The sequence below is a fragment of the Lactococcus muris genome (assembly GCF_042849115.1).
Classification (GTDB): domain Bacteria; phylum Bacillota; class Bacilli; order Lactobacillales; family Streptococcaceae; genus Lactococcus; species Lactococcus muris.
Window position 1 is genome coordinate 56,308 of the sequence record NZ_BAAFQO010000003.1, and the last position, 57,671, is coordinate 113,978.

Annotated in this window: 57 protein-coding genes (2 of these 57 only partly in view); 49 read left to right on the top strand and 8 right to left on the bottom strand. The window is 39.3% G+C overall.

Features of this window, described 5'->3' with window-relative positions; genetic code table 11:
- Positions 1 to 429, bottom strand: the 5' end (the start) of a protein-coding gene (locus tag ACGHCK_RS02695) for an alpha/beta hydrolase (protein WP_251420390.1). It extends 510 nt beyond the left edge of the window; only the first 429 of its 939 coding nucleotides appear in the window; its start codon is at positions 427 to 429; its stop codon lies off the left edge, out of view.
- Positions 430 to 809: 380 nt separating this feature from the next.
- Between ACGHCK_RS02695 and rnpA the strand changes: the two genes are divergently transcribed.
- From rnpA to gatB, 13 genes are all read left to right on the top strand, one after another.
- On the top strand, positions 810 to 1,178 hold the full coding sequence (gene rnpA, locus ACGHCK_RS02700) for a ribonuclease P protein component (protein WP_202231263.1): 369 nt from the start codon (positions 810 to 812) through the stop codon (positions 1,176 to 1,178).
- Positions 1,175 to 1,990 carry a YidC/Oxa1 family membrane protein insertase gene (locus ACGHCK_RS02705; RefSeq protein WP_202231262.1) on the top strand — a complete coding sequence of 272 codons (816 nt, stop codon included), beginning with the start codon at positions 1,175 to 1,177 and terminating at the stop codon, positions 1,988 to 1,990. Before rnpA ends, ACGHCK_RS02705 begins: the two co-directional genes overlap by 4 nt.
- A 25-nt stretch (positions 1,991 to 2,015) precedes the next feature.
- On the top strand, positions 2,016 to 2,927 hold the full coding sequence (gene jag, locus ACGHCK_RS02710; protein ID WP_202231261.1) for an RNA-binding cell elongation regulator Jag/EloR: 912 nt from the start codon (positions 2,016 to 2,018) through the stop codon (positions 2,925 to 2,927).
- 120 nt (positions 2,928 to 3,047) lie between these two features.
- Complete coding sequence (gene rpmH / locus ACGHCK_RS02715) at positions 3,048 to 3,182, top strand: 50S ribosomal protein L34 (protein ID WP_003135255.1); 135 nt, start codon at positions 3,048 to 3,050, stop codon at positions 3,180 to 3,182.
- Between the two features lie 274 nt (positions 3,183 to 3,456).
- The gene (locus ACGHCK_RS02720) at positions 3,457 to 4,368 is read left to right on the top strand and encodes an aldo/keto reductase (protein WP_251420385.1); all 912 of its coding nucleotides are present in this window, start codon (positions 3,457 to 3,459) and stop codon (positions 4,366 to 4,368) included.
- A 200-nt stretch (positions 4,369 to 4,568) separates the two neighbouring features.
- Entirely contained in the window at positions 4,569 to 4,835 is a 267-nt protein-coding gene (locus ACGHCK_RS02725; RefSeq protein WP_003133629.1) for an IreB family regulatory phosphoprotein, read from the top strand.
- Entirely contained in the window at positions 4,835 to 5,263 is a 429-nt protein-coding gene (gene ruvX, locus ACGHCK_RS02730; protein ID WP_202229598.1) for a Holliday junction resolvase RuvX, read from the top strand. The genes ACGHCK_RS02725 and ruvX overlap by 1 nt, the downstream gene beginning before the upstream one ends.
- Before the next feature lie 15 nt (positions 5,264 to 5,278).
- Positions 5,279 to 5,602, top strand: a complete 324-nt coding sequence (locus ACGHCK_RS02735) for a DUF1292 domain-containing protein (RefSeq protein ID WP_202229600.1) — start codon at positions 5,279 to 5,281, stop codon at positions 5,600 to 5,602.
- Between the two features lie 137 nt (positions 5,603 to 5,739).
- A complete protein-coding gene (locus ACGHCK_RS02740; protein ID WP_251420382.1) occupies positions 5,740 to 7,338 on the top strand; it encodes a glycosyltransferase in 1,599 nt (532 codons plus the stop codon).
- A gap of 135 nt (positions 7,339 to 7,473) precedes the next feature.
- Complete coding sequence (gene codY, locus ACGHCK_RS02745; RefSeq protein WP_202229604.1) at positions 7,474 to 8,265, top strand: GTP-sensing pleiotropic transcriptional regulator CodY; 792 nt, start codon at positions 7,474 to 7,476, stop codon at positions 8,263 to 8,265.
- A gap of 220 nt (positions 8,266 to 8,485) precedes the next feature.
- Positions 8,486 to 8,791: an Asp-tRNA(Asn)/Glu-tRNA(Gln) amidotransferase subunit GatC gene (gene gatC / locus ACGHCK_RS02750; protein ID WP_202229606.1), complete on the top strand. Its 306-nt coding sequence runs from the start codon at positions 8,486 to 8,488 to the stop codon at positions 8,789 to 8,791.
- Complete coding sequence (gene gatA, locus ACGHCK_RS02755) at positions 8,791 to 10,263, top strand: Asp-tRNA(Asn)/Glu-tRNA(Gln) amidotransferase subunit GatA (RefSeq protein WP_251420380.1); 1,473 nt, start codon at positions 8,791 to 8,793, stop codon at positions 10,261 to 10,263. Before gatC ends, gatA begins: the two co-directional genes overlap by 1 nt.
- 1 nt (position 10,264) lies before the next feature.
- Positions 10,265 to 11,698, top strand: a complete 1,434-nt coding sequence (gatB, locus tag ACGHCK_RS02760; protein WP_251420377.1) for an Asp-tRNA(Asn)/Glu-tRNA(Gln) amidotransferase subunit GatB — start codon at positions 10,265 to 10,267, stop codon at positions 11,696 to 11,698.
- Positions 11,699 to 11,712: 14 nt separating this feature from the next.
- On the opposite strand, the gene ACGHCK_RS02765 is transcribed toward gatB, so the two are convergent.
- Together ACGHCK_RS02765 and ACGHCK_RS02770 are read right to left on the bottom strand one after the other, a co-directional pair.
- Positions 11,713 to 13,068: an MATE family efflux transporter gene (locus ACGHCK_RS02765; protein WP_251420375.1), complete on the bottom strand. Its 1,356-nt coding sequence runs from the start codon at positions 13,066 to 13,068 to the stop codon at positions 11,713 to 11,715.
- Between the two features lie 131 nt (positions 13,069 to 13,199).
- A complete protein-coding gene (locus ACGHCK_RS02770) occupies positions 13,200 to 13,397 on the bottom strand; it encodes a cold-shock protein (RefSeq protein WP_003135240.1) in 198 nt (65 codons plus the stop codon).
- Between the two features lie 112 nt (positions 13,398 to 13,509).
- Between ACGHCK_RS02770 and ACGHCK_RS02775 the strand changes: the two genes are divergently transcribed.
- From ACGHCK_RS02775 to ACGHCK_RS02840, 14 genes are all read left to right on the top strand, one after another.
- Positions 13,510 to 14,028 carry a 5-formyltetrahydrofolate cyclo-ligase gene (locus ACGHCK_RS02775; protein ID WP_251420373.1) on the top strand — a complete coding sequence of 173 codons (519 nt, stop codon included), beginning with the start codon at positions 13,510 to 13,512 and terminating at the stop codon, positions 14,026 to 14,028.
- On the top strand, positions 14,018 to 14,710 hold the full coding sequence (locus ACGHCK_RS02780) for a rhomboid family intramembrane serine protease (RefSeq protein WP_271327882.1): 693 nt from the start codon (positions 14,018 to 14,020) through the stop codon (positions 14,708 to 14,710). Before ACGHCK_RS02775 ends, ACGHCK_RS02780 begins: the two co-directional genes overlap by 11 nt.
- A gap of 36 nt (positions 14,711 to 14,746) precedes the next feature.
- Positions 14,747 to 15,199: a dUTP diphosphatase gene (locus ACGHCK_RS02785; RefSeq protein WP_202229618.1), complete on the top strand. Its 453-nt coding sequence runs from the start codon at positions 14,747 to 14,749 to the stop codon at positions 15,197 to 15,199.
- Positions 15,200 to 15,618: 419 nt separating this feature from the next.
- Positions 15,619 to 16,227, top strand: coding sequence for a YutD family protein (locus tag ACGHCK_RS02790; RefSeq protein WP_271327883.1), 609 nt, complete (start codon positions 15,619 to 15,621; stop codon positions 16,225 to 16,227).
- Between the two features lie 89 nt (positions 16,228 to 16,316).
- Positions 16,317 to 17,387 (top strand): dual-specificity RNA methyltransferase RlmN, encoded by a 1,071-nt coding sequence (gene rlmN, locus ACGHCK_RS02795; RefSeq protein WP_202229622.1) that lies wholly within the window; start codon positions 16,317 to 16,319, stop codon positions 17,385 to 17,387.
- A 210-nt stretch (positions 17,388 to 17,597) separates the two neighbouring features.
- Entirely contained in the window at positions 17,598 to 18,827 is a 1,230-nt protein-coding gene (arcA, locus tag ACGHCK_RS02800) for an arginine deiminase (protein WP_202229624.1), read from the top strand.
- A gap of 136 nt (positions 18,828 to 18,963) precedes the next feature.
- Positions 18,964 to 20,007 carry an ornithine carbamoyltransferase gene (gene argF / locus ACGHCK_RS02805; RefSeq protein WP_202229626.1) on the top strand — a complete coding sequence of 348 codons (1,044 nt, stop codon included), beginning with the start codon at positions 18,964 to 18,966 and terminating at the stop codon, positions 20,005 to 20,007.
- A gap of 201 nt (positions 20,008 to 20,208) precedes the next feature.
- Positions 20,209 to 21,672, top strand: a complete 1,464-nt coding sequence (locus ACGHCK_RS02810) for a basic amino acid/polyamine antiporter (RefSeq protein WP_202229628.1) — start codon at positions 20,209 to 20,211, stop codon at positions 21,670 to 21,672.
- Positions 21,673 to 21,767: 95 nt separating this feature from the next.
- Positions 21,768 to 22,718, top strand: a complete 951-nt coding sequence (gene arcC / locus ACGHCK_RS02815) for a carbamate kinase (RefSeq protein ID WP_202229630.1) — start codon at positions 21,768 to 21,770, stop codon at positions 22,716 to 22,718.
- Between the two features lie 52 nt (positions 22,719 to 22,770).
- Entirely contained in the window at positions 22,771 to 23,262 is a 492-nt protein-coding gene (locus ACGHCK_RS02820) for a prolyl-tRNA synthetase associated domain-containing protein (RefSeq protein ID WP_251420368.1), read from the top strand.
- 18 nt (positions 23,263 to 23,280) lie between these two features.
- Positions 23,281 to 24,411 carry an aminotransferase gene (locus ACGHCK_RS02825; RefSeq protein WP_202229632.1) on the top strand — a complete coding sequence of 377 codons (1,131 nt, stop codon included), beginning with the start codon at positions 23,281 to 23,283 and terminating at the stop codon, positions 24,409 to 24,411.
- 77 nt (positions 24,412 to 24,488) lie between these two features.
- Complete coding sequence (locus ACGHCK_RS02830) at positions 24,489 to 25,100, top strand: nitroreductase family protein (RefSeq protein WP_251420366.1); 612 nt, start codon at positions 24,489 to 24,491, stop codon at positions 25,098 to 25,100.
- A gap of 106 nt (positions 25,101 to 25,206) precedes the next feature.
- A complete protein-coding gene (locus ACGHCK_RS02835) occupies positions 25,207 to 26,187 on the top strand; it encodes a polyprenyl synthetase family protein (RefSeq protein WP_202229636.1) in 981 nt (326 codons plus the stop codon).
- A gap of 2 nt (positions 26,188 to 26,189) precedes the next feature.
- Positions 26,190 to 27,092 carry a prenyltransferase gene (locus ACGHCK_RS02840; protein ID WP_202229638.1) on the top strand — a complete coding sequence of 301 codons (903 nt, stop codon included), beginning with the start codon at positions 26,190 to 26,192 and terminating at the stop codon, positions 27,090 to 27,092.
- A 246-nt stretch (positions 27,093 to 27,338) separates the two neighbouring features.
- On the opposite strand, the gene feoB is transcribed toward ACGHCK_RS02840, so the two are convergent.
- The 4 genes from feoB to ACGHCK_RS02860 form a co-directional block, all read right to left on the bottom strand.
- Positions 27,339 to 29,444 (bottom strand): ferrous iron transport protein B, encoded by a 2,106-nt coding sequence (gene feoB, locus ACGHCK_RS02845; protein ID WP_271327884.1) that lies wholly within the window; start codon positions 29,442 to 29,444, stop codon positions 27,339 to 27,341.
- Positions 29,445 to 29,918, bottom strand: coding sequence for a FeoA family protein (locus ACGHCK_RS02850; protein WP_202229642.1), 474 nt, complete (start codon positions 29,916 to 29,918; stop codon positions 29,445 to 29,447).
- Positions 29,919 to 30,190: 272 nt separating this feature from the next.
- Positions 30,191 to 31,861 (bottom strand): DAK2 domain-containing protein, encoded by a 1,671-nt coding sequence (locus ACGHCK_RS02855; protein ID WP_251420360.1) that lies wholly within the window; start codon positions 31,859 to 31,861, stop codon positions 30,191 to 30,193.
- On the bottom strand, positions 31,861 to 32,223 hold the full coding sequence (locus ACGHCK_RS02860; RefSeq protein WP_202229754.1) for an Asp23/Gls24 family envelope stress response protein: 363 nt from the start codon (positions 32,221 to 32,223) through the stop codon (positions 31,861 to 31,863). Before ACGHCK_RS02860 ends, ACGHCK_RS02855 begins: the two co-directional genes overlap by 1 nt.
- Positions 32,224 to 32,543: 320 nt before the next feature.
- Between ACGHCK_RS02860 and ACGHCK_RS02865 the strand changes: the two genes are divergently transcribed.
- The 4 genes from ACGHCK_RS02865 to ACGHCK_RS02880 all read left to right on the top strand — a co-directional run bounded on the left by ACGHCK_RS02865 (position 32,544) and on the right by ACGHCK_RS02880 (position 36,883).
- Complete coding sequence (locus ACGHCK_RS02865; RefSeq protein WP_251420358.1) at positions 32,544 to 32,930, top strand: RidA family protein; 387 nt, start codon at positions 32,544 to 32,546, stop codon at positions 32,928 to 32,930.
- Positions 32,931 to 33,360: 430 nt separating this feature from the next.
- The gene (locus ACGHCK_RS02870) at positions 33,361 to 35,124 is read left to right on the top strand and encodes a hypothetical protein (protein ID WP_251420354.1); all 1,764 of its coding nucleotides are present in this window, start codon (positions 33,361 to 33,363) and stop codon (positions 35,122 to 35,124) included.
- 521 nt (positions 35,125 to 35,645) lie between these two features.
- Complete coding sequence (locus ACGHCK_RS02875; RefSeq protein WP_251420352.1) at positions 35,646 to 36,029, top strand: MerR family transcriptional regulator; 384 nt, start codon at positions 35,646 to 35,648, stop codon at positions 36,027 to 36,029.
- A gap of 101 nt (positions 36,030 to 36,130) precedes the next feature.
- Entirely contained in the window at positions 36,131 to 36,883 is a 753-nt protein-coding gene (locus ACGHCK_RS02880) for an SDR family oxidoreductase (RefSeq protein WP_271327885.1), read from the top strand.
- Positions 36,884 to 37,102: 219 nt separating this feature from the next.
- On the opposite strand, the gene rpmB is transcribed toward ACGHCK_RS02880, so the two are convergent.
- The gene (gene rpmB / locus ACGHCK_RS02885) at positions 37,103 to 37,297 is read right to left on the bottom strand and encodes a 50S ribosomal protein L28 (RefSeq protein ID WP_003133678.1); all 195 of its coding nucleotides are present in this window, start codon (positions 37,295 to 37,297) and stop codon (positions 37,103 to 37,105) included.
- A 181-nt stretch (positions 37,298 to 37,478) separates the two neighbouring features.
- On the opposite strand from rpmB, the gene ACGHCK_RS02890 reads away from it, so the two are divergent.
- The 18 genes from ACGHCK_RS02890 to ACGHCK_RS02975 all read left to right on the top strand — a co-directional run.
- A complete protein-coding gene (locus tag ACGHCK_RS02890; RefSeq protein WP_202229652.1) occupies positions 37,479 to 38,126 on the top strand; it encodes a DUF1129 domain-containing protein in 648 nt (215 codons plus the stop codon).
- A gap of 104 nt (positions 38,127 to 38,230) precedes the next feature.
- Entirely contained in the window at positions 38,231 to 40,549 is a 2,319-nt protein-coding gene (locus ACGHCK_RS02895; protein WP_251420350.1) for an HAD-IC family P-type ATPase, read from the top strand.
- A gap of 139 nt (positions 40,550 to 40,688) precedes the next feature.
- Positions 40,689 to 41,558 carry a glucose-1-phosphate thymidylyltransferase RfbA gene (gene rfbA, locus ACGHCK_RS02900; protein WP_251420349.1) on the top strand — a complete coding sequence of 290 codons (870 nt, stop codon included), beginning with the start codon at positions 40,689 to 40,691 and terminating at the stop codon, positions 41,556 to 41,558.
- A gap of 1 nt (position 41,559) precedes the next feature.
- Complete coding sequence (locus ACGHCK_RS02905) at positions 41,560 to 42,156, top strand: dTDP-4-dehydrorhamnose 3,5-epimerase family protein (RefSeq protein ID WP_251420346.1); 597 nt, start codon at positions 41,560 to 41,562, stop codon at positions 42,154 to 42,156.
- A 158-nt stretch (positions 42,157 to 42,314) separates the two neighbouring features.
- A complete protein-coding gene (gene rfbB / locus ACGHCK_RS02910; RefSeq protein ID WP_251420343.1) occupies positions 42,315 to 43,358 on the top strand; it encodes a dTDP-glucose 4,6-dehydratase in 1,044 nt (347 codons plus the stop codon).
- Between the two features lie 15 nt (positions 43,359 to 43,373).
- Positions 43,374 to 44,273 carry a dTDP-4-dehydrorhamnose reductase gene (rfbD, locus tag ACGHCK_RS02915; protein ID WP_251420340.1) on the top strand — a complete coding sequence of 300 codons (900 nt, stop codon included), beginning with the start codon at positions 43,374 to 43,376 and terminating at the stop codon, positions 44,271 to 44,273.
- A 54-nt stretch (positions 44,274 to 44,327) separates the two neighbouring features.
- Positions 44,328 to 45,473 (top strand): beta 1-4 rhamnosyltransferase Cps2T, encoded by a 1,146-nt coding sequence (gene cps2T, locus ACGHCK_RS02920; RefSeq protein ID WP_251420337.1) that lies wholly within the window; start codon positions 44,328 to 44,330, stop codon positions 45,471 to 45,473.
- Between the two features lie 23 nt (positions 45,474 to 45,496).
- Positions 45,497 to 46,438, top strand: coding sequence for a glycosyltransferase family 2 protein (locus ACGHCK_RS02925; RefSeq protein ID WP_271327886.1), 942 nt, complete (start codon positions 45,497 to 45,499; stop codon positions 46,436 to 46,438).
- Positions 46,435 to 47,244 carry an ABC transporter permease gene (locus ACGHCK_RS02930; protein ID WP_202229668.1) on the top strand — a complete coding sequence of 270 codons (810 nt, stop codon included), beginning with the start codon at positions 46,435 to 46,437 and terminating at the stop codon, positions 47,242 to 47,244. The genes ACGHCK_RS02925 and ACGHCK_RS02930 overlap by 4 nt, the downstream gene beginning before the upstream one ends.
- A gap of 10 nt (positions 47,245 to 47,254) precedes the next feature.
- A complete protein-coding gene (locus tag ACGHCK_RS02935; RefSeq protein WP_202229670.1) occupies positions 47,255 to 48,415 on the top strand; it encodes an ABC transporter ATP-binding protein in 1,161 nt (386 codons plus the stop codon).
- Complete coding sequence (locus ACGHCK_RS02940; RefSeq protein WP_251420332.1) at positions 48,412 to 49,302, top strand: polysaccharide pyruvyl transferase family protein; 891 nt, start codon at positions 48,412 to 48,414, stop codon at positions 49,300 to 49,302. Before ACGHCK_RS02935 ends, ACGHCK_RS02940 begins: the two co-directional genes overlap by 4 nt.
- 9 nt (positions 49,303 to 49,311) lie before the next feature.
- Positions 49,312 to 50,646, top strand: a complete 1,335-nt coding sequence (locus tag ACGHCK_RS02945; protein WP_271327887.1) for a DUF2142 domain-containing protein — start codon at positions 49,312 to 49,314, stop codon at positions 50,644 to 50,646.
- A gap of 15 nt (positions 50,647 to 50,661) precedes the next feature.
- A complete protein-coding gene (locus tag ACGHCK_RS02950) occupies positions 50,662 to 53,598 on the top strand; it encodes a rhamnan synthesis F family protein (RefSeq protein WP_271327888.1) in 2,937 nt (978 codons plus the stop codon).
- A 116-nt stretch (positions 53,599 to 53,714) separates the two neighbouring features.
- Positions 53,715 to 54,959, top strand: coding sequence for a glycosyltransferase family 4 protein (locus tag ACGHCK_RS02955; protein ID WP_251420324.1), 1,245 nt, complete (start codon positions 53,715 to 53,717; stop codon positions 54,957 to 54,959).
- A gap of 2 nt (positions 54,960 to 54,961) precedes the next feature.
- The gene (locus ACGHCK_RS02960) at positions 54,962 to 55,837 is read left to right on the top strand and encodes a glycosyltransferase (RefSeq protein WP_251420321.1); all 876 of its coding nucleotides are present in this window, start codon (positions 54,962 to 54,964) and stop codon (positions 55,835 to 55,837) included.
- Positions 55,830 to 56,561 carry a glycosyltransferase family 2 protein gene (locus ACGHCK_RS02965; RefSeq protein ID WP_202229682.1) on the top strand — a complete coding sequence of 244 codons (732 nt, stop codon included), beginning with the start codon at positions 55,830 to 55,832 and terminating at the stop codon, positions 56,559 to 56,561. Before ACGHCK_RS02960 ends, ACGHCK_RS02965 begins: the two co-directional genes overlap by 8 nt.
- On the top strand, positions 56,561 to 56,926 hold the full coding sequence (locus ACGHCK_RS02970) for a DUF2304 domain-containing protein (RefSeq protein WP_202229758.1): 366 nt from the start codon (positions 56,561 to 56,563) through the stop codon (positions 56,924 to 56,926). Before ACGHCK_RS02965 ends, ACGHCK_RS02970 begins: the two co-directional genes overlap by 1 nt.
- Positions 56,910 to 57,671: the 5' portion of an NAD-dependent epimerase/dehydratase family protein gene (locus ACGHCK_RS02975; RefSeq protein ID WP_251420319.1), read on the top strand. It continues 183 nt past the right edge of the window; 762 of the gene's 945 nt are visible here — the first part of the coding sequence; its start codon is at positions 56,910 to 56,912; its stop codon lies off the right edge, out of view. The genes ACGHCK_RS02970 and ACGHCK_RS02975 overlap by 17 nt, the downstream gene beginning before the upstream one ends.

Consider the following 57,671-nt stretch of genomic DNA (forward strand, 5'->3'; position numbering starts at 1 on the left):
ATCTTTTTTATCATGGAAACCGTAGGTAATGAGCTGCCCTTCTGAGTCTCCTGCAGCACGATTGTCCGGTAGGAGCACATTGTATCCTAGTTCGTGGAAAAGCTGTCCATATTGGCGCATGGTTTCTTTGCTTTGACGAAAGCCATGAACAACGATGACGGTTTTATTTGTTTTTTTCTCTGCAGGAACATACCAGGCTTTGAGTTTGAGTCCGTCATTTTTTATTGTAAGGTCTGTTTTTTCCAGTTGATCAAATTTTTTGACAAGAGGAAAATTTTTACTTGAAGATTCAACTTGACTGGTCGGGATATCGTTTCGAACATACGCAATGTTATAAAAATAAAAGGTAGCCCCCAAGTCAATAAGGAGTAATAGAGCTATAATACTGGAGCTCCAAATAGTTAGTTTTTTCTTTGTACTTTTTTTCATCTGCATTATTATACCAAATTTTGAGTAAAAAAATCACCGTATGATTTGATTTGTTACAGCTTGATTGGAAGAGATATGAATCACAGAGTGAGGCGTATATCAAAAAACTCCCTACAAGAACCAATAAGTGTGCAGGGAGGAAAGGCAGCAGTTAGGAATCAAAGGGGATTGATTCAGGGAACCGTTGTGTTTAGGGAAGCAAAATGAAGTACATTTTATCGGCTCTCTGGTTAAGGCTGTCTTTTATTTACTTCCATTCTAGCATGACTTGTTTTCTCTTAGTAGCGATATGCAAGAATACTCAACTTTGAAAAGCGCTTTCATGAAGAGGGGTGACTTTTCCTCTAGTTTGTGTTAAAATAGTGGAGATAATTTTTAGTATGGGAGAGAGTGGCTTGGCTATAAAAAAGACCTATCGTGTGAAACGCTCGAAAGATTTTGAACAAATATTTTTAGCGAAAAATAGCTTTGCCAACAAGAAATTTATTATATATAAACTTTATGCTGAGCAACAGCATTTTCGTATAGGAATCTCGGTAAGTAAAAAAATCGGAAATGCTGTTACAAGGAACCGTGTGAAACGCTTAATAAGGCATGCAGTTGCTGAATTTTCATCACATTTAGAAGGTGAAGATTTTGTTGTCATTGCACGCCCAGGCGTAGAAAAACTCAGTTTTAAAGAAGTAAAAAAGAATCTCAAACATGTATTGAAATTATCTAAAATTTATAAAGATGGAGAAAAGGATTGAAAAAGAAAATAACTTTGCTTTCAATAGCAAGTGCTTCTTTACTCTTATTGGCTGCCTGTGGGCGCTCTGAAGTCACACAACATTCAACAAGCTTTTGGGAACAGATAGTTTATGGATTCGCTCAGGTCATTCGTTTCTTGTCATTTGGTGGCATGACAGCCGTTGGCATTATTTTATTCACCTTGATTATTCGTGTGGCACTTCTGCCTTTAATGAATATTCAAATTAAGTCAAGCCAAAAAATGCAGGAAATTCAGCCTGAAATAAAAAAAATACAAGCGAAGTACCCAGGTAAAGATGTGGATTCTCGGCGTAAGGTTCAGGAAGAAACTCAGGAACTTTATGCTAAAAACAAAGTTAATCCTTACGCAGGTTGTCTACCTCTTTTGATTCAAATGCCAATATTATGGGCTTTGTATCAAGCATTGACACGGGTTGATTTCCTAAAGCATGGTACTTTCCTCTGGTTTAATATTGGAGACAAAGATCCGACTTACATTTTGCCAATTTTGGCAGCGCTATTTACTTTTGCTAGCTCATGGTTAACAATGAAAGCGGCACCTGAAAAAAATGCAATGACGAGTACGATGACATTTCTTATGCCAGTGATGATTTTTGTTTTTGCTATCAATGTTGCAAGTGGTGTTGCGCTTTATTGGGTAGTGTCAAATGGTTTCCAAGTGTTACAAACGATGCTCATTGCTAATCCTTTTAAGATAATTGCAGCGCGAGAAGCTAAGGTGAAAGCAGAAAAGGATAAGGTAAAAGCGCGTGAAAAAGCATTGAAGAAAGCTTTGAAAAATAAGAAGTAAAATCAGGAGATAGGAGTTTTAAATCATGACTATTTTTACTGGAAGAACAGTTGAAGAGGCAATAGAACGCGGTTTATACCGATTGGGTCTAAAACGTGAAAATGTGCATATTCATGTGAAACAAAAAGAAAAACGTGGTTTTCTAGGTTTTGGAAAAAAACGAGCACTCGTAGATATAGAAGAAATCAAGGAAGAAACCATTCGCAAAGCGGATCGTTTGGCTGAACGCGGGATTGATGCTGTTGACCTTGGTGTACCTAAGGCACAATCAGCCATGGAAGCTACGCTTGAGTTGAGTCAGATTGTCAAGGCTGTACGTGCAGCTGAGAAAGAGCAGAAGGGTGAGCTTACAGCTGAGGAGCGTGAAGTTATCATTGAAGAGGTCAAGGCGGATCTTGCGCAAAGTAAGGAAGCTGTTGCAGAAGTTGAAATTCCAGAAAAAGTTAGGCAAAAAGCAAAAGATTTGCCCTTGGGGTTAACAGATGAAGAGTCAGACTTTGCCGATAAAATTTCCACCTATCTGACAAATATTACATCTGAGATGGGGATAGCTATCACTGTAAACGTTGTAAAGGAAAGTTCACTTATCGTTTTCAACCTTAATTCCAATCAAGATGCACTCCTTATTGGCAAACATGGCAAGATTTTACAAAGTTTACAAACCTTAGCTAAAGCTTATGCAAACAGTATCCTAAGTACACGTGTAAACATCGCTGTAAACGTTGGTGATTATCATGAAAAGCGTAAAGCATATATTACAAGCTTGGCGCATCGTGCCGCAGAACGTGCACGTGCTGGGGAAACAGTGTATATTAACGACTTGCAATCTAACGAACGCAAGATTGTGCATACTATCATTTCGAAGGAAGACGGTGTTTCAAGCCACTCTGACGGTAGCGAATACAATCGTTATATTACAGTGACAAAAGAAATTTGACATTTGAGAGTATTTAGTGTAGAATATTTTAGTATGCTTTAAGCACAGAAATGAAAGAAAGGAACACCGCAAGAACGGTGGAGCTACTTTCCCAAGTGAAGTAGCCCAGGGATTTAATAAATGAAACGTACTTACCAACCGCATAAAAAACCTCGTAAGACTACTCACGGATTCCGTGCACGCATGGCAACTAAAAACGGACGTCGTGTACTTGCAGCTCGTCGTCGTAAAGGACGTGCTTCACTTACAGTTTAATTGTAAAAAAATATTCCTGCCGGCTGGCAGGTTTTTTAGTTCTGCCAACTCTGCGGTAATGTTTGCTAAAAATGATTCACAAGATTCACAGCATAAAAGTTGTCTTTGACAGCTTTTTAATTTTTCATCTGAAACACGGTTTGTAGAAAGAGGAAGATATTGTGCCTCTCCTTGCTCAAGCAAAAGATATGGTAACAAAAGCAGCTTAAAGTTAAGCGTTTACTTTTATTGTGCTATAATGAATCTATTGTAAAATAAAGAGGAGTTTTTGTTGATGAAAAAAATTCAAATTGCGGCTATGCAGGCGTCGCAGGTTATCTTGGGGTGTATGCGTATTATAGAGCCAGGAAAGAATCCTGTAAAAGTCATTGAGACAGCTTATGAAAATGGCATTAACTTTTTTGATCATGCAGATATTTACGGAGATGGCCAGTGTGAGACAGTGTTTGCAGAAGCTTTGGCACAGACATCTATCCGACGTGAGGATATCTATCTCCAGTCCAAATGCTCAATTCGTCCGGGAGTGGCTTATGATTTTTCAAAAGAGCATATTCTTAAATCTGTGGAAGGTTCGCTGCAGCGGCTTAAGACAGATTATTTGGATACATTACTTCTACATCGTCCGGATACTTTAATGGAGCCAGAAGAGGTTGCAGAGGCTTTTTATGAGCTAGAAAAATCAGGAAAAGTACGCTATTTTGGTGTTTCCAATCAAAACCCGATGCAGATAGAACTGCTTAAAACAGCAGTTAAGCAGCCTCTATATTTCAACCAACTGCAATTTGGTTTGAAGCATACGGAAATGATTGATGCAGGATTGAATGTAAATATTCCAAATCAGGCCAGTCATATGCAAGATGGCTCAGTGTTAGAATATTCACGTATAAATAAAATGACCATCCAAGCATGGTCTCCTTTCCAATACGGTTTCTTTGACGGCCCATTTGTAGACAATGAAAAATTCCCCGAATTAAACCAAAAACTCAACTTTTATGCTGAAAAATATGGCGTGACACCGTCAGGAATTGCTATCGCCTGGATTAATCGTCATCCAGCAAAGATGCAAACGATAATCGGAACAATGACAGAGAGTCGTATTAAGGAAGTCACGGAAGCAAGCGACATTGTTTTAAGTCATGATGAGTGGTACGATTTGTACATGGCTGCAGGGAATAGTTTACCGTGAAGGGTTGTCACATAAGAAACTCCTATCTTGCAGTAAATTTATAAAAAACTAAGGATGTTAGTGTTCCAGACAAGCAAGGAGTTGAAATAGATTGAATTCGTAGGGGAAATGGTGTATAATTAAGGAGCATTATTAGGAAAAGTTAATTAAAAGGATTTTTAAGCAATTTGCTTGAACCTATCCCAAAGGAGGTACATACCATGAGTTTTACAGATGAAACAGTCCGCTTTGAATTTGATGATTCAAGTAAAAAAGAAATTGGCGAAACACTTGTAAATGTTTATCGTGCACTTGATGCTAAAGGTTACAATCCTATCAACCAAATGGTAGGTTATGTTTTGTCAGGAGATCCAGCTTATATTCCACGTCACGACGATGCGCGCAACAAGATTCGTCGCTTTGATCGTGATGATATTGTTGAAGAATTGATTAAAGAATACCTAAAAGCACACGGTGTACAACTCTAATGTACAGCAGAATTTTAGGGCTTGACGTCGGTACAAAAACCGTTGGTGTTGCAGTCAGCGATTTACTTGGTATGACGGCTCAACCTGTTGAGACAATAAAAATTGATAGTGAATCAGGTGAGTTTGGTTTTGAGCGCTTAGCAGAACTGGTTAAGGAGTATAAACCTTCGAAAATTGTACTTGGCTTACCCAAGCATATGAATAACGATGAAGGTATTCGAGCCGAAGCATCCAGAAATTATGGCGAAAAAATTGCCTCAGAGTTTGGTGTACCCGTGGAGTACCAGGACGAACGTTTGACAACCATGCAGGCAGAAAAAGTATTGATTGATGGTGGTGTCCGTCGTAAGGACCGTAAAAAATCAATTGATAAACTTGCGGCAGTCTTGATATTGCAAAACTATCTTGATGCCCATAAATTATTTTAGAAGATAGGAAGTATTATGTCAGAACATACACATGACCACGAACACGAAGAACGTTTTATCACTCTTATTGATGATAACGGGAATGAAAGCCTTTTTGAAATCTTGATTACTATCGATGGTCAAGAAGAGTTTGGTAAGAATTACGTTCTCGTTATGCCTGTTGATGGCACAGAGGATGAGAATGGTGAAGTTGAAATTCAAGCTTATTCATTTACACAAAATGAAGACGGTACTGAAGGAGATTTACAGCCTATTGCTGAAGAATCTGATGCTGAATGGGATATGATTGAAGAAGTGTTCAATAATTTCATGGAAAATCAAGACGACGAAGTTTATTGATAAAAAAGGGGTGAAGCCCTTTTTTTCTTGTATTGCTACATTAATGTCAGGAATTTTGGCCTTGTTCTTCTAAGGAAGATTGAGTAGTTTGGGAAAATTTGTTATAATTTAGTAATTACTCGTTGAAGGAAATAATCATGAAAAAAAGATATGGTTCACGCACATTGAGGCATGAACAGACAAAAGTAATGGCGCAATCCGAAGAATTTGAAGGATTTGAGAGCGAGGAAGCGTTTGATGACTCTGTTGAAATCACCGGTTCTTATTCACGGCGTGACAAGGCAGAAGGAGGCTTTACACGAACAAGAGAAAAGGCACCGAGAATTTTAGCGGCTGACTGGTTTTTTATTGCTCTGGTTTCTTTTGCTCTTAGCTTGACCTTTTATGCTTTACCGCTTTTTAATTTCCAATCTGTTGGAGTACAATCTCAATACCTTTATTCAGGAATGGCCATGCAGGCAGGTTTGGTTCCTTATAATGATTTCTGGGGTTCTGGAGGTTTAGTCTTTTACTTAATTAATTGGATTGGACATTTCGCTCAAACCACGTGGTTGCTCTACTTTTTCCAACTCTTTGCTTTGTTTATAAGTGGTGTACAAGTTTATCGGTTGATTTTACAGCGGACACACAGTCGTTTAGCTGCGCGCATTACCGCAGGGTTTACCTTGGTTTCAATTGCAGGTTTGGCTCAGGGAGGGACTTCCCCAACTTTGATGGCTCTGCCTCTTGCTTTGTGGGCCTTACAGTTTTTAGACCGCTATCTGCGCCAAGATGTTCGTGATGAAGCTTTTATCTTTTTTGGGATGAGCGGTGCCTTTGCTTTGGTTATATCACCGGTTATGACCGTTCTATGGGTGATTTCAGCATTGGCTTTATTCATCTTTAATATTAGGAACAAGAGAATTGGGCGTGGTTTCTATCAATTGCTGGCAACCTTGTTTGGTGTACTGTTGGTAGGATACACGGTAGCCTTCTATGCGTTAAATGCGCAAGTTCTCTACACCTCAATTGAGCAGTCCATCATTATTCCTCTTACCAGCTTAGGCTTTACAGCTAATCTGTGGTTGACTCTTTTAAAATCAATTGTCTTTCTTTTAGTATTTGGTTTAGCAACTAATTTTGTTCATGGCATGTTAAATATTAAAAAATCAGGGCAAACCTTTGTTTGGCAAGTTTTACTGCTCATTGGTTCAGTTGCCGTCTTGGTTTTTGTACTTTTATCCCCAGTATTTGAAAGTTCAAATCTCCTAGCGCTCTTGCCTTTACTCCTGCTTTTTGTCAGTGACACATTACAGGATGCTGTAAACCAACGTCGAAATGTTTTGCAACAATACATGAGAGCAAAACTCTTTGCTCCAATTTTGGCTCTATTCTTTGTCATAGGTGCACCTTTTGTTTCACAATGGATGAATCGTCAAGTCTTCTCCGAGGAGCAACAAGTTGCTCAACATGTGAAGGCCGATACGACAAGAGATGATAGAGTTTTGGCTATAGCAGGGGATAAGAATATTAATCTGCGGGCACAGCGTGTCGCAAGTCTGGGCGTTTTTCCAAGTTACTACCCTATAGGGTTTCATCAGAATTTTGATCTAGTCTTTGCAAATGCGGAGAATAAATATGTTATTGTTCAAAGTGGGCAAGAACTCTCAGATTCAGTGCAGAGGACGCTTCAAGATTCATATGAAAAAGTAGAAATTAGTAATGTTAGTCAATTTTCTGTATATAAAAAGAAATAAGATGTACATATTGTATGTCTTATTTTATTATAATGAAAAAAGCGAATTTTCTGACTATTGCTGTTGTTTTTTGAATTTTTTTGTGCTATAATCTGTTAAGAGTTTATTTAGAAAATAATATAATAGGAGAAAACCGTGGCTACATTATTAGAAAAAACCCGCAAAATTACGTCAGTTCTGCAAGATGGTGTGACTGACCTAAAGCAGGATTTACCTTATGACAACATGACGGAGCGTTTAGCCAACGTTATCGACTGTAATGCTTGTATTATTGATACAAAAGGAAAACTTTTAGGCTTTTCACTACCATATGAAGTTAACAATGACCGCGTTAATGAACTTTTCTATGTAGAAAAGCATTTGCCAGAAGATTATGCACGTGCGGCTATTCGTATTTATGATACCTTAGCAAACATCACAATCAATGAGCCATTGTCAATATTTCCTGCAGAACTTTTAGGAGAATATCCTAATGGTTTGACAACATGTGCTCCTATCTATGGTAGTGGCATGCGTTTAGGAACGTTTATCCTTTGGCGTACAGATGGAAAATTCGATGATGATGACCTTGTTCTTGCAGAGCTTGCAACAACAGTTATCGGAGTTCAACTTTCTAACCTTAAGCTTGAACAAATGGAAGATAATATTCGTAAAGATACCATGGCGAATATGGCTGTTAACACACTTTCTTATTCAGAGATGAAAGCGGTTAAAGCGATTCTTGAAGAACTTGATGGTGAAGAAGGACATGTTATTGCATCAGTAATTGCTGATAAGATTGGAATCACTCGTTCAGTTATTGTTAACGCACTCCGTAAGCTTGAATCTGCAGGTGTTATTGAAAGTCGTTCATTAGGCATGAAAGGAACTTATCTTAAAGTTCTGAATCAAGGTCTCTTTACAAAACTTGAAGGTCGTAATTTCTAAAGACAGTTTATAGTTGGGGAAAACTTTTGGGAAAGAAGTTTATCTCAAAATATCTGAAGAGGAACCGCAGGAAAGCGGTTCCTTTTTAATGGGCCAGTTGTGCAGTAAAAATAACTTTATGAAGCATTGTGAAAATGGGCAGTAAAGCCTAGCTGTATCAGTTTTTTTAGAAATTTGCTATAATTGAGAATGAAAATCTTTAATAGTTAGGGAAAATAACATGAGCAAGATTACAAAAGAGCAAGTGGAGCATGTGGCAGCATTGTCAAAGCTCAAATTTGAGGAAGACGAAATTGATGCTGTGACGAATCAGTTGGGTAAAATCATTGAAATGGTTGAACAGCTGGAGGAAGTAAATACAGAAAATGTAGAGTTTACGATGAGCGTTGCGGACAACTTAAACCGCATGCGTGAAGATATTGCTGTAGCAGGTGATAATCGTGACGAACTCATGCGAAATGTACCTACGAAACAAGACGGCTATATTAAGGTACCTGCGATGTTGACTGATGGAGGTGATGCGTAATGGCATTGAATGATAAAACAATTAAAGAGTTGCATGACCTCTTAGTCAAAAAGGAAATCTCTGCTGTTGAATTAACACGTGCGACCTTGGAAGATGTGCATGCACGTGAAGCAGCGGTGGGAAGTTTTATCTCCGTTTTAGATGAAGAAGCATTAGCACAAGCAGCTGCCATTGATGCGCGTGGGATTGATGCAACAAAACTCACAGACGGTATTCCCTTAGCAGTTAAAGACAATATTGTGACTAAAAATATTGAAACTACTGCAGCAAGCAAGATTTTATCAGGGTTTATTCCGCCTTATGATGCGACTGTCGTTGAAAAACTTTATGACAATGGCATGATTATTATTGGTAAAGCAAACATGGATGAATTTGCAATGGGAGGCTCAGGGGAAACATCCTTCGTAAAACCGACTCGTAATGCATGGGATCAAACAAAAGTTCCTGGAGGTTCATCTTCGGGATCAGCCAGTGCTGTTGCAAGTGGACAGGTCCGCCTGTCATTAGGCTCAGATACGGGCGGTTCGATTCGTCAGCCGGCTTCTTTCAGTGGTATCGTGGGTCTGAAACCAACTTATGGACGTGTGTCTCGTTATGGTTTGATTGCTTTTTCTAGTTCACTTGACCAAATTGGTCCGTTTTCAGCCACTGTTGAAGAAAATGCACAACTTTTAAATGTTATCTCTGGTAGTGATACCAAGGATGCTACAAGTTCAGAGCTTGCTGTACCTGATTTCACCTCAAAAATTGGTCAAGACATCAAAGGAATGAAGATTGCTTTGCCTAAAGAGTATTTTGGCGAAGGGATTGACCCAGCAGTTAAAGAGCAAATTATGGCGGCAGCGAAACACTTAGAATCTTTAGGGGCTATTGTTGAAGAGGTGAGCTTGCCACATAGTAAGTATGGGGTAGCTGTTTACTACATCATTGCTTCTTCAGAAGCCAGCTCAAACCTGCAACGTTTCGATGGTATCCGCTATGGTTATCGTGCAGAGCATATCGAAAATCTTGAGGATGTCTATGTGAAATCACGTTCAGAAGGCTTTGGCGATGAGGTCAAACGCCGTATCATGCTGGGGACATTTAGTCTTTCTGCAGGTGCCTACGATAAGCACTTTAAAAAGGCTGGACAAGTGCGTACACTGATTATTGAAGACTTTAATAAAGTATTTGCGGATTATGATTTGATTCTTGGCCCAACGGCTCCAACAGTTGCCTTTGGCTTCGATGAAAAATCAAAAGATCCTGTTCAAATGTATCTCTCAGATATCCTCACAATTCCGGTCAACCTTGCGGGATTACCAGGGATTTCGATTCCAGCAGGCTATGTTGAAGGTCTACCTGTTGGGATGCAATTGATTGGTAAGCGTTACGATGAAGAAACAATTTATCAAGTCGCAGCAGCATTTGAAGCAACGACAGATTACCATAAGAAAAAACCAATTATCTTTACAGAAGGAGGGGCAAAATAAGATGAACTTTGAAGCAGTCATTGGACTTGAAGTCCACGTTGAGCTAAACACGAACTCAAAAATTTACAGCCCAACTCCAGCTGAATTTGGTTCTGAACCAAATGTGAATACCAATGTTATTGATTGGGCAATGCCAGGTGTTTTGCCGACTTTGAATAAAGGCGTTGTCGTTGCAGGGATGAAAGCTTCTCTTGCCATGAATATGTCAATTCAAAAGAGTATGCATTTTGATCGTAAAAATTATTTTTACCCTGATAATCCTAAAGCTTACCAAATTTCGCAAGCGGATGAACCTATCGGTTACAATGGCTCTATTGAAATTGAACTTGAAGACGGTACAAAATCGACTATACGTATTGAGCGAGCGCATATTGAAGAAGATGCCGGTAAAAATACGCATGGAACAGATGGCTACTCTTATGTTGACTTGAACCGTCAAGGGGTGCCATTGATTGAGATTGTTTCTGAGCCAGATATGCGCAGTGCCGACGAAGCTTATGCTTATTTGACCGCCTTACGTGAGTTGATTCTCTACACAGGTATTTCTGATGTGAAGATGGAAGAAGGCTCAATGCGTTGTGACGCCAATATTTCATTGCGTCCTTATGGTCAAGAAGAGTTTGGTGTTAAAACAGAAGTGAAAAACATGAACTCTTTCAGTAATGTGAAGAAAGCCTTAGCCTTCGAAATTGAGCGTCAAGCGAAGATTCTTCGTTCTGGTGGCGAAATTCGTCAAGAAACACGCCGTTTTGATGATAAAACAGGTGAAACTATCTTGATGCGTGTTAAAGAGGGGGCTTCGGATTACCGTTATTTCCCTGAGCCAGATTTGCCACGTATTGAAATTTCTGAAGCTTGGGTTGACGAAGTTCGTGCAGAACTTCCTGAGTTCGCAGCAGCGCGTCGTGTGCGTTATGTAGAGGAAATGGGCCTCAGTGAATATGATGCACGCCAGTTGACAACTTCAAAAGATGTCTCTGACTTCTTTGAAGCAGCTGTTAAATGTGGTGGTGATGCCAAATTGGTATCCAACTGGCTTCAAGGAGAAGTTGCACAATACTTGAACACAGCACATTTGGAACTTAAAGATATTCAATTAACTCCAGAAAATCTTACAGAAATGTTGCGTCTGATTGCGGATGGGACAATTTCATCTAAAATTGCGAAGAAAGTCTTCCTCGAATTAGCTAAAAATGGCGGCTCAGCAGAAGCTTTTGTTAAAAAGGCCGGCTTGGTTCAAATCTCTGATCCAGCTGTACTCTTGCCAATTATTCATGAAGTCTTTGCTAAAAATGAACAATCTGTTGCGGATTATCGTGGAGGTAAGGAAAATGCAGCTAAAGCTTTAGTTGGTCAGCTCATGAAAGCTACAAAAGGACAAGCTAATCCGACAGTAGCGCAAAAACTGCTCTATCAAGAATTGGATAAAGACTAATATAAAAAAATCGTTCAAGGAAGAACGATTTTTTCTTGTGTGTTTTCTCGGTTAAAGCGACGGACCATCCGAATAGTTGTGGGGATTAAAATAGCGGTTGATCCCATCCAAGCAGCAGGATTAGATGAAATAATCACGGTATAATTTAAGAGATTAACACCGATGATAGCCACTGCAGCACGCATGACTAACTCTGCCACACCACAAATCGTCGGAATGCGCGCATTGCCCAATCCCTGTAGTGTTGAGCGCGTGACAAAGAGAATAGCAAGTAGCCAGTAGAAGCCACCATTTACAATATAATAATGTCTAGCCATATCGATAACAGCAGTTTGGTTTGGTGAGATAAAAGCAGTAGTGAAGTAGTAGTTCAAGCTTACTAAAAGAATGGCAAAGCCAATCGCCCAAGAAACAGCAATGAGTAGAGCTTGGAAAAGCCCTTGATTTATTCGTCGATATTGTTTTGCACCATAGTTTTGGGCTCCAAAGGTAGCCATGGCAAGCCCAATCGACATCATTGGCAGCATCGCGATTTGATCAATCTTAGAAACAATAGCTTGAGTGGCGACAGCATTTGTTCCCATAGTGTTAAGTGCTACTTGAAGCGTAATAGAGCCAATGGCGATAATACTAGATTGAAATCCCATGGGGATGCTTAAGCGCGCATGTGTACGTATTTCTTGTGCATTGTAAGCAAGGAGTTTGCGATTAAGATGTAACTCAGGCACCTTGCGTTTAATGTGTAAAACCAGATAGAGTACAGAGATACATTGGGCCAAAATCGTAGCTGCACTTGCCCCTGCTAAGCCTAAATGGAGAACGAGGATTGCGAAATACTCAAAGCTTATATTTAAAATACTGGCGACGATAAGTGCATAGAGTGGTGTCTTGGAATCACCTAAGGCACGGAGCGCATTTGAATAATAAGCATATAGTGTGGTCGCTGTAAGTCCACCTAGCATAATACTCAAAAAAGTATGTGCACCTTCGTAAATCTCAGCAGGAGTTTGCATAAGTTGGAGTAATTGCCCCACAAATAGGACCGATAAGACACTGAGCAAGAGCGAGATAGCTATCGTAAAATACAGCCCTGTCACAAAGGACTTTTTGACAGCATGTGCATCTTTGGCACCAAAGCGTTGCGCAGTAATAATCGTGAGTCCAGCGGTCATGCCCTGAGCAAAACCAACAATTAAAAAGTTGATGGAGCCTGTAGCCCCTACAGAAGCAAGGGCATTTTTCCCTAAAGTTTGACCAACGATTAGTGTATCTGCAGTATTATAGAGCACTTGAAAAAAGTTTCCCAAGAGCAAGGGGAGGGTGAAGGTAATTAAACCTTTGAGGATGTTTCCTTTTGTTAAATCTTTCATAATATTCCTAAATTCTTTGCTTTATACATTGTAAACTTTTTATATGTATTAAACAATAGTCTATCTGTCTTTTTTAGAATATCTTAATTTAGAATAAAAGAAAAGCACCTCAAGGGTGCCAAGAATTAGAATTATTTAGTAACGTTGATTGCTTGAGGTCCGCGTGGACCTTCTTCAAGATCAAAGTTCACTTTTTGACCTTCATCAAGTGTTTTGAAGCCATCAGTTTGAATAGCTGAGAAGTGTACAAACACATCGTTGCCTTCTTCAGTTGTAATGAAGCCAAAACCTTTAGTGGCGTTAAACCATTTTACAGTTCCTTGTGCCATTTGAATACATCCTTTCTTTAGTTTGGTAAATCTTATCGTCGGAAAGCGTGTAACAAAAAAGCACAAACGTTAACTTGAAAAAAACTTACAGCTTTATGATACCATATAAAGTATGGAAAAGAAAGCGCTAATTCGCCAAGAGATGATAAATTTACTGAAAAGTTTTGATCTTGCTGATAAAAGCTACCAAAGTCGGAAAATTATTGAAAAATTTCTTGCTTCTGAACAATGGAGAACAGCAAAAGTCGTTGCGCTCTACATGCCGCAGGAATTTGAATTTGATTTGAAAACTCTTTTTGAACAAAAGGATAAACAAATAGTTATACCCAAGACTTTGCCCAATCGTCACATGATGTTCGTAAAATACAATAAAAATGACTTAGAACGCACAAAATTTGGTATACTAGAACCTAAGTCGAACCAAGAAATTGTTCCTGATTTGATTTTAGTCCCAGGTTTGGCTTGGAATAAAGAGGGATATCGTATTGGTTTTGGGGCAGGATATTATGACCGTTATCTGGCGCATTTTTCTGGTCAGACTGCAAGTCTATATTATGATTTCCAGCAAAAAGACTTTAACCCAGAAACTCATGATATACGCATAGGAGACACATTTACTTATGAACATTGACATGATAAAAAAAGACTTTATGAAGCATAAAGCAACTTATGTTTTATCACTTTTAACAACGATGGTTTGGCTTTACCAATTCTTACGCTATGGTTTAGCTGCAACCTCGGCAATTAATCTTTTTAATACCGGTGCATTATTTCCACCAGCCATTTTGGTTGATCCGACTCAATTATGGCGACTGGTTACACCAATCTTTGTCCATATCGGATGGACGCACTTTCTGATGAATACTCTGACACTCTTTTTTATTGGACGTCAGGTTGAAGCTGTATTTGGTAGCCTTAATTTCAGTTTGATATATATTCTTTCAGGAATTTTTGGGAATGCGGCAACCTTTATTTTTTCACCAAACTCCTTATCTGCGGGCGCTTCAACCTCTATCTTTGGTCTTTTTGCAGCGATTGCAGGAATTGGCTTTTTTACTGGACATCCTTTGCTCAAACAGATTGGAAAGACTTTCACTGTTCTCATTGCCATCAATCTCTTTTTCAATTTGTTTAATTTAAGTACAGTAAACATTTGGTCCCATCTCGGTGGTGCGGTAGGAGGCCTGCTTTTGGCGCCTGTATTTCCACCTAAGTATTTTAAAAATTCTGTACCGATGCAGAATCGCATTTTATCGGGGGTAACAGTTGTGATTCTTTTTATGGTATTTCTTATTTTACCATTCATAAAATAGGTCCCCCAAAATTGAAAAAAGTAATGAGGAAGAGCTATGAAAACACGTGGATTTGAAATTGTAAGTAAATATGAAAATGCTGGACTTGAATTGCCAGTACGCGCAACGAAACAAGCTGCAGGTTATGACCTGTCTGTGGCCGAAAAGCTTGTTATACAGCCGGGGGAAATCAAGTTAGTACCAACAGGACTTAAAGCCTATATGCAAGCTGGAGAGGTGCTCTATCTTTACGATCGTTCATCAAATCCACGCAAAAAAGGTTTGATTCTGATTAATTCAGTTGGTGTTATTGACGGTGATTATTATAATAATCCAAGTAATGAAGGCGAGATATTTGCTCAGATGAAGAACATCACTGAGTCAGAAGTTGTTTTGGAAAAGGGAGAAAGAATTGTTCAAGCGGTCTTTATGCCTTTCTTAGTTGCTGATGGCGATGAGGAAACACTTAAGACCACACGTACAGGCGGTTTTGGCTCCACAGGTCACTAATGAAGAGGCTCAAAAGCTATCGATTGGAGATAGAGTTTTTGTGTTATAATGGTAAAATGGATTTGTTGTGCAATATTTGCTTGAAAGACTTACACTCGTAACTGGAAAAGTTTTCAGCCATCGAGCGTTTTTTTGCGGAAAAATCAAAAAGTTATCCGTCTGTGCCAAATCTTGATGCCTTGCTCAAGTATAAGCAAGTTCCTTTTGCTAAAGGCTTAAAAAATATAAGAGCTAGCTGGTGATAATAGTTTAACTTCTGATTGGAGACAGTGAGTCAGAGGCAGGATAAAAAGAAAGACAAAGAGAAGTATTGAAGGTACTTTCGCTAGGATATCCGTAAGGGGAAGTCAAGTAGAGTTGTTTTTTCTATGTTTAAATAAATAAAACGAGAGAATAAAAAAAACAGAAAGGAAGATAGCGTGCCAAAAGAAGTTGATGAATCAAAATTAAATTATAATCGTTTTCCCGGTGAGCATGTGATTTCCAATGGTGATATTGTAAAAGTAGGCGGGAAGACTTTTCATTTGGTCTACAATTACCGTGAGGGGTTTGATGCTGAAAAGTTAGAACAGCGTTTCAGTGATATTTTCGATAAATATGATTATATTGTTGGTGACTGGGGCTTCGAACAGCTGCGATTAAAAGGTTTCTTTTCAACCAGTAGAAAAAAAATGCAGTCTGAAAATAAAATAGATCGATTAGAAGACTATATTAATGAATACTGTAATTATGGTTGCGCCTATTTTGTTTTGCGACGTGTACGTTCACAAGATGAAGCATACACATCTGAACGTGTGTTTGAAGATAAACCGCGTCATCCAAAATTTGATAGGCTTCGTCAGCGGAATAATCGAAGTAAAGATCGAAACAGTCAGAAAAAACAGAAGAAAAATGAGAAAAAATATTTTGAAACTCGCGATAAATCAACGAAAATCAACAGTAAAATGAATGAAAATGAGAAAAATGACAAAGTTTCTCATTCTAAATCTAATTTTATAATGCGCGAACGCTCAAAAACAATAAAATAGACAAATATCAAAAAGTGTCTAAAAAACTATTGAATAATATACATAAAAAATGGATTAAGGACTGATTTGCTAAAAATATCGGAGATATAATGGAAAAACAAACAATTTATGGCTTAACACGTGATCAGCTGATTGACTGGGCAATCGAAAATGGTGAAAAAAAATTTCGGGCTACACAAGTATGGGATTGGCTTTATAGAAAACGTGTTCAAACTTTTGAGGAAATGACAAACTTATCGAAGGATTTTATTGCGAAGCTAAAGGCGCACTTTATCATGAATCCTTTGGAACAAGTGGTCGTCCAAGAGTCAGAAGATGGGACGGTTAAATACCTTTTCATGTTACCAGACAAAATGATGATTGAAACTGTCTTGATGCGCCAATCTTATGGTTTATCTGTATGTGTGACTACACAAGTTGGCTGCAATATGGGCTGTACTTTTTGCGCCTCTGGTATTCTGAAAAAAGAGCGTGATGTCACAGCTGGGGAGATTGTTGCGCAAATTATGCTGGTTCAAAAATATTTTGACGAAAAAGGTCAAGATGAACGTGTATCCCATGTTGTTGTTATGGGAATTGGTGAACCTTTTGACAACTATGTAAACTTGATGAACTTTTTACGCATAATCAATGATGACAATGGTTTGGCTATCGGAGCCCGCCATATCACAGTGTCAACTTGTGGTTTCATGCCTGCTAAGATCAAAGAATTTGCTAATGAAAATTTACAAGTGAACTTGGCTATTTCTTTACATGCACCAAATAATGCACTGCGTACAAGCTTTATGCGTATTACACGTAATGCTCCCTTGGAGAAACTTTTTGAAGCTATTGATTACTATACTGAGACGACCAATCGTCGTGTAACTTATGAGTACATCATGCTTTCAGGAGAAAATGACACGCCTGAGATTGCTCAAGAATTGGCTGATTTGCTAAAACCAAGAAAGAAACTTGCTTATGTCAACTTGATTCCTTACAATCCAGTTGCAGAGCACATCAGATATGAACGCTCAACACAGGGTGATACGGCGAAATTTTATGATGTTCTTAAGAAAAATGGAATCAACTGTGTAGTGCGTCAAGAGCATGGTACAGACATTGATGCTGCCTGTGGACAACTCAGAAGTAAACAGATTAGAAAAAAAGAAGAAAATTAAATAAAAATAAAAAGGAACCGCTTGCTGCCCTTAACCGTGCTATTGCTGGTTTCTTTTTGTATATTTATTATTAATTATAAAATGAAAGCGCATTATTATAATGAACGTTGATTTGCATTTAAAAAAAGATTAAACTATAATAAAGGTGTTGGGAGCGCTTTTACAATTTTTAATTTATAATAGATTTACTTAAGAAAGGATGCTTATCTCATGGAAAAAGCAATCAATGTCAACTCAGAAATCGGGAAACTTAAATCAGTTCTCCTTCATCGTCCAGGTGCTGAAGTAGAAAACATCACACCAGACACAATGCATCAGCTTTTGTTTGATGATATCCCTTACCTAAAGATTGCACAGAAGGAACACGATTTCTTTGCACAAACATTGCGTGATAACGGTGCAGAAACAGTCTATATCGAAGACCTTGCTGCAGATGTTTTCCAAACGGAAAGTGTTAAAAAAGACTTCTTGGCACGTCTCTTGCACGAGGCTGGCTATCGTCCAGGGCGTACACTTGATGGCTTGACAGAGTATTTGACAAGTATGGATACAAAAGCAATGGTTGATAAAATCTATGCAGGTGTTCGTAAAAACGAATTGGACCTTCAACGTACAGTACTTAGTGACATGGCTGGTTCTGATGCTGAAAATCATTTTTACCTCAATCCATTGCCAAACGCCTACTTTACACGTGACCCGCAAGCATCTATGGGTGTAGGGATGACTATCAATAAAATGACTTTCCCAGCACGTCAACCTGAATCTTTGATTACAGAGTACGTTATGGCACATCACCCACGCTTTAAAGATACTCCAATCTGGCGTGACCGCAACCATACAACACGTATCGAAGGCGGGGACGAACTAGTTCTTAACAAACATACTGTGGCAATCGGTGTTTCTGAGCGTACTTCATCTAAGACGATTCAAGCATTGGCTAAAGAGCTTTTCGCAAACCCATTGTCAACCTTTGACACTGTACTTGCAGTTGAAATTCCACATAACCACGCAATGATGCACTTGGACACTGTATTTACAATGATTAATCACGATCAGTTTACAGTATTCCCAGGAATCTTTGACGGCTCTGGAAATATCAATGCCTTCATCTTGCGTCCAGGTAAGGATGGTGAGGTTGAAATTGAACACTTAACAGATCTCAAAGCTGCACTTAAGAAAGTATTAGACTTGTCAGAACTTGACTTGATTGAATGCGGCAATGGTGACCCTATTGTTGCACCACGTGAACAATGGAATGACGGTTCAAATACATTGGCAATCGCTCCGGGTGAAATTGTCACTTATGACCGTAACTATGTCACTATCGAATTGCTCAAAGAACATGGTGTCAAAGTTCATGAAATTCTTTCAAGTGAGTTAGCACGTGGACGTGGTGGAGCACGTTGTATGTCTCAACCGCTATGGCGTGAAGATATCTAAAACAGTTCACTTAAAACTGCTTGGTTTACAGACACTGTCAATAAGCTTGACAGTTCTCGAACTCAAAACTCCAAGCAGATGCCATTATAATCTTATTTCAAAAAACAAAAAAATATTTAATTGAGGAGAAAAATAAATGCAAACACCAAAAATCAATTCAGTTTTCCAAGGACGTTCATTTTTAGCAGAAAAAGACTTTACACCTGCAGAAATTCAATACCTTATTGATTTCGCTATCCATTTGAAAGCTTTGAAGAAAAATAACATTCCGCACCACTACCTAGAAGGAAAAAATATCGCCTTGCTTTTTGCCAAAACTTCTACACGTACACGTGCAGCTTTCACCACTGCGGCGATTGACCTTGGTGCGCACCCTGAATATCTCGGTAAGGACGATATCCAACTTGGTATTAAAGAATCTACTGAAGACACAGCACGTGTTCTGGGGTCAATGTTTGATGCGATTGAACGTCGTGGTTTCTCACAAAAAGAAGTGGAAGACTTGGCAAAATACTCAGGTGTTCCTGTATGGAATGGTTTGACTGATGATTGGCATCCAACTCAAATGATTGCCGACTATATGACAATCAAGGAAGAATTTGGCTACCTTAAAGGTCTTAAACTTGCTTATGTTGGTGATGGACGCAACAACATGGCCAACTCTCTAATCGTAACAGGTGCAATGCTTGGCGTTAGCGTAACTATCGTGGCGCCTGAATCACTCCAACCATCAGAAGAAGTTATGGAAATCGCGCGCAAATTTGCAGCTGAATCAGGTGCAAAACCAGAAACAACTGCAGATATCGAAGCAGGGGTTAAAGGCGCAAACATTATCTACTCCGACGTATGGGTATCTATGGGTGAGTCAAACTGGGAAGAACGTGTTGAGCTCCTCACTCCATACCGTGTCACAATGGATATGATGAAATTGACTGGAACTCCAGATGAAGAACTCATCTTCATGCACTGCTTGCCAGCTTTCCACGATACTGAAACTGAATATGGTAAAGAAATCAAAGAAGAATATGGCTTGACTGAAATGGAAGTCACTGACGAAGTGTTCCGCTCTAAATACGCCCGTCAATTTGAGGAAGCTGAAAACCGTATGCACTCAATTAAAGCAATTATGGCAGCAACTTTGGGTAATCTCTTCATTCCAGATGTGCCAAGTATCAAATAATTGGTGTTGAATTTGATTTTTTCCGGATTTGACAGACTTTCCACTTTCGCTGATGCCAGTGGGAAGTTTGCACAAATCTGGAAAAAATATTTTAAGCTCCCTCTATAACTCTTGTTTTGAAAAGGTCAGATCCCAAATATATTATCATCGTGTTGAAGACTTTTTTAAAGCATATGACTTTATGAAAAAATAGGTAGTAATATGGAAGTAGAAAATAAAAAAGGAATTGGGCTCATGGCCCTTGTAGCCATTATTGTTTCAGGAGCAATTGGTGGTGGGGTATTCAACCTCTCAAATGATTTAGCTCGTGGCGCTACACCAGGTGGTGTTGTTATTTCGTGGCTCTTTATCGGTTTTGGTATTTTAATGCTCGTTTTGAGCTTGAACTATCTTGTAGTAAATAAGCCTGAACTTTCAGGTGTTTCAGACTATGCTCGCGCAGGATTTGGTGATTTTGCTGGCTTCTTATCAGGATGGGGGTACTGGTTGTCTGCTTGGGCAGGTAACGTTGCCTTTGCTGTATTGATGATGACCTCGGTCAATTATTTCTTTCCTGGGGTCTTTGCCAACGATGACGGTTCTTTAACTGTTTTATCAGTAATTGTTGTTTCTGTTGTCTCATGGGCTTTAACAGCACTTGTTATTCGTGGTGTCGAAGGAGCAGCAGTTATTAATGCTATCGTTCTCATCGCAAAATTAATCCCAATCGTAATTTTTGCAGTTGTTGCTATTGTCATGTTCAAAGCGGGAATTTTCACAGAGCATTTTTGGCAAAATGTAGCGATTAATGCAGATGGTTCAGCGGCCTTTACAAATATGACAGCATCAGGCTTAGTAGAACAAATTCAAAATTCTCTGATGGTCATGATTTGGGTCTTCGTTGGTATTGAAGGCGCTGCGATGATGGGTGACCGTGCCAAGAAAAAATCAGATGCAGGTAAAGCCTCCATTATTGGTTTACTTACCCTGTTAGTTATCTATATCTTGCTCTCACTCTTGCCATACGGTTATTTGGATCAAGCAACATTGGCAAGCATACCACAACCAGGTATGGTTGGAATCCTACGTGAAATGGTTGGCCCTTGGGGCGGGAATTTGATGGCTATTGGCTTGATTATCTCACTTCTCGGTGCTTGGTTGTCTTGGACAATGCTTCCGGTGGAGGCGACTTCTCAACTGGCTTCACAAAAACTTTTACCTGCATGGTTTGGGAAAGAAAATAAGGCTGGTGCACCTGTCAATTCATTATTGTTGACTCAAGGTTTTGTACAACTCTTTATTATCATTACCTACTTTGCCTCAGATGCCTATAATGTATTTGTATATCTTTGTACGGCTGTAATCATGGTCTGCTACGCTTTGGTAGGTGCCTACATGTTTAAAGTTGGTTTAGTGGAAAAATCACCGAGAAATATCTTAATAGGTTTCTTCGCTATGGCCTTCCAGATTGTTGCCCTTTATCTGAGCGGTTGGGAATTTGTATGGATGTCCGCTATCCTTTACGTTGTTGGCTTTGTTCTCTATATTCGCGCGAAACGAGAAAATAACAGAAGTATTTCTTCAAGAGAATGGTTTGCCATCATTGTGTTCACACTTGCAGCTTTACTAGCTCTTTATGGACTTCTTGCCAATCAATTTGGTTTAAGAGAGTTGCTCGGTATTTAAGAATAAAAAAGATGAAATTTTTGATTAATCAGAAATTTTATTCTTTGATGCGCAAAGTAAGCGCTTAAATAATAAGAAATAGGAGAAAATAATTTATGGTTAGACGTATTGTAGTTGCTCTTGGTGGTAATGCTATTTTGACAAATGATCCGACAGCAAAAGCACAACAAGAAGCCTTGGAAGTTACAGCAAGTCAATTGATTCCACTTATCAAAAACAACGATGTAGAAATCATTGTCACTCATGGGAACGGACCACAGGTTGGAAATTTGCTCTTACAACAATTGGGATCAGACAGTGAAAAAAATCCAGCTATGCCTTTAGACACAGCAGTTGCTATGACTCAAGGACAAATCGGTTACTGGATGAGTCAGGCTTTCACTAAGGCTCTACTTAAGGAAGGTTTAGGACATATCCCAGTTGCCTCAGTTGTAACCCGCGTTGTTGTTGATGGCAATGATCCAGCCTTTGAAAACCCAACAAAACCTATTGGACCGTTTTATGATGAAGTGCAGATGAATAAGATGCAGGAACAATATCCAGATTGGAAATTTGTTGAAGATTCGGGCCGTGGCTATCGCCGTGTTGTAGCAAGTCCAAAACCTGAGCGTATCGTCGAAGCAGAAGCAATTAAGCCTCTATTAGATGCTGCAGTTTTGACAACAGTATCAGGCGGCGGTGGTATTCCTGTAGTTGCCAATGAAGATGGGACATACACAGGTGTGGAAGCTGTTATCGACAAAGACTTCTCAGCCGCTAAACTTGCAGAACTCGTTGACGGTGATGAACTGGTTATCTTGACAGGTGTTGACAATGTTTTCGTCAATTACAACAAACCTGATCAAAAGAAATTGGAAAAGGTTACCTTGTCTGAGATTGGGGCCTACTTGGAAGAAGGACAATTCGCTGCAGGTTCTATGAAGCCAAAAGTTGAAGCAGCCATGGCTTTTGTAGAACGTACAGGACGTGCTGCAACGATTACCTCACTTGAAAATCTTGAAGATTTCTTGGCAAATGGTTCAGGGACAACAATTGTTGCGGATTAAAATGTGAAAGGCTGCGTTTACGTGGCCTTTTTCCTATGATTTGGAGGAGCCAATGAGAAATTTTAGAGAAGTAGAAGAGCTGATGGCCAAACTAAAAATTCCATATCAAATAGTGGAACATCCAGCAAGTTATTCTACAGAAGAATCAGATAAATATATCGAAGGACATGAAGGGTGTAGGTCGAAAACTTTAGTTTTGGCCAATAAAAAGTCCACGCAATTCTATATGGTTATTATGGATGACAGTAAGCGAGTGGAGATGAACAAGCTTGGGGAGGTACTTGGAGTAAATCGCCTGCATTTTGCATCAGAAGAACGCTTAGAAAGCATGTTGGGGCTCCAACCAGGGATTGTTTCTATTTATGGTTTGGTTGATAATAAAATGGATAATATGCACGTTTACTTTGATCGAGAAATGCTTGAGGAGCATGACATTATGACTTTTCATCCAAATGACAATACAAAGACAATATTCTTTCCTATGGAAGATTGCTTTAAAATACTGGAGTCACAAGGATATACTTATGCTATAATTGATTTTTGAGATATGGAGGAGTAGCTTATGAAAATAAATGGTTTTGGAGTTGAAGAATGGCTTAATGTGTGGGAAAAGTCAGCAGTATATGATATTGCACAGTCAACGATTTCATCTATGACCCTGCAAGAGATATTAGATTTAGAAGCGGATAAGGGGCAAGGCTTTATGTCGGCTCTTATGCAGGAGAAATTCAATTATGGCTGGATTGAGGGGTCTCCTGAATTTAAAAAAGAAGTGGCTAAACTTTATACTGATGTTCCTGCAGAAAATATCTTAGCAACAAATGGAGCAACTGGTGCAAATCATCTCGTACTGTATAGCCTGATTGAGCCGGGGGATCATGTTATTGCAGAATACCCAAGCTATCAGCAGCTCTATGATATTCCTCGGTCTTTGGGAGCAGAAGTTGATTTCTGGCAGATCTATGAGCGTGAAAATTGGTACCCTCGTCTAGAAGAGTTACGCCAGATGATGCGACCAAACACCAAGATGATTTGTCTGAATAATGCCAACAACCCCACAGGAACGACATTAAACCGTGCATTTTTGCAAGAAGTAGTAGACTTGGCTAAGACGGTTGGTGCTTATGTATTAGTTGATGAAGTTTATTTACCATTAGATGACTCAGAGGACTATGTACCCATTGCTGACTTGTATGAGAAAGGGATTTCCACCAATTCTTTGTCTAAAACTTACTCTGTTCCAGGTGTGCGCCTGGGCTGGGTAGCAACTCAGGACGAAAAACTGACCGATGTGTTTCGGAAATATAGGGATTATACAATGATTTGCTGTGGCGTTTTTGATGATGCCTTGGGAACTTTGGTTTTAAAGCATCGGGACAAAGTTCTTGCACGTAATAAAGCAATTGTAAATAAGAACCTCGAAATCTTGCGTGAGTGGGTTGAAAATGAACCCTTGGTTTCAATGATATATCCAAAGTCTGTTTCGACAAGCTTTGTAAAATTTGAAGAATTGGATCCAGAAAAAACGGAAGAATTTTGCATAGAATTACTAAAAAGCAAGGGAGTTCTTTTAGTTCCGGGAAATAGGTTTGACTTACCGGGCTATGCAAGATTAGGGTATTGTACAAACGAAGCGACCTTACGCGAGGGCTTAGCTGCTTTATCTCAATTTTTGCGAGAATATGACAAATAAGATAATAAGAGGCTTTGAGCCTCTTTTTCTATACCAAAAATTTCCAAATTTGGTACAATAATGAAAGGAGGATTTCCATGGATTTTGTAAAAATTAATAAAGAACGCCACGCTGTAAAAACATTTGACGGTAAAAAAATACCGACAGTAGATGTGAAACAGATTATCTCTGCTGCGAGCTTAGCACCTTCTGCGCATAACATCCAACCTTGGCATTTTGTGATTATAGAAAGTCAGCAGAAGCGTCAAGCGCTTTTATCAGAAGTTAAGGGAAAGAATGGGCAGCAGGTTAAAGAAGCGGGAGCTGTTATTGCTATTTTTAGTGATACAAATCTTTCAGAACGCTCAAGCGAAATTGCTCGCATAGGAGCTGGAGAACTTGACAGCGAGCAATTGCAACGTTTTAATAGTCGTTATCCACAAATGTTTGAAAGCATGGATGAGCTGATGGAGGCAAGCTACCTATCCTTGAATATAGGCTTTGTGACAATGAATCTCATGTATGCCATCAAAAATAGAGGGTATGAAGGAAATGTCATTCTTGGTTTTGATCGTACAGAGCGTGTGAACGAAATTCTTGAAGTTGATAAACGTTATCGTCCAGAACTGCTGGTTGTCCTTGGAACATCAGAGTCTAAAGGTGAAGCAAGTTATCGCTTGCCACAGCAAAACATTATTGAGATTCGTTAAGCATTTGTAAGAAAAACTGGAGTCGTTTATATCGAAATCTAAGGTGAAATTTGCTAGAATAATAGAGACATAAAAATGATAGATATATTAGGGAGCGAAGGAAAAAGTGCTAGATTTTTGGCAGGACTATCCTGAAATTAGAGGAAAACTTATCGCAGTACAGACTTTGATGGCGGAACGTTTGTCAGTAAATAATGCAGACATACGTGATGCATTGCAAAAGTTTACGACACGCGGAGGTAAAATGGTTCGTCCAGCGCTTTTTTTTCTATTTTCTGGCTTATTAAAAGAGGGCAACCAAGACGAAGAGCGCTTGCTTAAAATAGCGGCTAGCTTGGAGTTGCTGCACTCAGCGACCTTGATTCATGATGATATCATCGATGATTCGCCTTTACGCCGAGGTTTACCAAGTGTGGAGGCTCAGTTTGGTAAAGATGTTGCTGTGTATACAGGTGATTTTATCTATACAGTGTATTTTGAACTACTTTGCGAGACGATGGCAGACACGCCATTTTTACCTAGAAATGCAAAGTCAATGAAAAAAATACTGCAAGGTGAACTGACTCAAATGCAGTCAGCGTTTAATGCAGATAACAGCATCCGACACTATCTTAAGGCAATAAGCGGTAAAACGGCAGAATTGTTGAGTCTGGCTTGTTTGGAAGGGGCATATTTTTCAGGCGGAGATAAGCAGATGCAACGGTCAGCTCGAAAAATCGGTTTGGCTATCGGTTTGGCCTTCCAAATATATGATGATGTTTTGAACTTTACTGTAGGTTTAGAGGAGGCTGATAAGCCTATACTGACGGACTTTAGACAGGGAATCTACACATTGCCTCTGCTTTTAGCAAAAGAGGAAGCACCTGAACAGGTTTTACCCTATCTGGTAGCCTCAGACGGTCTCAGCCGTGAGGAATGTATCCAGTTTTCGCAGTTGGTAGCGGATCTGGGTGGCATTACAGGAAGTTTATTTTTAGCCAAACATCTCACGAACCAAGCGCTTTTAGAAATTGAAAAACTTCCCCAATCTCGTAATCGTGAGATTTTAAAGGAAGTTACTCAAACTTTATTACAAAGAAATTATTAAAAATGAATTTTAAAACATTTGCTGAACTCATTGAGTTGAAAGCTAAAGCAGCCAGCGTTTTTCCTTTTTTATTGGGATTGGCTTACTCACTCTATCATTACCAGACGGCCAACTTCTTCCCTTTGTTCCTCTACTTTATCGCTATGTTCTGTTTCAACTGTTTTGTAGACATATGGGACAATTATAATGACTATCATAAGGCTGTGGACACGGAAGATTATAAGAAAAATACCAATATTATTGGGAGAGAAAATCTGTCTCTTAAGACAATACGTACATTGCTCATGTCCTTCTTTTCTCTCTCCTTGTTATTAGGGTTAATCGTAGCTTGGCTGGTGGGTTGGCCTGTCTTTTGGCTCGGACTCTTTTGCTATTTTGTAGGGATTTTTTACTCTGCAGGTCCGAAACCACTATCAAGTTTACCGGTGGGCGAGTTGGCGAGCGGTTTAACAATGGGCTATTTGATTTTTCTGATTTGTGTATATATTAATACGAGTGCGGTTTTTATCTGGGACTTTGAAAGTTTGGGGTCAACCTTTCTCGTTGCCTTGCCAAGTACATTGCTGATTTCAAACCTGATGTTGGCCAATAATACCTGCGATTTGGAAGAAGACGAAGCCAATCATCGTTACACCATTGTGTATTATATTGGCAGAAAGAATGCGTTGCGCTGGTGGACGATGAGTATCGTTGTAGCTTATATTTCTATTGTTGCTGCTGTTGTTCTAAGATTGATTTCCCCGCTTATGCTGATGCTCTTCTTGCTTTTACCTTTTATCGTAAAACAGGCCAGACCTTACTTACAAAGGCAGGTAAAAAAAGAAACATTCATTATTTCAGTGAAAATCCTGCTCATCTTCTCTTTTACCCAGACAATCTTGATGCTTGTATCTTTAGCTATTTAAACTAATGAAGCAAAAAAAGTTCCATAATAAATCCCACAAGATGTGTCACAGAACCCTAAAAAAGCCTTTCAGTTAAGAAGGCTTTTTTGCTAGTCACAGCACTCTGTTTTCGCTGATGTTTCCAGTGCAGAAACACCTTTGACGGGACAGGTTGTTGTGGCACAATCATCGCACGCTCCTTTACCACGGACTGTTTTGCGAATAGAAAAGAAGGTGGCGGTTAAAATAATAACTAAAAGAATACTACTAGCTAAGTTCAAGAGAATGTTCCTCCTTATTTAGTGTAATTTTTGGTTTACGGAAAATGAGATAACTTCCAAAAATCATGAGAAGTAGCGCAGATAAAGTGCTGATATTAAAGGTTTTTTCAAGGACGGAAAAACCGATCTGATAAATAATGAAACTCATACTATATGCAATAGCCGTTTGAAAGCCAACAGCGCGTAAAGTCCATTTTACGTCACCCATTTCCTTATAAATAGCAGATATAGCAGCGATACATGGTGCACATAAAAGATTAAAGACAAGTAAAGAGTAAGCTGCAAGAGAGGTATAACTGCTTTGTAAAGCTGTCCAAATGGCTCTGCCATTATTTTCTGCATCTGCACCCTGCGCATACAATTGACTCATCGTCCCAACGATGGTTTCCTTTGCGATAAGGCCGGTCAAGGTTGCGACAGTTGCTTTCCACTCTCCGAAGCCCAGAGGAGCAAAGATAATACTCAAGTAACCTCCTAATGTGGCCAATATTGATTCCCCCGGTTCAACTTGCGCCAAGGTAAAACTATAATTGGACAAGAACCAAAGACAGACATTAAGGGCAAATATAATAGTTCCAGCACGTTTAATAAAGCTGAGACCACGGTCAAAAGCATACTTTAAGACTGTAGGAAAATGAGGCAGATGATAAGTAGGGAGTTCCATAATGAAGGCAGAGGTATCACCAGCAAACATTTTGGTCTTTTTTAATATGATTCCTGAAAGGATAATCATCGCCATGCCTAAAAAGTAGGCACTAGGAGCTACCCAACTGGTGGAGTGAAAAAATGCGCCAGAAACCAAAGCAATAATCGGCAATTTTGCCGAACAAGGCATAAAGGTTGTGACCATAATCGTGATTTTTCGATCACGCTCCTGTTCAATTGTGCGCGTGGCCATGATTCCAGGAACGCCACATCCAGAAGAAATTAACATTGGGATGAAGGATTTTCCAGATAAACCAAACCGTCTAAAGATGCGGTCCATGACAAATGCCACACGTGCCATATATCCTGAATCTTCAAGAAAGCCCAATAAAAGAAAGAGAATAAAAATTTGGGGGACAAAACCTAAAATAGCTCCAATTCCGGCAAGGACACCGTCGAGGAGAAGTGACTGTACCCAAGGAACAATAGCCCAATAGTCCATCATTTGACGAAGCGTGTTGGGCAGAAAACTGCCAAAAAAATTATCATTTAACCAATCACTGGCAGGTGTACCAATAACTTGAATAGCCAAGAAGTAGACCAACCACATGACAAAGATAAAAATAGGGAGCCCCAACCATTTATTGGTGACGATACTGTCTATCCTATCCGTTAGGTTAAGGCGCCCGTTACTATTACTTGTAACGACAAGGCCTACAATTTGTCCGATTAAATCATAACGTTCATTGACGATGATAGATTCATGATCATCTCCCATTATTTTCTCGGTTATTGCAACAATATTATTCAATTCTTTTCTTTGAGTATCACTAAGACTTTCTAAAGCTAAGGTATCCCCTTCAAAGAGTTTGATTTGTTCAAAACGATTCTCTGCATGAGGGCAAATTTGTCCAATCTCTGCTAAGGCACTTTCAAGACGGTGGTCGTAGTCCAGAGGGTGAATCTCCAAAGGCTGGCAAGCAATCCGTATAACCTCATCCAAGCCACGATTTTTTAGAGCACTTGTGGGTACAACAGGTACCCCCAACATATAAGAGAGTTTTTCTTTGTCTATCTTCTTTCCTTGATATTCCAGTAAATCACTCATGTTTAGAGCAATAACTATAGGAATGTTAAACTCCATAAGCTGTAATGTAAGGTAGAGAGAACGCTCCAAATTAGTAGCATCTATAATATTAAGGAGAATATCTGGTGGGGTTTCTCTAAGATAGTTCCGTGTAACCTGCTCTTCCAAGGTATAAGGTGAGAGTGAATAAGTTCCAGGAAGGTCTTGAATAGCAATGGTTTTGTCTTTTTTATAACGCCCAGTTTTACATTCTACTGTGACACCAGGCCAGTTTCCGACTTGTTGATTGCTTCCGGTCAATATGTTGAAAATACTGGTTTTTCCACTATTGGGATTTCCGATTAAGGCAATTTTGGTCATCTATATTTCCTCTTGATTGGGGATTACTATTTTTATCTTTTCGGCATCAATTTTTCGTAAAGAGAGAGCATAACCTCGGAGATGAAGTTCCATAGGATCGCCTAGAGGGGCAAGCTTATGAACGGTAATGTGCGTACCGCGTGTAATGCCCATATCCATTAAGCGGCGTTTCATTTCTCCTTGACAGTCAATAAAGCGAACGACTCCGGTCTGCCCAGTAGTCAAGGATGAAAGAGAAGATAAGTTCTCTTCGGATTGTTCATTTTTAATCACAATATCTTGCAAGTAGAAGTTACTTAAGGCTAGGCGCGTGTCACCGATTTTTAAAAGAGCATTTTCTCCATCAAGAGAAAGTAGGACGATTTCTTTATCTGATGAAAAACCAAGTTCCCGTAATTTTCCAGCATGTGCGGATTTTAAAATTTTATCGATGTAATATATTTGACCAATTCGGGCTGTATTCAGTGTTTTCATGCGGGCTCCTTCAGCGAAATGTAAAATACATTTGACATTACACTAAGTATAACACGAATCACTTGTAATTTCGAGGAAATTGTGTATAGAGTTCCGCTGTGGAAAGTTTGTGATACTTTCTTGACCGAGGATGTCGGTGTTTCACGTGAAAACAAATAAAAAAACTTGCCTTAAAACGGAAAGCCTATCTAAATGGTAGTTATGGTATTTTTACCGTATCCATTTTAGCAGGCACTGTTTATCATAATTAAAGGCAAGTTTTTTTATTGGATTTACTCTACAGAGAAGATATAAGGGTAAACAGGCTGTTTTCCTTCATGAATCTCTACCTCGAGTTCAGGATAGCGTTTTTCTAGCTCTTTGGCGATGCGTTCAGCGTTTGATTTTTTACCGTCTTCTCCGATATAGATTGCTGCGATTTCGCTGTCTTCATCAATCATTTTTTCGAAAGAAGCAAAGATGGCATCGTTCATTTTCTTGGTTGAAGCGACGATTTTATTATTGACCATACCGAGAGTATCTTTTTTGTGTATTTCGATACCATCAATATTTGTATCGCGGATGGCTTGTGTCACTGAACCAGATTGTACATCTGCTAGAGCAGCAGTCATGCTTGTTTTGTTATCTTCAATAGATTTTGTTGGGTCAAAGCTGAGTAGAGCGGTGAAACCTTGTGGAATGGTTGCGGTTTCAATCACTTCAACAGGAATATCTGCAACTTCAGCAGCAGATTTAGCTGCCATGAAAATATTTTTGTTATTAGGTAAAATAATTACTTTTTCGGCATTCACAGCATCAATAGCTTTGAGGATGTCCTCTGTTGAAGGGTTCATTGTTTGTCCGCCAGAAACGACGTGTTGGACTCCCATTTCACGGAAAATATCGGCGAGACCTTCTCCCGCAGCAATAGCAATCAATCCCCAGTCAGATTTAGAAGTTGAGGTACTGATGTTGTTTGCTTTTTCCTTTTCAGCAACGCCCTCGTTTTGCAGGCGCATGTTATCTACTTTAACTTTAACGAGGCGACCGTATTTGAGTCCTTCTTGCATCACTAAACCAGGGTCTTCAGTATGCACATGGACTTTTACGATCTCGTCATCATCAACCACTAAGAGCGAATTACCGATCCCCGCCAAGTAGGCTTGGAAATTATCGTGATCATAACTTTCGCGCACTGTTGGTCCTTGACCAAGCTCTACCATAATTTCTGTACAGTAGCCGTATTTGATATCGCTTGTAGAGGCACCAGCCACACTGGTTTCAGCCTCATGTTCAAGGTTAATCATGCGCTCCATAGCGCCCAAACCTTGCTCAGGATTTTCAGGAACAAATTCCCCATTGAGAGCCATCAAGAAGCCTTCATAGATGTAGACTAGACCTTGACCGCCTGAGTCAACAACGCCAACTTCTTTAAGGACAGGAAGCATATCTGGAGTTTTAGCTAAAGCAATCTTAGCTCCTTCAAGGGCAGCTTCCATAACTGCTATAGCATCATCTGTTTCGTTTGTCTTACGGTTTGCGAGCTCGGCAGCACCACGAGAAACAGTCAAGATAGTTCCTTCGACAGGTTTCATAACAGCTTTGTAAGCTACTTCTACACCGCTTTGCAAGGCATTTGCCAAATGGATACCGTCAAGTTCATCGTAATCCTTTGCATATTGTGCAAAGCCACGGAAGATTTGACTAAGGATAACTCCAGAGTTGCCACGTGCGCCCATAAGCAAACCTTTGGAAAGAATTTGAGCAACTTGACCAACAGTTTCGGCTGGTTTTTCAGCAACATCTTTGGCGCCATTTGTGATTGTCATCCCCATATTTGTTCCCGTATCACCGTCTGGGACAGGAAAGACGTTAAGAGAATTGACGTATTCAGCTTGTTCGTTAAGGCGACTTGCTGCCGCCTGAATCATTTCTTGAAATTTACTTGCGTTAATATTTGACACTAGTCTTCAACCACCTTCACATTTTGTACATATACATTGACCTTAGCTGCTGCAATGCCAAGTTGATTTTCCAGATTAAAACGGATACGTTCTTGGATGTTTTTGGCAACTTCGCTAATTTTGACACCATAGCTGACAACGACATAAACACCAATGGTTGTTTGATTATCTGCTGTCGTTACGACAACACCTTTAGAATAGTTTTCTTGTCCGAGGATATTACGGAAGTTGTCTTTCACAGCATTTTTACTTGTCATGCCGACAACGCCGAAAATTTCAGTAGTGCTTGCACCAACAACAGTAGCGATAACGTCTGTTGCAATGTCAACATTACCATGTTGAGTATTAATAGTAACGGTCATTTTCATATGCGTGCTGCTGAATTTCACAGCACTTTCCTCCATAATAATTTATGTATCACTTCATTCTACCATAATTTTGTAAAATAGAACAGTTGTTTTATTGGCTTTTTAGTCACTTTTTCCTGATTAGTGATCTGAGTATCCCTTGTTTTAGGAGAAGGCTTCCAGTAAAATTCTTAAAAGATGATGCGACTTCTTGGGATATATAAACATGAAATATGAAAACCTTTACTTTTTCAGGGAGGTGTAGTATACTATATTTGTTTCTGAGTGTTTCGTTTTTATTAAAAAAGAGACATAAATTACAAGAAGGAGCCGGTATGTTGAAAAGAATTTCAAGTGAAAAATTACCTCAAGCTGTAGGAAGTTATTCCCCAGCCACAGAAGTAGGCAATTTAATTTTTACTTCTGGGCAATTGCCTATCAATGGTAAAACAAATAAAATAGACTTTCCAGATAGTATAGAAGAGCAGACAAAGCAGTCGATGAATAATGTGAAATACATTTTAGAAGATAACAAGTCTTCATTAGAAAACATTGTAAAAACGACAGTTTATTTAAAAAACATCAAAGACTTTGCAAGCTTCGATCAAGTATATAAAAGCTACTTTACAGGAAGTTTTCCTTCCAGAACGGCGTTTGAAGTTGGAGAGTTGCCTATGGGCGCACTTATCGAGATTGAAGTGGTTGCTCAAAAGATAGGGTAAAATGTATAAGAGGCTGGAAAAGAAATAAAATCTTATCTGATTTTAACTAAAACTGCTCAATCACGACATTTTTGTACGTGGCTGAGCGTTTTTAATTTTTTTTATGGTCGTCTCTCCAAGAACAATGTAACAAAACATTATGATAACGTTTCATAAATATTAAGTAACATGTTAAAATATGACGAGAGATACCATTGTATTTGGAGAAACACCCCCAATGACTTATAATCAGGCAACACAACACAACACAACACAACACAACACAACACAACACAACAAACAGGCGGTAGATTCCCCTTCTTTTTCGTATGCACCAAAACGTTCCGGATGACTGGGACGTTTTTTGCCGTGCGCTAGCCTATCATGCACTAAAATGCATAAGAATATCATATTAACCCTTAGAACATAAAAAGAAAAGAGGAAGTGTGACATGCACTCAACAAACAGGAAAAAACTAGGAATCCTTTTAGCCATATTGTCGGTCCTGCTGCTCATCTCAGGCACCTTCGCATGGTTCTCCTTCACACAGAGGGCCATCAATGACCGCAGTGGCAATATTAACTTTGAAGAAGTCGGCCGCTTGCACGACTACTTTGACCGGGCCTCAGGCAACAAGGATGTCTTTGCGGAGAACTTTGGCGATGCGCCTATCTTGGTGCGCGTTAAGCTCCTCGAATACATGGAAATCAATGGCGAGTCCTTAGTCCAAGCTGACCCACAAGAGGTGGCAGAGGGCAACGCAGTCCAACCCATCAAGGAAGACACGGGCACATGGACCCCTTGGACACCGGAAGCCTCAGGCAACACAGTCGGCCAACGTGTCGGACCGGGTGCCGTCTTCAACGCCCGTGCCCGCTGGACCGTCGGTTGGAATCCCCGCGCAGCCACAGACGGCTCAGGTCAGCTGAATGCTCCTTACTTCATGCCGACCTTTAACCGTGCCCGCGATAACCACAAGACAGCTGCTGCAGGCGACGGACGTGACTGGACCCAGTCGGGAGAAGAGGCCGATACTTCAGCCAGTCCTGATGGAACCAATGCCGGAGCAGATGCCACAGGGGTCACTCATCCCGGAAACGGGACAGATGGCTACTGGACCAACGGCAGCACAGCTACTTCGATTTTAGGGACACCGCCCGATACAGAAGACGGGACACACACGGCTTGCCAGACCGTCATCCAAGACCAGCCGGTCATGTTGCTCAGCCAGTGGAATGCCCTGCCAGTGCAAGATCGTGTGGGGAACTTCTGGGTGGTGGATCCCCAGACAGGTTGGGCTTACTGGGCCAATCTGCTCTTCCCAGAGGAAGCGACCTCTTTCCTCCTCGATCAGGCTAATTTTTCTACGAGCGGGATTCGGGGAGATTATTATTACGGGATTAAGGCCGTTGCCAATATGGTCGCCAACACAGATGGTGATGTGTCTGCCCTTTGGGAGGAAGCCCCAGAAAACCACAGTGACCTTGCCAAGCAGTTAGTGGATGAAGTGCGTAATGGCTTACCTATCCTTGGTGAGATGGAGCCGGGACAGATTTTCTCTATGCGTGGCACGCAATACCGCTATCTTGAGAATAAGGGGGATGGAAATCATCTGGTCATGACAACAGCTCATCAAATTAATAGTGCATGGAATACCAATGCGGGTGTAGACAGCTATAATGGTTCAACTTTAGATAATAATATGAAAAACTGGCATGATAATCTGCCGAGTGTTGTTCGCCGTCAAGTTCAACCTGTGCAAAAAGAGTTTACAGGGACAGGACCAGATGCGATGATTAATGACTCTTCATGGATAACGCCCAACGGAAATTCTGTAAGTGCAGCCATACCAATTGTAGGAACACCTCGAGCCTTTATTTTAGACTTTGAACATCCAGCCTTTACGGCTGCTTTGAAAAATGACTTTGCGGAAGTTGACCCTAACGGCGAGAAGAAGGCCTTTGCCCTTTCTGTAGCAGAAGTCAATCATCTTTCGGGACCGGGGAAGGCTTTTCCAACCATGGCTTCAAGAAGCGCTCTCTGGCAGCTTCGTACACTATTCAGCTCCACTCATCCATGGGTTATAATACCTGGAGTAGGTGTAGCAGGTTCATTTATTATTGCTACTAATAGCCCTATTACGGATTCGGGAGTTTTACAAACAGCTAATCTCATCCTCCGCGACCAAGACGGTGCATGGACTTCCGGATTTTAGAGACTGTACACGAGAGAAGGCACCTCTAGCGTGAGAGTTTTCTGCCTAGCTTTAGGGGAGGCAGTACAAGCTCTTAGGACTTGTGAGATGTTTTTGGTTGAAAAACCGTAAAAATAAGAACCGCCGGACTTTAGAGTAAAGCTTCTTAGAATATAGCATTGCTGCCAGCTTTTATTTGGCCAGATAGGTCTTGCTTGAAACAAGGCCTTTTTTATCTCTATCATAAGTGCTTTTTAATTTATTCCTTCAAAAGATATAAAAAATAATTGAACAGGATTAGAATAAGACAAAAACCAGCGCGTAACTTTTAACAGGGGCTGTTCATAAATTATTTTATTCTACTTTGGTTAATTGTTATTGAGATGAAGTTATGTGTAAAAAGAGCAAATGGAAAACGCAGCGTCCGTCATTAGGTGTAATGATACGTTCAGTAAACTTTATTTGATGTAGAAGTAAAGATACTAAAAATGCTATAATAGAGGCATAATATATAGTTATTTCACAAAGAGCATTAAAAGATTATGAATATAAAGAAAGCTGCCGAGTTATCAGGTATTAAAGCAGATAACATCAGATATTATGAGAAAATTGGATTAATTCCAAAAATTGCGCGTAAAGAAAATGGTTTACGTCATTTTACAGACCGTGACATCCAAGCCTTACAGTTTGTGAAGCATATGCGTGATGCAGGGGTGAAAATAGAACCACTGACACGCTACATGAAATTAGTCATTGAAAATGGTGATGTTGAAATACGTAAAGAAATCCTCCGACAACAAGCGGCTCAACTTAAGCTGGAGATTGAGGAAAAACAGCGTGCGTACAACTATTTGATTTATAAATTGGAACATTATGATGAAGTCATGAACACAATTGAAGAAAATCTTGAAAATCAGGAGTTCTAGCGGTATCGCTAGAACTTTTTCGTTGCTGATAACCTTTTTCTTGACTTGGAGTTCACTTCAAGGTTTATAATGGATGTATAAATTAAGAAAAGGAGAATCAAATGTCTAACTCACTTAAAGATAAAGTTGTCATCATTACTGGAGCTTCAAGTGGAATTGGTGAGGCTACAGCGAAACTTCTTGCAGAAAAAGGAGCAAGTTTAGTACTTGCTGCACGACGTGAAGATCGTCTGGCAATGCTAAAAGAAAAACTGACAGGGCAAAGTGCTTCAGTTGACTACAAGGTTACCGATGTTACTTCTGCAGAGGAAAATGCTGCACTCGTTGCTTTTGCAAAAGAAAAGTACGGCAAGGTTGATGCGATTTTCCTCAATGCAGGTATCATGCCTAGTAGTCCACTTTCAGCACTTAAGGTCAACGAGTGGAACAGCATGGTCGACATCAATCTCAAAGGCGTACTCAATGGAATCGCAGCAGTTATGCCCGAGTTTGTCAAACAAAAATCAGGTCATATTATCACAACAAGTTCAGTGGCTGGTCTGAAAGCTTATCCTAATAGTGGTGTATACGGTGCAACAAAATGGGCAGTCCGTGAATTAATGGAGGTCTTGCGCATGGAATCAGCAATGGAAGGCACTAATATCCGTACGGCAACCATTTATCCAGCAGCAATCAACACGGAGCTGCTCAATACAATCACAGATAAAGAGACATCAGAGGGCATGGCTGCTCTGTATGAAAAGCACGGTATTAGCCCTGATGCAATTGCTCGTATCGTTGCTTTTGCACTTGAACAACCTGAAGATGTGAACATTAGTGAGTTTACAGTTGGACCAACAAGCCAACCTTGGTAAGGTGTCAGGAAAGAGACTATACACTATCCAACTTTAAGAAAATAGCTTAAGTCTCTAAAAAAGCATATATAAATCAGAAAGGGAGGCAGTCTGAAGTCGAGCGCTTTTTATTCGCCTCTCTTTTGCATTTGTTCAACGCTCAGTTACCGCTTATAGCTTTTTACAGAATAAAAAAGACCAGTAAATATCCTATTTACTGGCTTTATTTATCTAAACGACTTATACACGCTCAACGCCTGCAGGCAATTTTTTCAACGCCTTAGCTGAAGCCCATACAGTTTTGAGTTCACCGTTTTCAAGAATTTGAACTTTTTGAAGATTTGGTTTAACTACACGTTTAGTCTGGTTCATCGCATGTGAACGGTTATTACTTGATACAGTCTTACGACCAGTAAAATAACATTCTTTTGACATGATTTGATTCCTCCTTAAAAATTTCATGCTTTTTTTAAAGAGCATCTCTAAAAATTCAGATCTGAAATATAATTCTTACAGAAACCCTCAAAATAACATACCAGATTAGTATAACATTTTTTTATTAAAAAAATCAAGTTTTATTTCCAAATTTCGCTAATTTTTTTATATAATAGGAGGTATGGAAAATCTAATCGAGCAACTCACTGCAAAAAATAGCGAATATGTACACAGTGTCACAAAACAACTGATGCTTCTGGGAAAGTCAGATGAGGAAATTAAAGAAATCCTTAATGAAATCTTGCCCAAAATTATTGAAGGCCAAAAAGAAGGAATTCTTGCCCGTAAACTGTTGGGCGCGCCTGTAGAATTTGCAACACAATATAAAATTGAAGACAAGGCGGAGCATCAGGAAAAAGAGAAAAACGAATCTCCTTTCTTGATGTGGCTAGATAGTGCTCTCCTTTTCTTTGGAGTAATTTCAGTTGTGATGGGGCTTATGGGGCTCTTTCAACCTCAAGCCAGTGTCTATGGGGTTCTAACAACGCTTGCCTCATCTGCTTTGGCCGGTTTGGTGATGTACTGGATGTATAAGTACTTTTACAGTGCGCAAAGAGCACAGAAAAAAGGGAAGGGCTTTGCGATGCTTGCTTTGGCAATGGTGGCTTGGGCAGGTGTATCTGTTTTAGTCGCTTTACTCCCTAAGTCGATCAATATCGTTCTTACGCCTTATGTTACAATCGTTCTTGGAGCAGCTGTGATGGGAATTCGTTTTCTTATTCAACGCAGATTTAACGTTCAATCATCTATGGCACGCCCAACAAAATAAGCAGAGGAACCTCGCCGTGATGTGGCGAGTTTTTATATTTCAATAATGTAAGATATTTGCTTTCCTATCTGTGTTAGGATAAATTTAGAGTGAGGAGAGAACTTATGTCATTTAAATATGAAGGCTTGACTCAAGAAGAAGTCGAGAAACGTTTAGAAGCAGGACAAATCAACGTTGCAAAAAATGAAAGCAGCAAAACATATGGTCAAATTTTTGCCAGTAATTTGCTGACCTTTTTTAATACAATTAACATAGTTCTTTTTGTTTTAGTCCTTTCTGTAGGTTCTTATCGAAATGCGCTTTTTATCATTGTTGTTGCAGTCAATGCAGGGATTGGTCTTCATCAGGAAATCAAGGCTCGTCGCTTGTTGGATAAGCTTTCTCTGTTAAATACAAGCAAGGTAAAGCTTTTTCGTCAAGGGAAACAGATAGAGCTAAAACAAGAAGAATTGGTACTTGGTGACATTATCCTTCTGGGTTTGGGGGATCAAATTCCCTGTGACAGTCAGATTATAGAGGGACAGCTTGAAGTGAATGAGGCTTTACTAACGGGTGAGGCGGATGCTTTGACTAAAAAAGAAGGTGCGGAACTTTTTTCAGGAAGTTTTGTGACAAGTGGAACAGCGGTTGCACGTGTTATTCATGTGGGGAAAGACAACTATATTCATCAACTGTCTCATGAAGCAAAAAAAATAAAGAAGCAAAAGCGCATGTTGCGTGACAGTTTAGCCAAAGTAGTACGCATCGTTAGTTTTATCATGATACCTCTGGGGATTTTGCTTTACCTGAAGCTGTTTTATGTTGTGGGTACGGGGCATAAACAAGCTGTACTAGGAACAGTTGCCGCCTTAGAAGGCATGTTTCCACAGGGACTGATTCTTTTGACCAGCATGGCTTTGACTTTAGGAGTCATTAATTTAGTGAAACAAAAAGTACTGGTTCAGGAACTGCATACGATTGATGCACTGGCGCGTGTAGATGTTCTTTGCCTAGATAAAACGGGGACAATCACGACAGGTGAAATGCGGGTTGAGCATGTTGAGGGGCTGGCAGAACAGCCTATAGAATATCTGAATCCTGTTGTTGGAAATTTACTAGAAAATCTCCCAGATAAAAATGCTACAGCTCAGGCTTTGAGAAAACATTTCGCTCCCTCAAAGGAGCTTAAAGCCTTGCATGTCCTTCCTTTTTCATCGGAAAGGAAATACAGTGCTGTTGAGTTTACAGAGGCAACCTATTATCTGGGGGCCTGGCAATTTTTATTTCCTCAAGGAAATTCTCGTTTGCAAAGCGAGGCACAAAAATATGCCGAGAAAGGCTATCGTGTTTTGGCTTTGGCTCAGTCAAAAGAGCCAATAGAGACAAATTTCCTCCCAGAAGATTTGCATGCTCAAGCACTGATAGTCATTTCTGATATATTACGTGATGACGCCAAGCAGACGTTGGCGTATTTTAAAAAGCAAGGAGTAGAATGTAAAATCATTTCAGGTGATGATCCAGTAACGGTCTCTGCCATCGCTAAGTCAGTCTCTTTAGCGGATGCAGAGAAGTATGTTGATGTAAGCCAAGTGAAGACAGATGAAGAATTAGAATATGCAGTGGAGAACGCTCAGGTCTTTGGGCGCGTGTCGCCTCAGCAGAAGAAAAGAATGGTACAAATTCTTAAACAAAAAGGGCATACGGTAGCAATGACCGGTGACGGCGTTAACGACATTTTGGCTTTTAAGGAGGCGGATTGTTCAATTGCTATGTGTGAGGGAAGTGAAGCGGCTAAACAAACGGCTAATCTGATACTTATGGATAATAATTTTTCAGCCATGCCCTATATTGTCAACGAAGGACGGCGTGTGATTAATAACTTGACTCGGACGGGTTCTTTGTTAATGGTGCGCATGATGTTTTCAATTGCATTGACAGTTTTGACCTTGTTTGTGGGGAATATATATCCTTTTGAGCCTATCCAATTGACGGTTTTGACAGCCTTTTTTGTGGGTATTCCGTCATTTTTCCTTAGTTTTGAATCAGATTTTTCACAGGTACGCGGAAGTTTTTTACGACTTTTATTTGAACGCTCCTTTCCTGTTGGATTAAGTATCGCTGTTGGAGCAACACTTATTGGAGGAATTGGTGCTTCCATTGGGATTTCGCAGTCGGAACTTGCGATGATGACAGTACTCTTTTCTGCTTGGAATTATATTTTGATGCAGCATAGAATATTTTGGCCAATCAAACGCTATCGCTTATGGATTTTCACGCTTACACAGCTCTCTTTTTTGATTGCTCTCCTTGTAGGATCGGACTTTCTCAACTTGGCTTGGCCAAGTCTTGGGCATTTACTTCTACTTTTACCTTTTCTCCTTGTTGCACCGGTTGCCCAGTATCTGCTCTTGAAAAGTTCAAGCTTTATTTTTAAAAAGTTGTAATCAAGCTGAATTACAAATAAAAGGTCTAGAGAAGATAGGTCTAGCCTTTTTCTTTTATGCAATAAAGAGTTGAGGTGAAATGTGAATAAAAATATGCTATAATTATGCTGATTAACTATAGAAAAAAGTGAGGTGACTCATGAAAGGGATTATTTTAGCAGGCGGTTCGGGGACGCGCTTGTATCCATTGACGCGTGCAGCAAGTAAACAACTGATGCCCGTCTATGACAAACCAATGATTTATTATCCATTATCTACACTGATGCTGGCTGGAATCAAAGATATTTTGATTATCTCCACACCAGAAGATACACCGCGTTTCCAAGAACTCTTGCAAGATGGTTCTGAATTCGGTCTTAATCTACAGTATGCTGTTCAGCCAAGTCCAGATGGTTTGGCTCAAGCCTTCCTCATTGGTGAGGAATTTATTGGAGATGATTCTGTTGCTCTTATCTTGGGAGACAATATTTATCACGGACCAGGCATGTCTAAGCTGCTTCAAGCAGCTGCAGCTAAAGAAAAAGGAGCAACGGTGTTTGGCTATCAAGTGCCTGATCCAGAGCGTTTCGGTGTTGTAGAATTTGACAAAGACATGAATGCTGTTTCGATTGAAGAAAAGCCAGAAGTACCAAAATCTGACTACGCTGTAACAGGCCTCTACTTCTACGATAATGATGTCGTAGAGATTGCTAAAAGCATCAAGCCTTCACCACGTGGCGAGCTAGAAATTACAGATGTGAACAAAGCTTATCTCGAACGAGGGGATCTTTCTGTAGAACTTATGGGACGTGGTTTTGCATGGCTTGATACAGGTACGCACGAAAGCTTGCTCGAAGCAGCGCAATATATTGAAACAGTTCAACGTATGCAAAATGTCATGGTTGCCAACCTTGAAGAAATTGCATGGCGTATGGGCTACATTTCAGGAGAGGCTGTGCGTGAACTTGCACAACCTCTGAAGAAAAATGCATATGGCAAGTATTTGCTTAAATTGGTAGGTGATAAATAAAATGGCAGAGAACTTTTTCGGAAAAGAACTCGCAGCACGTAAAATCGATGCAATCCCAGGCATGTTAGAATTTGACATTCCTGTGCATGGGGATAATCGTGGCTGGTTTAAAGAAAACTTTCAAAAAGAAAAAATGTTGCCTCTAGGTTTCCCAGAAAAATTCTTCGCAGAAGGAAAATTACAAAATAATGTTTCTTTCTCACGTAAGAATGTCCTTCGTGGTTTGCACGCAGAACCTTGGGATAAGTATATATCTGTAGCAGATGGTGGACGTGTGTTGGGCTCATGGGTAGACCTTCGTGAAGGTGACAGCTTTGGGCATGTCTATCAAACGGTGATTGATGCCAGTAAGGGCATTTTTGTACCACGTGGCGTTGCTAATGGTTTCCAAGTTTTAAGTGACGCAGTTTCTTACTCTTATTTAGTGAATGACTACTGGGCTTTGGAACTTAAGCCAAAATATGCTTTTGTAAACTATGCGGATCCAACTCTAGGTATCGAGTGGGAAGACCTTGAGAACGCTGAAGTGAGTGAAGCGGATAAACATCATCCTATGCTTGCAGATGTAAAACCGTTGACAGCAGATTTACTCGGTTAGAGTGAGTGTCAAGCAGAGGTTTAGGAGTTTGATTGCTTGTGAAAAAGAGGAGGACAGAAAGTTCTTCTTTGGAAGGGATAAAAAGTGTTCTCTTGATAGAAAACATCTAACATTATCGTTTACAGCAAAACTTTATTAAATATAATTAGGGAAAAACAATGACTGAATTTAAAAACATCGTAGTCACTGGTGGTGCTGGATTCATCGGTTCAAATTTCGTACACTACGTTTATAACAATCATCCAGACGTACATATCACTGTTTTGGATAAATTAACCTATGCAGGAAATCGTGCCAATATCGACATGATTCTTGGAGATCGTGTCGAACTTGTAGTTGGCGACATCGCCGATCCAGAGATTGTGGATCAAGTTGCTTCTAAGGCAGATGCTATCGTGCATTATGCGGCAGAAAGCCATAATGATAACTCGCTTAAGTCACAAGATGAATTTATCCATACCAACTTTATCGGAACCTATACACTGATTCAAGCGGCACGTAAATACGATTTGCGTTTTCACCATGTGTCAACAGATGAAGTTTATGGTGATTTGCCTTACCGTGAAGATTTGCCAGGTCATGGAGAAGGAGAAGGTGAGAAATTCACCGATAAAACACCATACAATCCTTCAAGTCCTTATTCATCAACAAAAGCCGCATCTGATTTGATTGTTCGCGCTTGGGTACGTTCATTTGGATTGAAGGCTACAATTTCAAACTGTTCAAATAACTATGGGCCTTACCAACACATTGAAAAGTTCATTCCCCGCCAAATCACAAATATCTTGTCAGGCATCAAACCAAAACTTTATGGTGATGGTAAAAATGTGCGTGACTGGATTCACACAGAAGACCATTCTTCAGGCGTTTGGGCAATTTTGACTAAAGGGCGTATGGGTGAAACCTACCTTATCGGAGCTGATGGTGAGAGAAGCAATAAAGAAGTTTTGGAAGAAATCTTAACAGAAATGGGACAGGCACCTGACGCCTATGATCGTGTAACTGACCGTGCAGGTCATGATTTACGTTATGCTATTGACAACACAAAACTTCGCACAGAACTTGGTTGGGAACCTAAACATACTGACTTTGAATCAGGCTTAAAAGCCACAATTGATTGGTATACAGAAAACCAAGACTGGTGGAAGGCAGATAAAGCTGCAGTAGAAGCGAAATATGCTGAAAGCCAACAAGTTCTCTAAGATAAAGGAATAGATATGATTTTAATTACTGGTGGAAATGGCCAACTTGGTACAGAGCTGCGCCATCTTCTAGATGAACGTGATGTGAAATATGTTGCGGCAGATGTCAACGAGCTTGACATTACAGATAAAGCTGCAGTTGATGCTTTCTTTGATGAAAACAAGCCAGAATTGGTTTACCATTGTGCTGCATACACTGCTGTAGATAAAGCTGAGGATGAGAGCAAGGCACTGAATGAAAAAATCAATGTTGACGGTACACGTCATGTGGCTGAGGCAGCCGCTCGTGTTGGAGCGACACTTGTCTATGTTTCAACAGACTATGTCTTCAATGGTGATTTACCAGTTGGTCAAGAATGGGAGGTTGATGATCCAACTGATCCTCAATCGGAATATGGGCGTACGAAACGTTTAGGTGAACGCGCCGTGGAAGAATCTGGTGTGAAATTCTATACGATACGTACAGCTTGGGTTTTTGGTAACTATGGCCATAATTTCGTTTTCACAATGCAGAACTTGGCGAAAACACACGATACTTTGACAGTAGTAAACGATCAACATGGTCGTCCTACATGGACGCGTACTCTGGCAGAGTTTATGGTTTACTTGGTTGACAATGATGTCAACTTGGGTTACTACCACCTGACAAACGATGCCGCAGCAGGTGAGGATGTCACTTGGTTTGACTTTGCATCAGAAATCTTGAAGGATACAGATACAAAGGTAATACCTGTTGATTCAAGTGCTTTCCCAGCAAAAGCCAAACGTCCTTTTAATTCGACAATGAGCCTAGAGAAAACAAAAGCGACGGGCTTTGACATTCCAACATGGCAAGAAGCTTTAGCTCAGATGCTTGCGAAAGGTGATTTACGCCCAGATAAAACAGGTGTAAAAGGAGATATTAATAAGAAATAAAGCGCTATTCTGTCGGAAACGGCAGAATTCTCGTTTTGAGAGGCTATCAATATTATGATAAAACACATTTTTATCATAGGGAGTCGTGGACTTCCTGCAAAATATGGCGGTTTTGAAACTTTTGTGGAAGAGCTCGTCAAACATAAAAAAAATGAAAACATTAAATATCATGTAGCTTGTCAAAGCGAGAATTCGGATTTGACGAGTCTTTCTGATGGACATTTTGATTATTTAGGGGCCGATTGCTTTGTGATTGATGTGCCTAATATAGGTGCTGCTCGTGTTATTGCATATGATATTCTAGCTATAAGAAAATCTCTTGAAATCATTAAACAAGAGGGAATAGAAAAACCTATTTTCTACATTTTAGGTAACACTATTGGTGGAGTTATCGGAACTTATGCCAGAAAAATACATGGCATAGGCGGTAAGCTTTTTGTTAATCCAGATGGTCTTGAATGGCGCCGAACAAAGTGGTCTGCGCCGGTGCGTAAATATCTTAAATTTGCCGAGAGAAAAATGGTCCGTCATGCAGACTTGATTATTAGTGATAATCAAGGGATTCTTGACTATCTACGTGCAGAATATGGGCAAGTAAATAGTGATGTTATTGCTTATGGAACGGAAAAATTCAAATCAGATTTGACAGAATCTAAAACTCTGCTAAAATATGGGGTCAGTGATTATTATTTGATTGTGGGGCGCTTTGTGCCTGAAAATAATTACGAATTGCTGATTCGCAATTTTATGGAAAGTAAGACCACGCGAGATTTAGTCATTATTACGAATTACGAAGGAAATCCTTACTATGAGGAACTTCGTGCTCAAACGGGGTTTGACAAAGATCCGAGAATTAAATTCGTTGGCACTGTTTATGATCAAAATGAATTGCGTTATATTCGTGAGCAGGCCTTTGCTTATTTACATGGTCACGAAGTTGGTGGAACCAATCCAGGGCTTCTGGAAGCCATGTGGTCAACACCAGTAAATATCGTTCTTGGGGTGAATTTTAATCGAACAACTGCAGAGGATGCTGTCCTCTATTTTGACAAGGAAAATTTACTAACCGTTTTGTCAGAGGTTGAGCTGATGTCCTCTGAAGCGCGTCAACGTTTGAAATACAGAGCGAGATCCATTATTGAAGAAAAGTACACTTGGGATCACATTTGTGCCCAGTATGAAACTTTATTTATAAAATAAGTGACTGAAAGAGACCTTTCAACATGCCCAAAGTTAATATTTTAATGTCAACTTACAACGGTGAAAAGTTTGTTGCAGAGCAAATCGAAAGCATTCAAAAACAAACCTTTCAAGACTGGACGCTCATCATCCGTGACGATGGGTCAAGAGACACTACCGTTCAAATTATTGATCGTATTGCCAGTGAAGATAGCCGTATCCAAGTACTCAAAGCTCAAAATGTCGGTGTCATTCAATCCTTCTATGAATTGGTAAAAGCTGATACTGCAGATTTTTATTTTTTTGCTGATCAGGATGATTACTGGCTGCCTAACAAATTAGAAATTATTTTGCGAGAAGCAGAAAATCATGACAACAGTATACCGACCATGTATTACACCGACCTCAAAGTCGTCGACAAAGATTTGACGGTCTTATCAGAAAGCATGATTCGTAGTCAATCTGATCATGCGAATACACAATTGGTCCAGGAACTTACTGAGAACACGGTTACAGGTGGAGCCAGTATGATTAACCATGCTCTAGCAGAAGAGTGGAAAACTACCGATGATGTCATCATGCACGATTGGTATTTGGCGCTTCTTGTAACGGCTATTGGTAAACTGGTTTATATTGATCAACCAACTCATCTTTATCGTCAACATGATGCGAATGTTCTGGGTGCAAGGACATGGACGAAACGCATGAAAAAGTGGTTGCATCCTAATCTTTGGTTTGAAAAATATTGGTGGCTTATCGAATCAAGTCAAAAACAGGCACAGAAACTCTTAAAAGAGCAATTAGCCCATATGTCAGTACACAATAGAGAGCTAATCCAAGCTTACGTTAAATTATTGGACATGCCAAAAGAAAAGCGACGTCAAACGCTTTATCAATATGACATACGGAAAAACAAGGGATATCACACTAAAATTTTCCGTACACTCATCCTCACAAAATTTGCATACAAAGGAAAAAACAAATGAATTTCTTCAGCCGTAGAAATCAAATTCTACTCAAAGAACTGATTAAAACCGACTTTAAACTGCGCTATCAAGGAAGTGCTATTGGTTACTTATGGTCTATACTCAAACCTGTCATGCTCTTTTTGATTATGTATTTAGTCTTCGTGCGTTTTATGCGTTTTGGGGAAGGGACCCCTCATTTTGCAGTAGCACTGCTTTTGGGGATTACAATCTGGAGTTTCTTTGGTGAAACAACGGGGGTGGGAATGCTTTCCATCGTTAGTCGTGGTGACATGCTCAGGAAAGTCAACTTTTCAAAATCTGTTATCGTTTTTTCAGTAGTAATAAATGCTTTCATTAATTTAATGATTTCACTTGCTGTGGTTACCATATTTGCTTTGATTAATGGTGTACAGATGTCATGGACAGTCATTTTTGTTGTACCTCTTTTATTTCAGCTTGTACTCTTTACCACAGGGATTTCCTTTATGCTTTCGACATTCTTTGTCTATTTTAGAGATTTAGGACCCATCTGGGAAGTCATCATGCAAGCTGGTTTTTATGGTACACCAATTATTTATCCTATTACACAAATTTCAACGAATCATCTGGATGTGGCAAAGATTCAAATGCTCAACCCAATGGCACAAATTATTCAAGACATGCGCTATGTCTTGACCTTTAGTAACAATACGAATCCTACCTTGTGGCAACTATGGGATAATCCCCTAGTAATTGCCATTCCCTATGTTCTTTCTGTACTTATCTTTGGCTTAGGATTATGGGTATTTAATAAAAACGCCAATAAATTTGCAGAAATAGTTTAAGGAGGAAAAAATGTCAGAAGTAGCAGTAAAAATAGATCATGTAAGTAAATACTTCCGCCTCCCAACAGAAGCAAGTACGAGTCTCCGTACCACCTTGGTGAACCGTATGCGAGGCATTAAGGGTTACAAAGAACAGCACGTGCTTAAAGACATCGACTTTACCGTCGAAAAAGGCGACTTTTTTGGCATTGTTGGTCGTAATGGTTCGGGAAAATCGACGCTTTTAAAAATCATTTCCCAAATATACACCCCAGAGAAAGGGAGTGTAACTGTTAATGGAAAACTGGTCAGTTTTATAGAGCTGGGTGTTGGTTTTAATCCTGAACTTACGGGTAAAGAAAATGTTTATCTGAACGGTGCAATGCTTGGCTTTTCAACAGAAGAAATCGACCATATGTACGATGATATTGTTGAATTTTCAGAACTTCATGAGTTCATGAATCAAAAGCTAAAGAACTATTCGAGTGGGATGCAGGTACGTTTGGCTTTTTCAGTTGCTATAAAAGCTAAAGGTGATGTCCTTGTTCTTGATGAAGTCCTTGCTGTTGGTGACGAGGCTTTTCAACGCAAATGTAACGACTATTTCTTGGAGCGTAAAGCCTCAGGAAAGACAACAATTTTAGTGACACATGATATGAATGCTGTTCAGAAATATTGTAACAAAGCCATTTATATTAAAGAAGGTGTTGTTGAAAAAGGAAATATCCAAGACATTACCAATAAATATTCTGAAGATAATCTCGCAAGAAATAACTTGAAGGGTGGCGATGTAGAAGAAGCGGCCGCAAAAATTACAATTGAACCCACCTCAGCCCTCTCCCTTTCAAAACCGGATGAGTTTTTTACAGCAAATTTAAATGTTGACCTTTACGATAAAACCCTTGATAGGTCGGACCTATTTATTTCCTATAGTCTTCATGATGTGACACGTGGCGGCATTGTTTATGACAGTGGTTCGTTACCCATTCATACTGTAAATACTATTGAAATCCCAATGAGGAACTTCCACAATACAGAGTTTGGTTTAGTGGCAACGATACGGATGAAGCAACGCGTAGCAGAGGATGGTTTTATTGAAACTGAACTTCTCACTGCTTCACCAATGCTCAGTTTTGTTTACAGAGATTCTTCAGACAAGCGAACTTACGGACTTTTAAAAGAAATCAAATGATACCAAAAAAGAAAATCAAACTTTATTCATGGAAAGCTCCAGGCGGAAAACCAAATTTTGGTGACGAACTTGGTCCTGAAATTATCCAAAATTTATTCTCCTACATTGAAATCGTCTACGAATCAGATATTAAGAAGGCTGATATGATTTCTGTGGGCAGTCTGCTACACATTTTGCTTGATTTAGAGCACAACCGCCCAACAAAAAAAATGCACATTTGGGGAAGTGGTACAATCTATCCGCTTCAAGCAAGAGTAGGCTCCATCAAGGAAACCTATCCTTTGCATGAGTTTTCATCGCTAAATTTTTCAAAGTTAAAATTTCATGCAGTACGCGGTAAGTTGACACAACAGGACTTGAAGCTTCCACCACTTCCTCTAGGCGATCCGGGAATTCTTGTAAATAAAGTGTATGAAGAAAGCCAGGTCAAGGAAGATAAAATAGGTATCATCCCTCACTTCGAGGAAGCTGATCAACCACTCATTAAAAAGTTAGCAGCAGACTCAAGATTTAAAATTATTGATGTTTTGCGGGCACCGCAAGCCGTCATTACCGATATTACATCGTGTAAGCTTATTTTTTCCTCGTCTCTTCACGGTTTGATCGTGGCGGATAGTTTTGGTATTCCCAACCTCCACATGAATCTATCAGATCGACTTGTCGGAGGAGACTTTAAGTTTGAAGATTACTACTCAGGAATAGGAAAGCAGCATCAATTGGCAAATCTAAACAGAATTTTAAGTCAAGAATATCACGCGCAGCTTATTGAAGAATATCAGCCTATTACTGACCTTGAAGGAAAACAAGAAGCCTTATTAAAAGCTTTTCCATACAGAAGAATAAACTATATCTACTCATTGCTCGCCAAGCTGAAAAAAAGGTTATAAGGAGAAAAAATGAACATAGCTAAAAATAAAAAATTAAAACTCCCAGCAGAAAAATTCTTTATCATAGTTGTGCTCATTTTTGGTGTATTGGTTACCTTTCTTACTCCGCCGCTGTCAACAGGAGATGAAGGCTATCATCTTAGTTATGCCTATAGTCAGTTTTCATCTACTCATCCCGAAGTGATGTCTAAGCCAAGCCTCCGTGTGATGGAGAATGAGGCTATTGGAGGGGTTACAGGAAGTACAGCAGATATCAGCATCAAGGATACCATTTTCAAAAAAGTTGACTTGGGGAATGACGGTATTCGTTTTAATTTAACGAGTAATGGGAATAGCTTTGTTCCTATCAATCTTATGCACCTTCCAGCTTCGGTAGGTGTACTCATTGCGCGATTGATTTATCCGAGTATCGGAGTGATGGATTATGGGGGCAGATTGGCTAATCTTCTCTTTTTCGCCCTCTGTTTTTATTTTATCATCCAAAAAAGTAAGCAAGGGAAATGGCTTATGGTCATGCTTTTCACGGTTCCTTACCTTATGAAAATTGCCAGCCCAAGCTATGATATCTTTAGCTTTATCGTCTTTGCGATGTTTGCGCTCAATTTCTTAGAATTGACTCAAATCAAGAGCTTCAAAGAATTAAGCAGAAAACAGCGTCTTTATACCTTAACCACAATTTTGCTCCTCTTTTTCGCAAAGAAGAATTATGTTTTCTCACTTTTTGCTCTAGTCGGTCTCCCCATGTTTTACAGACCTATAGTTGCATACCTCAAAAAGATGAAGAGCGCAACAAAATGGGTTTCGTCCTTTATAGTTACTCTCTTGATTGTTGGGACTCTTGTCGTTTTTAATGAAAAATTTGGCTTAGTTCATTTTACAAAAGTCTTTTTTAATAACTATCTCAACTTTGCAACAATGGGAACCAATGCGCGCAGAATGTGGATGATTACCCCAATGAATCTTCCAGACTTTTTCAACATTATCTGGATTCTTTTATTCTGTTGGGTAGCCATGGGAGAGTTTAGACAGGTTTATTCCAAATGGACGACTTGGGTTTCTGGTATGACTTATTTCATCAACTGGGTAGGGATATTTGCAGGAATCTATATTGGACAGAGGACGCTTTCGGCATTTGATGAACTCTCTGGTCGTTATCTGCAGCCCTTTATCATTTTTTTCCTCCCAGCCCTACAGAATTTGGGAGCAAAATATAACATCAAACTTTCAGAAAAAACAGTTGCCAACATTTCCAAAGTTTCTACGATTACGATAATGATTCTTTACCTCCTTATCGTCTTCTACCGAGGCTTTATTCTCAGAGTAAAACCAACAGGAGTTGTCTAAAGAAAGAGTATACCTATGAATGATAAGATTTCAGTTGTAGTCACTTGCTATAATCATGAAAAATATATTGAACAGTGCATAAGAAGTATCTTTGAGCAAACTCATCAAAATATTGAACTTATTATTTTTAATGACGGTTCAACAGATCATTCTGGAGAAATTATTTCTTCACTGCTTCCAGAATCCCCCTTTCCAGAAACGCGCTATTTTTCAGGTGAAAATCAAGGCGTAGTAAAAATAAGAAATGCTGCTCTGGATAGGATTACTGGTGATTATCTCTTATTTGTCGACAGTGATAACTTTTTAAACAAAGACCATATCGAAATCTTGCTCAGAGGGGCAAAAAAACATGGTGATGTAGACATCGCCTACTGTCAACTCTGGGATTTTGAAAAAAAGAGAAATATTTTGCATGAAAACCTAGACTTTTCTCTCAATGATGAATTGGTGCAAAATGTTATTGACATGTCTTCCTTAGTAAAAACTCAGGCGATTGGAAATGCGAGATTTGATGAGAATTTGCGAAGTTTAGAAGATTATGATTTTTGGCTCAACCTCTTTCTCAACAACGGTGCAAGTGCTTATTTTGTGAGAGAAACTAAGTTAAACTATCGCGTACTGGAAGCTTCACGGAGCCAAAGGGATGATTTGGACAGGTATTTTGATGATTATCTTTATATTTTAAATAAATATAAAGATGTCCTTGGAGACAGGTACGCACAGGCAATCAAGCAAAACCTCATAGTTAGTGCGAGCAACTATAGAGAGATGGCAGAGGTTGCGGATGAACGTCTTGCATTAATAAGGCGCTTGGAGCAAGAACTCCAACGTAAAGAATGGGAGATAGAGAGCAAAGAGGTACATATACAAAACATCACCCAGTCAAAAAGTTACAGACTGGGAAGTGCTATCGTGAAAAATATTAAGCGTGTCTCTCATGTTTTACGTCATCCAAACTTGTGGCTAAAAATGCCCAAGAGGATTTTTAAAGCCCTAGGGTTAAAATTCCACCCAGTTCTCAAAATCAAAAAAGAAATACTAAGTCTTTTACGCAATAAATCACGCAAAAACAACAACTATCACAATCCTAAGCGTGTCCTTGTTTACGTCATTTATTCAAACGGTAAAAAGCTTCAGGAGTACAAGCTGATTTTTCTTGAGGCTCTGGCTAGACTGTCGCATAAAATCGTCATTGTTGTCAATGGTTCTCTCGTCCTAGAAGACCAAAAGATCTTGGAGGGCTTTGGAGAAGTAATTCTCCGGCCAAATGAGGGATATGACACAGCAGCATTTAGACAGGGCATTTTGGAGCTAGAAAAAACCGTTCTTTCACAATACGATGAACTGCTACTTGTTAATGACACAAATGTTGGGCCCTTTATGGACTTGGAAATAACCTTTAGGGAAATGGCTGAGCGTAAATTGGACTTCTGGGGTATCTCCTATGGCGAACCCCAAGAAGATTTTACGGGTTATAACAAATATAAAACCATTCCAGTTCATCTCCAATCGTATTTCCTCGTTATTGAAAAAAGTATGTTCACTTACCCAGGTTTCATAAAATACTGGAAAAATATGGACGATACAAATTCGAGAAATAAAGCGATTGGTAAACATGAAACTGTGTTTACAAAACATTTTGAAGATTTAGGGTTTAAGCATGGTGCAGTAAGTAACAACAATGGTGACAGTGCGATGTATATGCATCCACTTGTCATGCTGAAAGATTTCAAAGTTCCTTTAGTAAAATACACAGCATTTTCAAATTACGATAACGACAAGTTTGCCTGGCAAGGCATAACAAGAGAAACAGAAGTTCCTGCCTTAATTGATTATATAAAGTCAAGTACTTCCTATCCCTCAGAAGTTATTGATGGGATAATGGAGGATATCAAGAATACAAAACCCAAAGAGCATATCCTGATTATTGATGGTGTTGAAAATGCTATTCCACAGTGTACACGCTATCGTGTTGAAAATAAAGCTGCACAGTTAAAATCGCTTGGCTTTGACGTGTGGGTAGTAAATGCTTCAAGCTTTAAGATGGGTTATGCAGAAAATGCAAGCCATATCATTATCTATCGTACGGGTTACTCAGAAGAACTAGAAAAGTTATGTCAGCTTGCTAAAAAGTATAATAAGCCTGTTTATTATGATATTGATGACCTTGTTATTGATACAAAATACACCGACTTGCTGACTTATACGCAAGAACTCTCTGATTTAGAGAAACACGCGTATGACAGTGGCGTTCACTCTTATGGGAGGATGATGGCGCTGTGTGATAGCGTGATAACAACGACTCGTGATCTTAAAGAGGAGCTGAAAAACTACAGTTCAAATGTATTATTAAATAGAAACCTTGCCAGCGAAGAACTGGTGAGCCTCAGTCAAAAAGCACTCAAAGATTATTCAAAAGAAGACGCAAAAGTTAAAATAGGATACTTCTCCGGTTCAATCACACACAATGAAAATTTTGAAATGATTAAACCAGCGATTGTTCAAATTTTAGAAAAATATCCCAATGTAGAACTTCACTTGGTCGGTTATATCGATCTCCCACAGGACTTGCAAAAATTTTCAAGACAAATCAAAATGAATGATTATGTAGATTGGAAAGAGCTGCCGAAACTTATTAGTCAAGTGGATATTAACTTGGCTCCTCTAGTGGATAATGTGTTCAATCGGGCAAAATCAGAAATCAAGTGGCTGGAAGCTGCTCTTGTAAAGATTCCAACCCTAGCAAGTAATTTAGGATCTTTTGAAGAAATGATTGAAGACGGAAGAACGGGTCTCTTGGCTCAACCAAATGAATGGTATGAAAAACTAGCAGCACTTATCGAAAGTCCAGAAAAAAGAAAAGCAATTGCCGAAAATGCCTATGATTTTGTTTTAGAACATTGCACAGCTAAAGATCATACAGATGAATTTACCAAGAGTATAAGCGAATAATGTTTGGGGCAGGGAAGACTTAATTTAAGTGCTTTTCAATCAATTTTTCTTACAGAGCCTGTCTTGCTGAATGAGAGGCTGACCATGATTGCATTTCGAATAACGAGGAAAGAACAATGAAAAATATTTTATTCGTTTCTCCAACAGGTACCTTTGATAATGGAGCAGAAATCTCAATTTTTTATCTGATGACTGCGTTAGTTAAACGTGGGAACAAAGTGATAAATGTTGCACCAGGTTATCAAGGGGAGGATAAAACAAGTTACCAAAACAAATTTAAGGCTTCGGGTATCGATACCTATATTCTTCCAGCAGGAAAATGGTGGTGGGAAGATGCACCAGGAGGGCTTCCAGAAGATGCTAAGGTTCGTGCCTTTTATTATCGCGAAAACATTGCGCAAATCAGACAACTGATTCAGGAAAACAGCATAGATTTAGTGGTTACTAATACGGTGAATATGTTTCAAGGCGCGCTTGCTGCTGCGTGTGAGTCAATTCCTCATTTTTGGTTAATCCATGAGTTTCCAGAAAATGAGTTTGCTTATTATCTTGATAAGATAGATTTTATAGCAGAGTATTCGAAAGAAATCTACAGTGTGACAGGGCTTCTGAATCAAAAACTGAATCTTCTCTTTGGAGAAAAAGACATTAAGCAGTTCATTCCTTATAGCGAAGTGGATGCCTCGCCATTAAAAAAAGGAGAAAATATTCGTTTTGTGTCAGTAGGGCGTTTGACCGAACGTAAAAATCAATTGGAACTTTTAAAAGCTTATCACCAGTCTGGAAAAACGGATGTTGATCTTGTTTTAATCGGTGCCGGAGATGAAGACTACAAAATCAAGTGCTTAAATTATATTAAGAAATATAATTTGAAAAATGTGAAGTTGACCGGTCATCTGGATAATCCCTGGGAAGAACTTACAGATAAGGATATTTTTGTCAGCAGTTCGGCTATGGAGACCTTTGGTTTGGTTTATATTGAAGCTCTACTCAAGGGACTTCCTGTTATCATATCGGACAACCCGGGTTACGCGTCTGCATACAAGATTTTTCAAGAAGGAGAGATGTATCCTTTAGGAGATATTGAAGCCTTATCTGAAAAAATGAGCTTGAGCCTAGAAACTTTTACAGAGCAAAAGCAAAACAGCATCAATAAAATTTCGGAAGTACGAGAGAAATATTCTATAGAGTTTGTTTATAAAACGTTTATTGAAGAAGCTGAAAAAGTCCAAGGCAGTGAGAAGAAAGCCGTGCGACATATAGAAAATCTACTCACAGTGAATGCAGACAGTTCAAGTTCGTTTAAGTCTGAAATAAAGAGAACGGTTAAAAGAGTGCTCTTGAAATTTAAGAAACGATAAATATGAATATAACAATTTGTTTGGTCGCTTATGCCCAAAAATTCACGGAAACAGAATCTTTTGCATCACTTGTCAAACTTAGTGATGCAATCAAAAAAAAGCTCAATGTCATTGTATTTGATAACGGAGCTATAGACTATTCAGAGATAAAGCTTTCCCCTCTTTTTCATTCACTCACATATCTTTATAATCCTAATCCTAAAGAACGAGGGACCCGTATAGCATATGAGACTTCTCTCTCTTTGTCAAAAGACGAATGGCTGATGTTGCTGGACGATGATACCTTACTTACAGAAAGCTATATGCTTACTCTGTTTTCTGAGTTAGAAGGTGAAGAAAGAGAGAGTGACATCGTTGCTTACTGCGCGAAAATATATGATGGCACAACACAGATTTCTCCCACAGCAAGTGAGACTTTGGACATGCTCCTCTACCCAAGAGAAGCGGGTGTCTATCACCAAGATATTTCTGGAATATCCAGTACGCTAACGCTGAACGAGTCTTTCCTTGAACAAATCGGTGGTTTTACAAAAGAGTTTCCTCTTGACTATCTGGACCATTGGATCTTTTCAAAAATCATTTCGAGTCATAAAAAGGTCAAGGTGTTGCAATGTAAGCTTAGCCATAAGCTATCAGTTCAAGATTTATCCAGTCTGTCAGAGGAAAGATTTCATAGTATTTTTAGCAGCGAATATCGATTTTACAAAGCCTATAAGCCCGACTTGCTCTGTCAACTTAAAAGAAAATATGTTAAAATGATTCTGAAAGGTCTTTTGAAAAGAGATTCTGGAATCAGATGGAAGTACTTGATTAAATTAATGTTACAAGTGAAAAAGACAAATCCAAGACTAAGAGAGGAATTTCATAGATTTGACTAACAAAGCAAAAATTCTTCTAATCATTCCTGCGTATAACGAGGGAGAAGGCATTGCAGAGAATATCAAAAAAGTAGAAAATTATATTAAAAGTTCTTTTTATGACTTAGATTATGTAGTCATAAATGATGGTTCGACAGATAACGAAGAAGAAGTGCTGAAAGAGAACAAGATTAATCATGTTGAACTCATTCAAAACCTTGGAATTGGTGGAGCTGTACAGACAGGATATATGTATGCCTATAGAAAGGGTTATGATATCGCAGTCCAATTTGATGGTGATGGACAACATGATATCGAATCACTTCCGCAACTGATAGACCCTGTTATAAATAACCAAGCAGATTTTACTGTTGGTTCAAGATTCCTTGATGAGAGCAATTCAGAGTTTAAGTCTTCAAGAACACGTCAAATTGGAATTAAGATTTTGTCCACTTTGATTCGTTTCACATCAAAGATACGTATAATGGATGTTACCAGTGGCTATCGTGCAGGGAATAGAAAAGTTATTGAGCAATTTGTGAAAAGGTATCCTCGGCAGTATCCAGAGCCAGAAAGCTACATGCATCTTTTTGCCAAAAATATTCGTGTAAAAGAAGTAGGGGTAAGAATGTTTGAACGAACTACGGGGACATCTAGCATAAGCCTTTTAAAAGGTGTAAACTATATGATTAGTGTTTCGTTGTCCATTTTAGCAACGTCACTATTAGGGAAGGGTAGAAAATGATGCCGTTACAACTACGAATATTAGCGATTATTCTAGCAGTTTCATTCTTTTTTTATACGATTCATCTTGTTAGAAAAGATAGAGCAGAAATTCGACACATGTTGAAATGGCTGGTTCTAGCGTTAGTTATTCTGTTTGGAGCGCTTTTTCCAGAAGTAGGAAGTGAAGTAGCACATTTCTTTGGTATTCAAACTCTTACAGCATTATCTTTGTTTATACTGGTGAGTATTTTACTGATAATTGTTTTGAAACATCAGATGTCTTTAATATCTGCCGAAAAGCAAATAAAAAATTTAGTTCAAGAAATATCACTACTTAAGAAGAATGTGGAAGAAGTGGAAAATAAGAATGATTCAAAACAATAATATTTTAATCACTGGTGGGGCAGGGTTTATTGGTTCATCTTTGGCTAATAAGCTTCTTCCTAACAACAAGGTTACGGTTATTGATGACCTCTCAATGGGAGATTTTTCTAACCTAAATAGCTCGAGTAATTTAATAAAAATAAAAGGCTCTGTAACGGATAAAGATCTGCTTGAGAAAGTATTTGACGAAAATGACTTTGATTATATCTTTCATCTTGCAGCAGTGGCCTCTGTAGCGGATTCAGTTGCTCGTCCATATGAAACTCATCAAGTCAATTTTGATAGTACAATGGCGATTTTAGAGATTCTACGGAAAAATAAAAAATCGATCAAACGTTTTATTTTTTCTTCAAGTGCAGCGGTTTATGGAGATGAACCGACTCTTCCAAAACAGGAAGAAAGCATCATTCGTCCTCTAACACCTTACGCGGTTGATAAATTTGCTTCGGAAAGAATGGTCATGGTCTATAATAACCTTTACAAAATTCCGGCAAGTGCAACGCGCTTTTTCAATGTCTATGGTCCGAACCAGAATCCTAATTCCCCATATTCAGGTTTTATTTCGATTTTGGTGGATCGCCTGAAAAACCAGAAACCTTTGACAATTTTTGGCGATGGTGAGCAAGCAAGAGATTTTGTCTATATTGATGATGTTCTCCAAGCGCTGCTTCTTATTGCCACATCTGACCAATCTTTAGGCCAAGTGTACAATGTTGGGACTGGAATAAAGACGACTTTGAATGAT

Bases quoted from the DNA above. Each gene is read 5' to 3' on its own strand.
- ACGHCK_RS02865 (WP_251420358.1), top strand. From the start codon at position 32,544: ATGTTGAAAAGAATTTCAAGTGAAAAATTACCTCAAGCTGTAGGAAGT.
- ACGHCK_RS02720 (WP_251420385.1), top strand. From the start codon at position 3,457: ATGAAAAAAATTCAAATTGCGGCTATGCAGGCGTCGCAGGTTATCTTG.
- ACGHCK_RS02905 (WP_251420346.1), top strand. From the start codon at position 41,560: ATGGCAGAGAACTTTTTCGGAAAAGAACTCGCAGCACGTAAAATCGAT.
- ACGHCK_RS02840 (WP_202229638.1), top strand. From the start codon at position 26,190: ATGAATTTTAAAACATTTGCTGAACTCATTGAGTTGAAAGCTAAAGCA.
- ACGHCK_RS02785 (WP_202229618.1), top strand. From the start codon at position 14,747: ATGAAAACACGTGGATTTGAAATTGTAAGTAAATATGAAAATGCTGGA.
- ACGHCK_RS02820 (WP_251420368.1), top strand. From the start codon at position 22,771: ATGAGAAATTTTAGAGAAGTAGAAGAGCTGATGGCCAAACTAAAAATT.
- ACGHCK_RS02960 (WP_251420321.1), top strand. From the start codon at position 54,962: ATGAATATAACAATTTGTTTGGTCGCTTATGCCCAAAAATTCACGGAA.
- ACGHCK_RS02970 (WP_202229758.1), top strand. From the start codon at position 56,561: ATGCCGTTACAACTACGAATATTAGCGATTATTCTAGCAGTTTCATTC.
- ruvX (WP_202229598.1), top strand. From the start codon at position 4,835: ATGTACAGCAGAATTTTAGGGCTTGACGTCGGTACAAAAACCGTTGGT.
- ACGHCK_RS02950 (WP_271327888.1), top strand. From the start codon at position 50,662: ATGAATGATAAGATTTCAGTTGTAGTCACTTGCTATAATCATGAAAAA.
- rnpA (WP_202231263.1), top strand. From the start codon at position 810: ATGGGAGAGAGTGGCTTGGCTATAAAAAAGACCTATCGTGTGAAACGC.
- ACGHCK_RS02875 (WP_251420352.1), top strand. From the start codon at position 35,646: ATGAATATAAAGAAAGCTGCCGAGTTATCAGGTATTAAAGCAGATAAC.
- arcA (WP_202229624.1), top strand. From the start codon at position 17,598: ATGGAAAAAGCAATCAATGTCAACTCAGAAATCGGGAAACTTAAATCA.
- ACGHCK_RS02825 (WP_202229632.1), top strand. From the start codon at position 23,281: ATGAAAATAAATGGTTTTGGAGTTGAAGAATGGCTTAATGTGTGGGAA.
- ACGHCK_RS02860 (WP_202229754.1), bottom strand. From the start codon at position 32,223: ATGACCGTTACTATTAATACTCAACATGGTAATGTTGACATTGCAACA.
- ACGHCK_RS02850 (WP_202229642.1), bottom strand. From the start codon at position 29,918: ATGAAAACACTGAATACAGCCCGAATTGGTCAAATATATTACATCGAT.
- rpmB (WP_003133678.1), bottom strand. From the start codon at position 37,297: ATGTCAAAAGAATGTTATTTTACTGGTCGTAAGACTGTATCAAGTAAT.
- feoB (WP_271327884.1), bottom strand. From the start codon at position 29,444: ATGACCAAAATTGCCTTAATCGGAAATCCCAATAGTGGAAAAACCAGT.
- argF (WP_202229626.1), top strand. From the start codon at position 18,964: ATGCAAACACCAAAAATCAATTCAGTTTTCCAAGGACGTTCATTTTTA.
- ACGHCK_RS02935 (WP_202229670.1), top strand. From the start codon at position 47,255: ATGTCAGAAGTAGCAGTAAAAATAGATCATGTAAGTAAATACTTCCGC.
- ACGHCK_RS02895 (WP_251420350.1), top strand. From the start codon at position 38,231: ATGTCATTTAAATATGAAGGCTTGACTCAAGAAGAAGTCGAGAAACGT.
- arcC (WP_202229630.1), top strand. From the start codon at position 21,768: ATGGTTAGACGTATTGTAGTTGCTCTTGGTGGTAATGCTATTTTGACA.
- rfbD (WP_251420340.1), top strand. From the start codon at position 43,374: ATGATTTTAATTACTGGTGGAAATGGCCAACTTGGTACAGAGCTGCGC.
- ACGHCK_RS02810 (WP_202229628.1), top strand. From the start codon at position 20,209: ATGGAAGTAGAAAATAAAAAAGGAATTGGGCTCATGGCCCTTGTAGCC.
- ACGHCK_RS02955 (WP_251420324.1), top strand. From the start codon at position 53,715: ATGAAAAATATTTTATTCGTTTCTCCAACAGGTACCTTTGATAATGGA.
- ACGHCK_RS02770 (WP_003135240.1), bottom strand. From the start codon at position 13,397: ATGGCACAAGGAACTGTAAAATGGTTTAACGCCACTAAAGGTTTTGGC.
- jag (WP_202231261.1), top strand. From the start codon at position 2,016: ATGACTATTTTTACTGGAAGAACAGTTGAAGAGGCAATAGAACGCGGT.
- ACGHCK_RS02775 (WP_251420373.1), top strand. From the start codon at position 13,510: ATGGAAAAGAAAGCGCTAATTCGCCAAGAGATGATAAATTTACTGAAA.
- ACGHCK_RS02930 (WP_202229668.1), top strand. From the start codon at position 46,435: ATGAATTTCTTCAGCCGTAGAAATCAAATTCTACTCAAAGAACTGATT.
- ACGHCK_RS02945 (WP_271327887.1), top strand. From the start codon at position 49,312: ATGAACATAGCTAAAAATAAAAAATTAAAACTCCCAGCAGAAAAATTC.
- rpmH (WP_003135255.1), top strand. From the start codon at position 3,048: ATGAAACGTACTTACCAACCGCATAAAAAACCTCGTAAGACTACTCAC.
- ACGHCK_RS02735 (WP_202229600.1), top strand. From the start codon at position 5,279: ATGTCAGAACATACACATGACCACGAACACGAAGAACGTTTTATCACT.
- ACGHCK_RS02890 (WP_202229652.1), top strand. From the start codon at position 37,479: ATGGAAAATCTAATCGAGCAACTCACTGCAAAAAATAGCGAATATGTA.
- ACGHCK_RS02925 (WP_271327886.1), top strand. From the start codon at position 45,497: ATGCCCAAAGTTAATATTTTAATGTCAACTTACAACGGTGAAAAGTTT.
- gatB (WP_251420377.1), top strand. From the start codon at position 10,265: ATGAACTTTGAAGCAGTCATTGGACTTGAAGTCCACGTTGAGCTAAAC.
- gatC (WP_202229606.1), top strand. From the start codon at position 8,486: ATGAGCAAGATTACAAAAGAGCAAGTGGAGCATGTGGCAGCATTGTCA.
- ACGHCK_RS02880 (WP_271327885.1), top strand. From the start codon at position 36,131: ATGTCTAACTCACTTAAAGATAAAGTTGTCATCATTACTGGAGCTTCA.
- ACGHCK_RS02765 (WP_251420375.1), bottom strand. From the start codon at position 13,068: ATGAAAGATTTAACAAAAGGAAACATCCTCAAAGGTTTAATTACCTTC.
- ACGHCK_RS02940 (WP_251420332.1), top strand. From the start codon at position 48,412: ATGATACCAAAAAAGAAAATCAAACTTTATTCATGGAAAGCTCCAGGC.
- cps2T (WP_251420337.1), top strand. From the start codon at position 44,328: ATGATAAAACACATTTTTATCATAGGGAGTCGTGGACTTCCTGCAAAA.
- ACGHCK_RS02830 (WP_251420366.1), top strand. From the start codon at position 24,489: ATGGATTTTGTAAAAATTAATAAAGAACGCCACGCTGTAAAAACATTT.
- ACGHCK_RS02740 (WP_251420382.1), top strand. From the start codon at position 5,740: ATGAAAAAAAGATATGGTTCACGCACATTGAGGCATGAACAGACAAAA.
- rlmN (WP_202229622.1), top strand. From the start codon at position 16,317: ATGGAAAAACAAACAATTTATGGCTTAACACGTGATCAGCTGATTGAC.
- rfbB (WP_251420343.1), top strand. From the start codon at position 42,315: ATGACTGAATTTAAAAACATCGTAGTCACTGGTGGTGCTGGATTCATC.
- ACGHCK_RS02870 (WP_251420354.1), top strand. From the start codon at position 33,361: ATGCACTCAACAAACAGGAAAAAACTAGGAATCCTTTTAGCCATATTG.
- rfbA (WP_251420349.1), top strand. From the start codon at position 40,689: ATGAAAGGGATTATTTTAGCAGGCGGTTCGGGGACGCGCTTGTATCCA.
- ACGHCK_RS02780 (WP_271327882.1), top strand. From the start codon at position 14,018: ATGAACATTGACATGATAAAAAAAGACTTTATGAAGCATAAAGCAACT.
- gatA (WP_251420380.1), top strand. From the start codon at position 8,791: ATGGCATTGAATGATAAAACAATTAAAGAGTTGCATGACCTCTTAGTC.
- ACGHCK_RS02725 (WP_003133629.1), top strand. From the start codon at position 4,569: ATGAGTTTTACAGATGAAACAGTCCGCTTTGAATTTGATGATTCAAGT.